General features: G+C 53.7%; 44 protein-coding genes (2 of these 44 cut by a window edge). 9 read left to right on the top strand and 35 right to left on the bottom strand.

Annotated features, from left to right (window positions below; all coding sequences use genetic code 11):
• The 5 genes from NSU18_RS31955 to NSU18_RS31935 form a co-directional block, all read right to left on the bottom strand.
• Window positions 1–124, bottom strand: the beginning of a protein-coding gene (locus NSU18_RS31955; protein ID WP_341150956.1) for an ABC transporter ATP-binding protein. It extends 860 nt beyond the left edge of the window; 124 of the gene's 984 nt are visible here — the first part of the coding sequence; the start codon lies at window positions 122–124; its stop codon lies beyond the left edge, outside the window.
• Between the two features lie 12 nt (window positions 125–136).
• Complete coding sequence (opp4C, locus tag NSU18_RS31950) at window positions 137–1,060, bottom strand: oligopeptide ABC transporter permease (protein ID WP_341018453.1); 924 nt, start codon at window positions 1,058–1,060, stop codon at window positions 137–139.
• Window positions 1,061–1,073: 13 nt separating this feature from the next.
• A complete protein-coding gene (locus tag NSU18_RS31945) occupies window positions 1,074–2,027 on the bottom strand; it encodes an ABC transporter permease (protein ID WP_341150955.1) in 954 nt (317 codons plus the stop codon).
• 70 nt (window positions 2,028–2,097) lie between these two features.
• Window positions 2,098–3,855: an ABC transporter substrate-binding protein gene (locus NSU18_RS31940; protein ID WP_341150954.1), complete on the bottom strand. Its 1,758-nt coding sequence runs from the start codon at window positions 3,853–3,855 to the stop codon at window positions 2,098–2,100.
• 250 nt (window positions 3,856–4,105) lie between these two features.
• Window positions 4,106–5,008: an ArsR/SmtB family transcription factor gene (locus NSU18_RS31935; RefSeq protein ID WP_341150953.1), complete on the bottom strand. Its 903-nt coding sequence runs from the start codon at window positions 5,006–5,008 to the stop codon at window positions 4,106–4,108.
• A 151-nt stretch (window positions 5,009–5,159) separates the two neighbouring features.
• Between NSU18_RS31935 and NSU18_RS31930 the strand changes: the two genes are divergently transcribed.
• Both NSU18_RS31930 and NSU18_RS31925 read left to right on the top strand, forming a co-directional pair.
• The gene (locus NSU18_RS31930; RefSeq protein WP_341150952.1) at window positions 5,160–5,435 is read left to right on the top strand and encodes a GNAT family N-acetyltransferase; all 276 of its coding nucleotides are present in this window, start codon (window positions 5,160–5,162) and stop codon (window positions 5,433–5,435) included.
• 12 nt (window positions 5,436–5,447) lie between these two features.
• Complete coding sequence (locus tag NSU18_RS31925) at window positions 5,448–6,305, top strand: GNAT family N-acetyltransferase (RefSeq protein WP_341150951.1); 858 nt, start codon at window positions 5,448–5,450, stop codon at window positions 6,303–6,305.
• Between the two features lie 433 nt (window positions 6,306–6,738).
• Here the strand turns inward: NSU18_RS31925 and NSU18_RS31920 are convergent, their stop codons facing one another.
• From NSU18_RS31920 to NSU18_RS31905, 4 genes are all read right to left on the bottom strand, one after another.
• Entirely contained in the window at window positions 6,739–7,488 is a 750-nt protein-coding gene (locus NSU18_RS31920; RefSeq protein ID WP_341018445.1) for a hypothetical protein, read from the bottom strand.
• A gap of 32 nt (window positions 7,489–7,520) precedes the next feature.
• On the bottom strand, window positions 7,521–7,973 hold the full coding sequence (locus NSU18_RS31915; RefSeq protein WP_341018444.1) for a flavodoxin: 453 nt from the start codon (window positions 7,971–7,973) through the stop codon (window positions 7,521–7,523).
• A 273-nt stretch (window positions 7,974–8,246) separates the two neighbouring features.
• Window positions 8,247–8,612, bottom strand: a complete 366-nt coding sequence (locus tag NSU18_RS31910; RefSeq protein ID WP_341018443.1) for a VOC family protein — start codon at window positions 8,610–8,612, stop codon at window positions 8,247–8,249.
• A 106-nt stretch (window positions 8,613–8,718) separates the two neighbouring features.
• Window positions 8,719–9,534 carry a helix-turn-helix domain-containing protein gene (locus NSU18_RS31905; RefSeq protein ID WP_341150950.1) on the bottom strand — a complete coding sequence of 272 codons (816 nt, stop codon included), beginning with the start codon at window positions 9,532–9,534 and terminating at the stop codon, window positions 8,719–8,721.
• Window positions 9,535–9,816: 282 nt separating this feature from the next.
• Here NSU18_RS31905 and NSU18_RS31900 point away from each other — a divergent pair, with 282 nt between their 5' ends.
• Together NSU18_RS31900 and NSU18_RS31895 are read left to right on the top strand one after the other, a co-directional pair.
• Window positions 9,817–10,680, top strand: coding sequence for a class I SAM-dependent methyltransferase (locus NSU18_RS31900; protein WP_340979699.1), 864 nt, complete (start codon window positions 9,817–9,819; stop codon window positions 10,678–10,680).
• A gap of 3 nt (window positions 10,681–10,683) precedes the next feature.
• Window positions 10,684–11,430, top strand: a complete 747-nt coding sequence (locus NSU18_RS31895; protein ID WP_341018439.1) for an RluA family pseudouridine synthase — start codon at window positions 10,684–10,686, stop codon at window positions 11,428–11,430.
• Window positions 11,431–11,481: 51 nt separating this feature from the next.
• Here the strand turns inward: NSU18_RS31895 and NSU18_RS31890 are convergent, their stop codons facing one another.
• The 14 genes from NSU18_RS31890 to NSU18_RS31825 form a co-directional block, all read right to left on the bottom strand.
• Window positions 11,482–11,925: a MarR family winged helix-turn-helix transcriptional regulator gene (locus NSU18_RS31890; protein ID WP_036732955.1), complete on the bottom strand. Its 444-nt coding sequence runs from the start codon at window positions 11,923–11,925 to the stop codon at window positions 11,482–11,484.
• A 179-nt stretch (window positions 11,926–12,104) separates the two neighbouring features.
• On the bottom strand, window positions 12,105–14,546 hold the full coding sequence (gene gyrA, locus NSU18_RS31885) for a DNA gyrase subunit A (protein ID WP_341018438.1): 2,442 nt from the start codon (window positions 14,544–14,546) through the stop codon (window positions 12,105–12,107).
• Window positions 14,547–14,934: 388 nt separating this feature from the next.
• Entirely contained in the window at window positions 14,935–16,917 is a 1,983-nt protein-coding gene (gene parE, locus NSU18_RS31880; protein WP_341018436.1) for a DNA topoisomerase IV subunit B, read from the bottom strand.
• A gap of 73 nt (window positions 16,918–16,990) precedes the next feature.
• Entirely contained in the window at window positions 16,991–17,980 is a 990-nt protein-coding gene (locus tag NSU18_RS31875) for an ABC transporter permease (protein ID WP_341150949.1), read from the bottom strand.
• Window positions 17,973–18,956: an ABC transporter ATP-binding protein gene (locus NSU18_RS31870; RefSeq protein WP_341018434.1), complete on the bottom strand. Its 984-nt coding sequence runs from the start codon at window positions 18,954–18,956 to the stop codon at window positions 17,973–17,975. Before NSU18_RS31870 ends, NSU18_RS31875 begins: the two co-directional genes overlap by 8 nt.
• A 48-nt stretch (window positions 18,957–19,004) precedes the next feature.
• Window positions 19,005–19,925 (bottom strand): GDSL-type esterase/lipase family protein, encoded by a 921-nt coding sequence (locus tag NSU18_RS31865; RefSeq protein WP_341150948.1) that lies wholly within the window; start codon window positions 19,923–19,925, stop codon window positions 19,005–19,007.
• 526 nt (window positions 19,926–20,451) lie between these two features.
• Window positions 20,452–21,231 carry a CAP domain-containing protein gene (locus NSU18_RS31860; RefSeq protein WP_341018431.1) on the bottom strand — a complete coding sequence of 260 codons (780 nt, stop codon included), beginning with the start codon at window positions 21,229–21,231 and terminating at the stop codon, window positions 20,452–20,454.
• 331 nt (window positions 21,232–21,562) lie between these two features.
• Entirely contained in the window at window positions 21,563–23,524 is a 1,962-nt protein-coding gene (locus tag NSU18_RS31855; protein WP_341018430.1) for a WG repeat-containing protein, read from the bottom strand.
• Between the two features lie 1,254 nt (window positions 23,525–24,778).
• A complete protein-coding gene (gene mglC / locus NSU18_RS31850; RefSeq protein ID WP_341018429.1) occupies window positions 24,779–25,786 on the bottom strand; it encodes a galactose/methyl galactoside ABC transporter permease MglC in 1,008 nt (335 codons plus the stop codon).
• 109 nt (window positions 25,787–25,895) lie between these two features.
• Window positions 25,896–27,407, bottom strand: a complete 1,512-nt coding sequence (locus NSU18_RS31845) for a sugar ABC transporter ATP-binding protein (RefSeq protein WP_341018428.1) — start codon at window positions 27,405–27,407, stop codon at window positions 25,896–25,898.
• A gap of 161 nt (window positions 27,408–27,568) precedes the next feature.
• A complete protein-coding gene (locus tag NSU18_RS31840; protein WP_341150947.1) occupies window positions 27,569–28,639 on the bottom strand; it encodes a galactose ABC transporter substrate-binding protein in 1,071 nt (356 codons plus the stop codon).
• Between the two features lie 141 nt (window positions 28,640–28,780).
• Entirely contained in the window at window positions 28,781–29,803 is a 1,023-nt protein-coding gene (locus NSU18_RS31835; RefSeq protein WP_341018427.1) for a substrate-binding domain-containing protein, read from the bottom strand.
• On the bottom strand, window positions 29,800–31,626 hold the full coding sequence (locus NSU18_RS31830; RefSeq protein ID WP_341018426.1) for a sensor histidine kinase: 1,827 nt from the start codon (window positions 31,624–31,626) through the stop codon (window positions 29,800–29,802). Before NSU18_RS31830 ends, NSU18_RS31835 begins: the two co-directional genes overlap by 4 nt.
• Window positions 31,627–31,628: 2 nt before the next feature.
• Window positions 31,629–33,278 (bottom strand): response regulator, encoded by a 1,650-nt coding sequence (locus tag NSU18_RS31825; protein ID WP_341018424.1) that lies wholly within the window; start codon window positions 33,276–33,278, stop codon window positions 31,629–31,631.
• Between the two features lie 612 nt (window positions 33,279–33,890).
• On the opposite strand from NSU18_RS31825, the gene NSU18_RS31820 reads away from it, so the two are divergent.
• Window positions 33,891–35,009 carry an IS4 family transposase gene (locus NSU18_RS31820; RefSeq protein ID WP_341019699.1) on the top strand — a complete coding sequence of 373 codons (1,119 nt, stop codon included), beginning with the start codon at window positions 33,891–33,893 and terminating at the stop codon, window positions 35,007–35,009.
• Window positions 35,010–35,291: 282 nt separating this feature from the next.
• Here NSU18_RS31820 and NSU18_RS31815 read toward each other — a convergent pair whose 3' ends face one another.
• The 11 genes from NSU18_RS31815 to leuC all read right to left on the bottom strand — a co-directional run bounded on the left by NSU18_RS31815 (window position 35,292) and on the right by leuC (window position 51,847).
• Complete coding sequence (locus tag NSU18_RS31815; RefSeq protein WP_341018422.1) at window positions 35,292–35,756, bottom strand: GNAT family N-acetyltransferase; 465 nt, start codon at window positions 35,754–35,756, stop codon at window positions 35,292–35,294.
• Window positions 35,746–36,936, bottom strand: coding sequence for a formate-dependent phosphoribosylglycinamide formyltransferase (gene purT / locus NSU18_RS31810; RefSeq protein WP_341018682.1), 1,191 nt, complete (start codon window positions 36,934–36,936; stop codon window positions 35,746–35,748). Before purT ends, NSU18_RS31815 begins: the two co-directional genes overlap by 11 nt.
• Before the next feature lie 208 nt (window positions 36,937–37,144).
• Window positions 37,145–40,846, bottom strand: a complete 3,702-nt coding sequence (locus tag NSU18_RS31805) for a dynamin family protein (RefSeq protein ID WP_341150946.1) — start codon at window positions 40,844–40,846, stop codon at window positions 37,145–37,147.
• 705 nt (window positions 40,847–41,551) lie between these two features.
• Window positions 41,552–41,818: a hypothetical protein gene (locus NSU18_RS31800; RefSeq protein ID WP_036697991.1), complete on the bottom strand. Its 267-nt coding sequence runs from the start codon at window positions 41,816–41,818 to the stop codon at window positions 41,552–41,554.
• Window positions 41,819–41,820: 2 nt separating this feature from the next.
• Window positions 41,821–42,528, bottom strand: coding sequence for an endonuclease III (nth, locus tag NSU18_RS31795; protein WP_340752932.1), 708 nt, complete (start codon window positions 42,526–42,528; stop codon window positions 41,821–41,823).
• Window positions 42,529–42,740: 212 nt separating this feature from the next.
• Window positions 42,741–45,557 carry an S-layer homology domain-containing protein gene (locus NSU18_RS31790; protein WP_341150945.1) on the bottom strand — a complete coding sequence of 939 codons (2,817 nt, stop codon included), beginning with the start codon at window positions 45,555–45,557 and terminating at the stop codon, window positions 42,741–42,743.
• A 23-nt stretch (window positions 45,558–45,580) separates the two neighbouring features.
• Window positions 45,581–46,231 (bottom strand): GerMN domain-containing protein, encoded by a 651-nt coding sequence (locus tag NSU18_RS31785; protein ID WP_341018417.1) that lies wholly within the window; start codon window positions 46,229–46,231, stop codon window positions 45,581–45,583.
• A gap of 105 nt (window positions 46,232–46,336) precedes the next feature.
• Window positions 46,337–47,776, bottom strand: a complete 1,440-nt coding sequence (locus tag NSU18_RS31780) for an N-acetylmuramoyl-L-alanine amidase family protein (protein WP_341150944.1) — start codon at window positions 47,774–47,776, stop codon at window positions 46,337–46,339.
• Between the two features lie 198 nt (window positions 47,777–47,974).
• Window positions 47,975–49,600, bottom strand: coding sequence for an N-acetylmuramoyl-L-alanine amidase (locus tag NSU18_RS31775; protein ID WP_341150943.1), 1,626 nt, complete (start codon window positions 49,598–49,600; stop codon window positions 47,975–47,977).
• Between the two features lie 191 nt (window positions 49,601–49,791).
• Window positions 49,792–50,394 carry a 3-isopropylmalate dehydratase small subunit gene (leuD, locus tag NSU18_RS31770; RefSeq protein ID WP_341150942.1) on the bottom strand — a complete coding sequence of 201 codons (603 nt, stop codon included), beginning with the start codon at window positions 50,392–50,394 and terminating at the stop codon, window positions 49,792–49,794.
• Between the two features lie 28 nt (window positions 50,395–50,422).
• Window positions 50,423–51,847, bottom strand: a complete 1,425-nt coding sequence (gene leuC, locus NSU18_RS31765; RefSeq protein WP_341018413.1) for a 3-isopropylmalate dehydratase large subunit — start codon at window positions 51,845–51,847, stop codon at window positions 50,423–50,425.
• Between the two features lie 167 nt (window positions 51,848–52,014).
• On the opposite strand from leuC, the gene NSU18_RS31760 reads away from it, so the two are divergent.
• The 4 genes from NSU18_RS31760 to proC all read left to right on the top strand — a co-directional run bounded on the left by NSU18_RS31760 (window position 52,015) and on the right by proC (window position 56,673).
• On the top strand, window positions 52,015–52,926 hold the full coding sequence (locus NSU18_RS31760) for a LysR family transcriptional regulator (protein WP_341018412.1): 912 nt from the start codon (window positions 52,015–52,017) through the stop codon (window positions 52,924–52,926).
• Between the two features lie 440 nt (window positions 52,927–53,366).
• Window positions 53,367–54,470, top strand: a complete 1,104-nt coding sequence (gene proB / locus NSU18_RS31755) for a glutamate 5-kinase (RefSeq protein ID WP_341150941.1) — start codon at window positions 53,367–53,369, stop codon at window positions 54,468–54,470.
• Window positions 54,471–54,528: 58 nt separating this feature from the next.
• A complete protein-coding gene (locus tag NSU18_RS31750; RefSeq protein WP_341018407.1) occupies window positions 54,529–55,776 on the top strand; it encodes a glutamate-5-semialdehyde dehydrogenase in 1,248 nt (415 codons plus the stop codon).
• Window positions 55,777–55,806: 30 nt separating this feature from the next.
• Window positions 55,807–56,673, top strand: a complete 867-nt coding sequence (gene proC, locus NSU18_RS31745) for a pyrroline-5-carboxylate reductase (protein ID WP_341018405.1) — start codon at window positions 55,807–55,809, stop codon at window positions 56,671–56,673.
• A gap of 558 nt (window positions 56,674–57,231) precedes the next feature.
• Here proC and NSU18_RS31740 read toward each other — a convergent pair.
• Window positions 57,232–57,671, bottom strand: partial view of a DnaD domain protein gene (locus tag NSU18_RS31740; protein WP_341018403.1) — the 3' portion only. It continues 328 nt past the right edge of the window; the window shows 440 of its 768 coding nt (coding positions 329–768); the start codon falls outside the window, past its right edge; the stop codon is at window positions 57,232–57,234.

Here is a 57,671-nt window from a genome sequence, read left to right as displayed (position 1 = left end):
CACCGACAATACAGACTGTTTCACCTCTGCCGATCTTGAAGCTGACGTTATCCACCGCCTTAACGGTGCCTTCTTCCGTGAAGAATTCGGTGCTTAGACCGTCTATATTCATTACAGGCTCCATCGATTTGGCCACCTACCTCTTCTGTTTAGGATCAAGGACGTCTCTGAGGCCGTCACCAAAGATATTAATCGCAATCACTGTGGCAAAAATCGACAATCCCGGCGGAATCCACAGCCATGGCCGGTTCTGGAAATCAAGAATATTGTTCGCCGCGTCAATCATATTCCCCCAGGTCGGAGTAGGAGGCATAACCCCCAGGCCGAAGAAGCTCAGCACCGATTCGCTGAGAATGGCACCGCCGATATTCAGCGTAGCCATAACGATCAGCAGCGGAACAATATTAGGCAGCAGATGATGCACCAGCTTCCTGCGGTCGCGCAGTCCCAGCACCACTGCCGCCTGCATGAATTCACGTTCCCGCAGGCTCAGCATCTGGCCCCTTACCATCCTTGCCAGCCCCGGCCAGTTCACAATACTGAGCATCAGCATGACGATATACATCCGGTAATCCGTCGGAATCTTCCATTCCGAGAGCAATGCACCGAAGATGAACAGCAGCGGCAGACCGGGAATGGTCATCAGCAGATCGGCAATCCGCATAATGATCTGATCCAGCAGCCCCCCGTAATAACCGGCAATCGCCCCCAGAAGCGCCCCCAGAAATACAGACAGCAGCATGGAAGCAAGACCTACGGTCAGGGATATGCGTCCGGCCTGCATCACCCGGGTCAGAATATCCCGGCCCAGCGCATCGGTACCCAGCCAATGCTTCAGACTCGGGGCTTTGTTCATGAAAGCCATGTTGATTTTGTTATCCGTATAAGGTGAGAAGAACGGGCCGATGAAACATAACACAAACATAAAAACAACCACCGCGAACCCGGCAACGGCCAGCTTATTGCGCATAAGCCTCCGCAAGGATTGCCGCAGCAGGGAGGATTTGCGCAGGCTGGAGCGGGGTCCCTCCATTTTTTTCACACTGAGATCAGTTGCCATGAGAACTCCCCTCCTATAACCGGACACGCGGATCAGCCACCCGGTACAGAATATCCGATAGCAGGGTTCCTATGACGGTCAGAATAGCCAGAAACATGGTAAAGCCCATCAGCAAGGGATAATCCCTTAACCCGAAGGACTTCATATACAATTGGCCGATCCCCGGCCAGTTGAAGATCTGCTCGATAATAATCGAGCCTCCGAACAGGGCAGGCAGCTCAAAGCCAACCAGCGTAATTGCCGGCAGCAGGGCATTGCGCAGCGCATGGGAGAACAGCACCTTCCGCTCCCTGAGCCCTTTTGCACGGGCCGTCCGGATATAGTCCTGCTTGAGCACATCAATCATATTGCTGCGGAAGTAGCGGGTTAATGAACCCAGTCCAAGCAGCGTCATTACAATGACCGGCAGCGTCATATGCTGCACCACTTCCTTGAAATAGGCAAATCCTGCCACGGTGCTGCCCGTAGTCGTCATCCCGCCCGGCGGCAGCCACTTCAGATCCACAGCCAGAATCTTGATCAGGAACAAGCCGATGAAGAAGGACGGCAAGGACATGGCAGCGAAGATCGCAATCATCACCAGCGTGTCGAACCAGGAATATTGCTTATAAGCAGAGATGACACCGATAATTACCGCGATAAGCCAAGTGAGGAAGGTAGAGACAGCCGCCAGCAAAAAAGAATTCCAGATATAATCGCCAAATAGCTGAAGCACCGGCTTCTGCTGGGCAAGTGAATATCCGAAATCCCCGTGGAAGGCATGGCTCATCCATGTCCAGTAGCGTTCCAGCACCGGCTTGTTCAGGCCGTAGATCTCCCGCAGCTCCGCTTTGCGTTCTGCCGTCAGCTTGATGTTTCCGGTAATGAAATCCCCCGGCGTCAGGGCATATAGGCAGAAGATCAGCAGCGAAGCCGCAAAGAGGATGATCAGCATATACAGCATTCTTTTAGTCAGATAAGCGCTCATGAATGGCTCCTTAGGCTTCATCCTCCTGCCTGCCCCTACCATGTGACACAGACAGGAGATGAACAATTCGTTATTTCAGAGTCCAGTTAGGCAGACTGCCGGCAAGACCGATGAACGGGCTGACCGAGAGATTCTCAATGCGGCCGTTATAGGCGTATACCGTTTTTTTGTAATTGGTAAAAATGACCGGCAGCTCGTCGTTGAATAGCTGATACAGCTCTTTATAGACTGCTTTGCGCTGTTCAATATCCGTCGTAGCCAGCGCTTTGTTGTACAGCTCAGTGAACTTCGGATTGTCATAGTCCGTGATCTCACCGTCGAAGAACTGCATGAAGCCATCCGCCGGATCGGTCAGCATACTGGTGGAGAAGGAGACGAGATCATAGTCCCCGCTCTCTGTCTTGGAGACAAGCGAGTTGAAGTCGGCGAAGATTTCCGGCTGGAAGTCAATGCCAAGCGCTGCGAAGTTCTCTTTGGCAACCGCGATGAAGATGTCGGAGCTCTTGCTCTTGCTGGCCAGATAATGGATGCTGAGCGGCTTGCCGTCCTTCTCGCGGATACCGCCTGCCCCTACGGTCCAGCCGGCTTCATCCAGCAGCTTCTTCGCCTGCTCAGGATCATATTTGTAAGGGTTAATGCCTTCCTCTGTATAAGACCAAGAGATCGGCGAAGCAGGAATGTTAGCTACGGCACCCGCGCCTTCAGCCGCGTCCACATAGATGCTCTGCCGGTCCAGCCCATAGGCAATCGCCTGTCTGACCCGCTTATCCTTGAGCTGCTCATGCTTCAGATTAACCTGCATATAACCATAAGTGCTTGGGGTATACGGGAGAATATTGACGTAACCGAGCTGTTTCAGCTTCGTGATATTTTCTTCTGTTGCAGGAAAAGAAGCATAGTCCACTTCACCCGTCTCAAGGAACTGCCAGGCATCCCCTGAGGTGGTTTTGTAGATAAAATGTTCTGTCTTAGGCTTGCCCTTGAAGTAATTCGGGTTGGCGACCAGCCGGACCTCTTGTCCGGGAATGAATTTCTCCAGCGTATATGGGCCATCGCCCAGCGGCTTCTCATGCAGCTTCTTGATATATTCGAGCTGGCCGAATTTGTAGTCCTTACCGTAGTAGGCCTTAGACAGCACATTGGAGCCCAGAGTCACCAGCGCCGTAGCATTAGGCTGCTCCAGCGTAACAGACAGGGTCTGCGGATCGATAATCCTGATGCCCTCAACTGTCTTGGCCGTTCCGGCCTTGTAAGCCTCGCCGCCCTTCACCTTCAGCGAGGGTAGCGAAGAGCCGCCGTCATAGGCTTTGTCGTACTGGAGAGTCCAGGTGAACGCCACATCCTCAGCCGTGAGCGGCGAGCCGTCGCTGAACTTCAGATCTTTGCGCAGATAGAACGTATATGTAAGCTGATCGTCCGACACCTCCCAGCTCTCGGCCAGCTCCGGTGTTGGCACCCCCTTGTCATCCACCGTCACCAGCGATGCATAGAGCAGTGAGGAGACATTGCCGTCATAACCGCTCTCCTGAAAATAAGGCGTGAAGGCTCCGCTGGGATCGGTAAGTCCTACGATGATGGTATCGGTGCGTTTCTGGGCGGCTGCGGGCAGCTTCGTAAGGTCGGTTGCAGTAAATGGCTCACTAAGCGCACCGGCAGGCACAACCTCTGGGGCCGAACTAGCTGCTGAGTTGGTTGAAGCCCCGCCCGGAGCAGAGCTGGCAGGAGTGGCTGTGGATGCTGCTTCCGGGCTACTGTTATTGGAGCAGGCGGACAGCAACAGCGAAGCTGCCAGGAATAAGGAGGACAACACAAACGTACTTTTTCTCATAACATCATCTCTTTTCTCACAATTTATAAATTCTAATAATTCCTACCCACTAAGTATGAATAAAGACCGATAGTTCACATTATAGAAAGTAAAGTCTGTTCTGTAAATAGAGAACTCCAAAAAAATTCTCCAACAGAAGAATTAATTTGGTGAATCACAGCAAAAAAAGCCAAAATCTTCTCTTTTGCTGAGAAGACTTTGACTTCCGGTTAAACGTTCAAGTAAGGCTGAGAATACAAGCTGTGCGCTGTTATTTCAGATAAGCTGACAGCTGCTCGTTCATCTGCTGAATGCCCTCCAGCCGCAGACTGTACGCAATGACATTCTCCCCCTCGATATAAGCATTCAGCAGACCGGCACTCCGCAGGCTGGTAATATGGTCATGAACAATCCCCTTCGACAGACCTGCCTCTCTGGCAATCTCCGTGAATGATTTGCGCTCGCCGCCCAGCGATTTGAGAATTCGGAGACGGCTCTTCTCGCCCAGACTGCGGAGTGTCCGGTGCATGGCCGGTGAAATCTCTTCTTCCGGCACCTGGATTCTTGCGGCATAATGACATAGGGTCAGGTCACCGTAGCTGTACAGGATATTGATCGGCTGAAAATGAAACTGCGGAATCAGCACCAGCCTGCGCAGACCGCCGCCCGGCAAGAAATAGAATCCGTTCGTTGTCTTATTCACAAATTCGGCAACCGGGCTGCCCGTCAGCATCCCCCTCCGCTCCTCCGTATGCTGCTGCAGCTTGTCCATGATCACCGGATTGCAACTGCTGAAGTATTGCCGGTTCCACTCCGAGAGCAGGAAGACCATACGGCTGCGGTAGAGCTCCATTTGGACAGGAAATTGACTGACATGACCGCCAAGTGTCTCGTACATCTCCCCAACGGACAAGCCGCCAAGCCAGTCCAGCACAGTGCCCACACTTTGTTTGTCAGGGCACAGATGGACCAGCAGATTAAACAGCTTCCAATCATTATCCAGCTCCGTCTCCTCTAATGCTACCAGCAGCTCCGGGCTAAGCCGGCCTGACACCTCCGCCGCCCAGGACATGCCGAGATCGATCTTTTTACTCCCCTTCTTGCAGATGAACGTATGTATGCTGCTTATTAATTCATATACCGGATGAAAATGAACCTCTGCCTTGTAGTCCATGTCTATACCCCCTGATGCAACTTCTTGCCATTACAGCGTTAGTGCCATAATCATATCATATTATTCCCTGATCCTTCTTTCGCTTTCTCGCTTTTTGCCGGACAGGGTAGTAAAATAAAGGCACATTACCGGAATGGAGTGAGGTTATAAGATGGAGACAATTGCAAAGGGAGAAGGACGTTTCTATATCGCTGGTGACGGAAAAGACCTGGCCGAGATTACATACAGAACGGAAGAGAACACAGGGAATCTGGTGATTGACCATACCTTTGTCTCGGAGGATCTGCGCGGTCAGGGCGCGGGAGAGAAGCTCGTGCGGGCGGTCGTTGACCTGGCCCGTGAGCAGAAGGTCAAGATTGAACCGGTGTGCCCGTATGCGGCCCATCAATTCGAGAAGCACTCGGAATACAAGGATGTGCTCAAATAGGAGGAAGAACGTTTGACGAATACAGATACACTGAAACAGATTGAAGAGCTGCAGCAGCGCTGCGAGCAATATGAGGGCATTGCCCTGAAGCTGAACTGGGACATGCTCCGGCATCCCGGAGAAGCAGGCGGTGCCAAATACCTGGTAACCTATGAAGAGGAACTGCTGACCGGATTCATCGGCCTGTACGGCATCGGCGGTGATATGGAGGTCTGCGGCATGGTCCGGCCAGGCTATCGCCGCCGGGGCATCTTCAGCGCTCTCTGGAAGCAGGCAGAGGCTATCATCAGGCAGGATAAAGTGAAAACGCTGCTGTTGAACACCCCTGCCGCATCAGCCTCAGGCCATGCTTACCTGAAGATCTTGCCGCTTGCCTTCAGCCATTCGGAGTTTCAGATGAAGTGGGACGGTGCGGGCAGCAAGGTCAGAGCCTCAGAGTCCAGCTCGGCCTCTGGCAATGTACTGCTCCGGCCTGCACGCCCGGAGGAGACCCCGCTGCTCATCGCCTTCGACTGTGACGGATTCCAGATGACGGAGGAAGACGCCGCTGAAATGTATGTGCAGCACGAACAGGAAGGCTCCCAGGAGCATATTATCATTGAGCTCAGCGGCCAGCCTGCCGGCAAAATGCGGCTGTGGTCCGAGGACAACGAGACCTGGATCTACGGATTTGTGGTAGACAAGAAGCTGCGGGGGCTAGGTATTGGCCGGAGCGCGCTCATGCAGACCATCGAGCGGGAGCAGCGGAATTATAACGGCGTGAATCTGGAGGTTGCACTCGATAACCCGAATGCTCTGAAGCTCTATGAGAGCTGCGGATTCGTCGTGCTCAACCAGCAGGATTATTACACCTATCCTTTGAACAGCTAGCCTGGAAAGGAGTATTTCAAGAAGCATACATTGGGCCTGTGCGCCTTCGCGGCAGCACAATGTATGCTGTTTTCCGCATACATTTTAACCCGAGGCCCCGCCTCCGCCCCAATGTATGCTGTTTTCCACATACATTTTAACCCGAGGCCCCGCCTCCGCCCGATTGTATGCTGTTTTCCGCATACATTTTAACCCGAGGCCCCGCCTCCGCTCCAATGTATGTTGTTTTCCACATACATTTTAACCCGAGGCCCCGCCTCCGCCCGATTGTATGCTGTTTTCCGCATACATTTTAACCCGAGGCCCCGCCTCCGCCCGATTGTATGCTGTTTTCCACATACAATTCCTAAACAATCAGAAAGCATCTCTTCACGGTCAAATGACCCTGGAGGAGATGCTTTTTTAGCATAGTCTCTTAATTCATCGTCTGCTTCTACATCAGCCCGTAGCCCCGCACCTGGGCTTCATCCCGGTCACTGCGGCGGTTGCTGCATTTCACACATCCCTCTGCCTGCTCTTCCCGCTCCAGAAAGACAGACAAGAGGCGCACATAATCCAGCGACTCCTGAAGAGGCATGTCTGCTCCGTCGTACAGCTGCCTGCGGCCATCCAATAGTGAGTAAATAGCGATCGTCTCCGCCGGCTTCCCGTAAGCCTTATGGCAGAACACATTCGCCATATGCAGAAATCCGGTAATTACCTGCTGGTCAGCGTGTACCATGAATTTCTGTATATTCAGACTGCGCCCCGTAAGCTCCGAATTCCAGGCCAGCTGAAAAATCACCGCCAGCTCAATCTCAAGCTCCCGGACAGGAACATGCCACTGCTCGAAACGCATCACCGGAATCTCTCCGGCGAAACTGCCTGCGACTATCCGCACCAGCTCATCGGCCACCGCCTGCTTGACATCCCAGTAATGCATCAGAGAAGGAAAAGCATTGCCCTTCGGCGGCCAGCGCCGCTCCAGCAGAAACTGGACCGGCGTCTCCCGGCGCACCTCGGGCCGGAGACTGTAGAAGTCATTAAGCGTATGTCCGACTGCATATTGAACCTGCTGTCTCCAGCGGGGAAGTCCGGTAGCAGGAGCTCCGCTGCCGGTCATCTCTGCTCCGCCCAGCATGATATGCTCCATGCGGTAATCATTCAGACGTCTGAACCGGCCAGCTTCAGCATCCGGCTTCATTTCTGTGAAGTCTCCTGCCGCCGCGCCCATCCTTAAGAGACCGCCGCGCAGGTCTCGATGAACTGGCGTCCGTAGGTGCGGCAAGCCTCTTTCTCCGCTGCATTCGGACCGTATTCAATCTTCAGGCTGGGCTGCACAATGTTGGCCCCGCGCTCCTTCAGCTTCTCTTCAATCTGATCCACCGCCCCGCAGTAGATCTCATATCCAGTGTCTCCGCTTCCGAAGGCCGCTGCCTTACAGGTGCTGAGATCCAGCTCATCCAGCTCTTCATAGAAATCCAGGAATTCATCCGGCAGCTCGCCGTCTCCCCAGGTGTACGCACCCAGCAGTACAGCCCCATAAGCTTTTATCTCATCCGCATTGCAGTCGGTAACCGATTTCAGTACCGCCTCTCCGCCTGCCGCGCGTATTCCTTCCACAATCAGTTCAGCGATTTCCTCCGTATTGCCGGTCAAGCTGGCATATGCCACTAGCACTTTAGCCATGACTTTAATCCTCCCAAGGTACAAATGAAATATATTCTCTATATCCGGTCCCCTAAGCCGACCGCGTCTTGCTTACTTTACGCTGTATTAATCCCATTCTATTTGATAATGATTATCATTGTCAACATTTAAAAGGGCTTCTGTTCTTAAAAAGGGCTTCTGTTCGTACCTTGGGCATCCTTGCCGCATAACACAAACAGCGCCAGTCCAGGACATAACTTCTGCCCGGTACTGACGCTCAGTAATTCTATTGTCATATGATGTGTGGAACGATTAATATCCGCCTTCCAGCAACGTAATGCCATTGCCGTCGGGATCACGGAAATTCATTTCTTTACCGCCGTACTCCATGGTTGCCGGGGGATGGCAATCCAGTCCTTTCGCCTTCAGCTGCTCATATGTTTCGTCCAGACTGCCACAGGAGAACACCAGATTAACAGTTCCTGTCGTCAGATTCTCCCATTTGGCTGCGTTCCATATAATGATGCCGGGCTGGCTGCGTTCAAAAGCAATTTTGGCGCCGTCAGATTCTCCGTAGCCCTCGAATGGAACTGGAATGCCTAGCACCTCTGAGTAGAATGCCGCCAGTGCCGCCGGATTTTTGCTGTACAGATTGATGCCGTCAAATGTTGTGATCATAATGATATCCTTCCCTTCACTCGCTTGTGATGTGTCCGGGCTGGTGTCAGCCGTTCTATCCTCATTGTAATTCTGTCTGCATGGCTTGTATTGCAAAAAAACGACATCAGCGCCGGGCATGGCTCAGCGCATCCAGCGGAGTTTTGCCCGCGAATTTCTTGAAATTGTTGATCAAATGGGACTGGTGACTGTACCCGTAGGTGAACACTATATCCTGCATTACGCCCTTCGTCTGCGGTGAACGGTACAGATCCAGCCAGACATTCTGAAAGCGGATCAGATCGGCCACCTTTTTGGGCGGAAGGCCGATATGCTGCCGGAACAGCCGTTCAAGCTGGCGGCTGCTTAAGCCCGAGCTGCTCTCCAGCGCCCCTGCTGTCATGATTCCGCGTGATGTAAGCAGCCTGTGTACCGCATTCATCATCCCGTCACTGGTGCGGTTCCCCCGTTCCAATCTCCGCAGAAGGAAGTCTTCAGCAGCAGCGATGCGCTCAGTCATTGTACGGATAAGCTGGAGCCTGTCTCCCAGCTCCTTACGGAAGGTCCGAAAATAATACTCCACCGGAACATGCACATTCAGCACCTCCGTCAGCGGCTCGTCTGCGAACAGATGAACGGCCCAGAAGTGAAACCGGATGGCGAACCGCTGCACCGGCACAGGCTGTGCTGCTTGTCCTGTCTCGAACGGAGTGTCGTTAATCCCGCAGAAAATCCCGCTGGACTCCCCTGTCCGCTCATCCCATTCCCATATGATGTCCATGCAGCTGTCTGGTATGATGGTCTCCGTCCGCTGCGGCGGCGGCTGTGCTCCTGATCCCCAGTAGCAGCGGATATAAGGCTGAAGCAGCCTGCCCGGCAGATACTCGCCGCCTCCGGCCGGATTGGCCGTAATCGGATGATACAGCGCCGAAAGATTATACATCCGAGTGCAGCCTCCTTCCTTTGCTGTAACCTTGTATTCAGATCATACACAATCTCTGTAGGAAGTGCCAGAACGCATGCTTTTCCAAGTGGACTACGCCCCATGCTTATCGAATGATTATGTTGCAAAATGATCTGTCCTGCGTTTCCTGGTAATATTATACGCCTGCTGCTTGTTGGCTACACTGGGAATAGTCGCAGCTTTGCAACCATTTTGTTTGTAGCTGCGGGCTTAAATGTTGTACAATAAAGGCTAAATGACTTTTTGAAGGATGGATTAATAATGTATATAGCCAGTGATTGGAAAGACTATGAAGTGATCGATACCGGGGGCGGGGAGAAGCTCGAACGGTGGGGCGATATTATCCTGCGCCGTCCGGACCCGCAGATCATCTGGCCGCTGGCCAGCGAGAGCGCCAAGTGGCGGGATGTGCACGGACATTATCACCGCAGCTCCGCCGGAGGCGGTCAGTGGGAGATGAAGAAGACGATACCGGAGGACTGGAAGATCAGCTACGGCAAGCTGAAGTTCCACCTCCGCCCGACGAACTTCAAGCATACCGGACTGTTCCCGGAGCAGGCGGCCAACTGGCGCTGGATGATGGACAAGATCGCTGCGGCTAACCGGCCGATCTCCGTACTTAACCTGTTCGCATATACCGGCGGAGCCACTGTTGCGGCAGCAAGTGCCGGAGCCTCTGTCGTGCATGTCGATGCAGCCAAAGGCATGGTTCAATGGGCCAAGGAGAATATAGCTCTGTCCGGTCTGGCTGACAAGCCGCTACGCTTCATTACCGATGATGTATTCAAATTCGTCCAGCGCGAACAGCGCCGCGGCAGCAAATATGATGCCATTATTATGGACCCGCCGTCCTATGGAAGAGGGCCGGGCGGAGAAATGTGGAAGCTCGAATCCAGTCTCTATCCGTTCCTGGAGAGCTGTATGGAGATTATGAGCGACCGTCCGTTATTCATGCTGATTAACTCCTACACGACCGGCATCTCGCCAACCGTACTGCGCAACATGCTGTCGATGACCATGGGCAAGCGCTATGGCGGCAAGCTGAATTCCGGTGAGATCGGCTTGCCGATTACAGCCTCCGGCATGAATCTGCCTTGCGGGATTCTGGGCCGCTGGGAGGCGTGAGCCATGACCGCAGCGAATAACGGCGCAGCAGGAGAGTCCGGCAGCAGCCCCTCCCGGTTCGAGATTCTATATGAGGACAACCATCTGCTCGGGATTGTGAAGCCTGTCAATATCCCCGTTCAGGAGGATGCTACAGGCGACCCGGATCTCCTGACCCTCCTGAAGGAGGATGTGAAGGAACGCTATGCGAAGCCGGGCAACGTCTTCATGGGACTGGTTCACCGGCTGGACCGGCCTGTAGGCGGTGCGATGATCTTCGCCAAGACCTCGAAGGCAGCTTCCCGGCTATCCGAGAGCGTCCGCACCCACGCCTTCCAGAAGGTCTACCTGACGGTGGTGCATGGTCAGCTTCCGGGCGCAGAGGGCCGGCTGGAGCATACCCTGCTGAAGGACCCTAAGAGCAATACCGTCCAGGCAGTCCGGGAGGGAACGCCGGGCGGCAAGCAAGCGATCCTTGATTATACCGTGATTGGTACCGCAGAAGGCTATTCGCTGGTGAGGATTGACCTGCTGACCGGCCGCTCCCACCAGATCCGCGTTCAGCTCAGCAACGTTGGCTGTCCGCTCTATGGAGATCAGAAGTACGGCGCGGCCGTGAACAGACCGGGGCAGCAGATTGCCTTATGGTCTGCACTCACACGGTTCCCGCATCCGGTGACCAAAGAGGAAGTCGAGCTGCTCTCCCTGCCTCCCCGTTGCTATCCGTGGAATCTATGGACTCCGCAAATTCAAAAGCAGGCTATCCTTTAACGGACAGCCTGCTTTTTTGCGTTATCCTATATATAGGTTCTCAGTTGGTGCTTATACGGACTGTACCGAAGCTGCATCATCCACGGCCGGGGCAACCGCCATCTTCCCCATTAGGTACAGCAGCAGCTGCTGGTTATGGGAGGAAATGGGGTCCAGCGCTTCTGCAAAAAAGTCACTGCGGACCTTGAGTCCGCGCAGCGTCTCCCGCTGGCCAGTCTCGGTGATGCTCACCCAGACAATTCTGCGGTCCGAGGCATCGCGTTCACGGACAATCAGATTATGCTTCTCCATCCGGTCAAGCAGCATCGTCACGGCCGCCGGGCTGGTCGCCAGATGAGGGGCCAAATCAGAAGGCTTCATCGCATCACGCTCCTGCAGCAATTCCAGTACGGTTAGCTGGGCATCAGTCAGTGTAGGGGCAAGCTTGCTGTCCATATGTAGCTTATAGTCCTTTAATATCTTATGCCAGATTTTACTGAATTCAGTGGAGTGCACACTTATTCCTTCCTTTCCTGCGGATCTCTATCCGGTATATTTACTTTTTCGCCAGAAAAATTCCAAATCCTTCAAGGACGAAAAATAAAATCTTATCTGCAGCTATTCCCCCCTAAATAAAAGCGCGGGCAGCCCGTCACTCCAGAGCTGCCCGCGCCATTCCATGCGGTATTATGTTTTTACTTGACGGCCTGAAAAAGAATCGCGATCTCGTCCTTCTTCTCGACAGCAACCAGCTGCTTGCCTGTAGAACGGCGTTCAGCAATCGGCGCGGACTCGGAAGAGAAGGAATGTACCGCGCCGCTCTGGGTGATGGCGGTCACTTCCAGCGGCTCCTTGCAATAGAATGCGCCTGCCAGTCTGCTGCCGTTCGGGCGGACACGCTTGCCTTCCTTGAACTCGAAGGTTGGCATCCCTTTGCCTCCGCGGCTCTGGGAAGGATAATCCACCAGCAGGGAACGCTTGGCATAGCCGATGTCGGATATAGCCAGAATCTCGCCTTCATCCTCACTGACCCAGAAGCAGGAGACGACCTCATCGCCTTCACGAAGCTGTATTCCCCTAACTCCTGTGGCCACCCGGCCCATAGGATTCACTTCATTCTCGCGGAAACGGATGCTCATACCTTCACGGGTGACCAGCACGATGTCCTTGTCACCCCTGCTCAGCGCCACTGTAATGATCTCATCGCCTTCAGCCACCTTACAGGCGGCAACGGCGCCGGAACGGCTTGTAGAGTACTCCTTGAGCTCGGTACGCTTCACCTGGCCCTTGCGGGTGATGAAGACCAGACTGGCCAGCGGGTCCTCCAGATTGGTGACCGGCAGCACACTGACGACACTGTCTCCCTTATTCAGTCCGATGACGTTGACGATGGCCGTCCCCGGCTCTTTCCATTTGAACTCTGGAATCTGATGCACGGGAAGCAGGAAGTATTGACCCTTGCGGGTGAAGACGAGCAAGCTCTCCCGGGTATTCAGATCCAGCAGCTTGACGATATGATCGCCATCCTTAACCCCTGAAGAGTGGCGCTCCCCGCCTGAGCGGGTGAAGGACAGCATGCCGGTCCGCTTGATATAGCCGTCCGCAGAGAGTGCAACCAGTACATCCTCCGCATTGACCAGAACCTCCATGTTGACCTTAAGCTCCTCCACCTCGCCCTGGATCAGGGAACGGCGGTCCATCCCGTATTTATCACGAATCTCCAGCAGCTCCTTGCGGATGACTGCGATCAGCTTCTTGTCGCTGTCCAGAATCCCCTGGAGCACAGCAATCCGGGCCAGCATCTCATCCAGCTCCTTCTGCAGCGAATGAATCTCCAGATTGGTGAGACGGTAGAGCTGCAAGGTAAGAATGGAATCCGCCTGCCGTTCGCTGAAGCCGAACATCCAGACCAGATTATTCTGGGCATCCTGGCGGTTCTTCGAAGCCTTGATGGCGGCGATCACTTCATCCAGAATGTTCAGCGCCTTAACCAGTCCCTCCAGGACATGGGCACGGTCCTCTGCCCGTTCCAGATCGAACCGTGTACGGTGGGTAACCACTTCACGCTGGTGGGCAATGTAGGCTTCAAGGATCGCTTTAAGCCCGAGCTGCTGTGGAGCCTTATTAACAATCGCAACCATGTTGAAGTTGTAGGTGATTTGCAGGTCGGTTTTTTTGAGCAGGTAGGCTAAGACGCCTTGTGCATCTGCCTCCTTCTTCAGCTCCACCACGATGCGCAGGCCCTCACGGCCGCTCTCATCGCGGACCTCCGCGATCCCTTCGATCTTTTTCTCCAGACGGATGTTCTCCATGGAGGTTACCAGCCGTGATTTCACGATCTGGAAAGGCACCTCGGTAATCACGATCTGCTGCTTCCCGCCGCGCAGGTTCTCAATCTCCGTCTTGGAACGCAGATAGATACGGCCTTTGCCGCTGCGGTAAGCATCCATAATGCCGTCACCGCCCATAATGGTTCCGCCTGTCGGGAAATCCGGCCCCTTGATGAAGGTCATGATATCCTCCAGGGCAATGTCCGGCTTCTGCATGACAGCGATACAAGCGTCAATGACTTCCCGCAGGTTATGCGGCGGTATCTCCGTGGCGAACCCGGCCGAGATCCCGCTCGTCCCGTTCACCAGCAGGTTCGGATAACGGGAGGGAACCACCACCGGCTCCTTGGCCGTATTATCGAAGTTGTCCTTGAACAGAACGGTGCGCTTCTCAATATCGCGCATCATTTCCATGGCAATCGGAGACAGACGCGCTTCGGTATAACGCATCGCTGCTGCCGGATCATCATCCATGGAACCCCAGTTTCCGTGTCCGTCGACCAGCACATGCCCCATCTTCCACGGCTGTGCCATCCGCACCATCCCGTCGTAGATTGAGGAGTCTCCGTGGGGATGGTAGTTACCCATGACATCACCGACGGTTTTGGCTGACTTGCGGTATGGCTTATCCGGCGTATTGCCGGAATCGTACATGGCATACAGAATCCGGCGCTGCACGGGCTTCAGCCCGTCGCGCACATCGGGGATCGCCCGGTCCTGAATGATATATTTGGAATACCGGCCAAACCGGTCACCCACGACCTCTTCCAGAAAAGCCGGCAAAAACTGCTCTGATAAACTGCTCATATCCTCTTCACCTTCTGTTCCTCATTCTGTCCGCGTTTTTAAAGATTGATGATCTGACGCTTGGCGCTGAGATATTCAACCAATTTGCTTCAAAACGAGATCGTAATCTGAATAGAAGGGATGAGCGTAACTGCGGTGATTTTGGACTTCCAGCCGCTGTTGTATTTAGATTTCTAATTCATACGCTTTAGCGGATGAAATCTAAATACAAAGGCGGACGCTGACGCTCCTCCAGTTCCAAAATCCCCTCCGTTACTTCCCCTTCTATTCGATTAACAATTCTTACTTCAGCATACCGTGAGTAACCCAACCGCTTCGCTTATACAGATCATCAAAAAATTAAAAACAGCGGAAGTAATCGTCACTTCCCATTACACTTGCTCTACTTCTACTCCACAATCTCTGTGAAGTCGACGTTCTCGACAATCCAGCGCTTACGCGGATCGACTTTATCGCCCATCAGGGTGGAAACGCGGCGTTCCGCCTTGGCGGCATCCTCAATCTGCACCTGAAGCAGCGTACGCGAATCGGGATTCATCGTAGTCTCCCACAGCTGGTCCGGATTCATCTCACCCAGTCCCTTGTACCGCTGCAGCTCGAAATTCTTCCCGAATTCCTTCAGATAATTCTGCAACTCCTCATCGCTCCAGGCATAACGGACCGTCTCCAGCTTGCCCGATTTGCGTGTCAGCTTATACAGCGGCGGCTGGGCGATATAGACCTTGCCGGCATCGATCAGAGGCTTCATGTAGCGGTAGAAGAAGGTCAGCAGCAGCACCTGGATATGCGCACCGTCCGTATCGGCATCGGTCATAATGATGATTTTGGAATAATTGCTGTCCTCCACGGCAAAATCAGGCCCGATTCCCGCACCGATTGCCGAAATGATCGCCTTGTATTCGTCATTCTTCAGGATATCCAGCAGCTTGGCCTTCTCGGGGTTCATCGGCTTGCCCTTCAGCGGCAGGATGGCCTGAATCTTGGAATCCCGCCCCTGCTTCGCGGAGCCACCGGCCGAATCGCCCTCTACGATGAAGATCTCGGTACGTGTAACATCCTTGGACTGTGCAGGCGACAGCTTGCCGCCCAGATTCGAGCTCTCACTGCGCTTCTTGCCGCTGCGGATCTCATCCCGGGCTTTGCGGGCCGCTTCACGGGCCTTGGAGGCCTGAATCGACTTCTTCAGCAGGCTCTGTGCGACCTGAGGGTTCTCTTCCAGGAACCGCGCCATCCGCTCGGAGACAATGAAGTCCACCGCGCTGCGGGCAGATGCGCTTCCGAGCTGATCCTTCGTCTGTCCGACAAATTCCACATCCGACATCTTGATGCTGATGACCGCCATCATGCCCTCACGCAGATCGTTTCCTTCCAGATTCTTGTCCTTCTCCTTAAGCAGCTGCGTCCGGCGGGCATAATCATTCAGCACACGGGTATAGGCTGTCTTGAAGCCTGTCTCGTGTGTTCCCCCGCTGCGGGTAGGAATGGAGTTGACAAAAGAAGCGATCGTCTCCGTATACCCCGCATTATACTGCAGCGCGATTTCCACCTCGATCTCGTCCTTCTCGGAGCTGAAATGGATCACATCGTGCAGGACGTCCTTGCCTTCGTTCAGGAATTGCACGAACTGGCTGGCGCCGCCTTCGTAGAAGAATTCATCCTGGCGTCCACTGCGCTCATCGGTCAGGACGATCCGCAGGCCGGAATTCAGGAAAGCAATCTCCTGGACCCGCTCTGCCAGCGTATCATAATTGAGCGAAATGCCTGCGGAGAAGACGCGAATATCCGGCTTGAAGGTAATCTTCGAACCGGTTTTATTCGTATTTCCCAGTATCTCAAGACCGGTTACAGGCTCACCGACATGCTCTTTACCGTTCTTGTCGATCCAGTATTCAAAGCGCTGGCGGTGGATTTTACCTTCCCGGTAGATCTCAACTTCCAGCCACTCGGACAACGCATTGGTTACCGAAGCACCGACACCGTGCAGGCCGCCCGATTTCTTGTAGCCGGAGCCGCCGAATTTGCCGCCTGCGTGCAGAATAGTGAATACCACCTGCGGCGTTGGGACTCCAGTCTTGTGCATTCCGGTTGGTATTCCGCGTCCGTTGTCAATTACGGTCACCGATCCGTCTTTACGGAGGGTGATATCAATCTTCGAGCAAAACTTCGCCAAATGCTCATCTACGGCATTATCTACTATTTCCCATACTAAATGGTGCAGACCCGAGGAACTCGTACTGCCAATATACATGCCGGGCCGTTTGCGGACCGCAACCAGACCTTCGAGCACCTGAATGTCGTCAGCATCGTATCCAGTCCGGCCTGCTTCGCCGTTCTTAGAGACTTTTGCAAACATATCGATCTGTTCGAGCATTCATGCTCCTCCTTCACTTGTCTTCCTGTCTCTCTAAAAATGCAAACAAACGTTTTCGTTCACTTTGTACATTCTAATTCAAAATATCCCGTTTCGTAAAGACGGCGAATGAAATGATTACGGCCGCAAGCCCCCAAACGCCCAGAACCGCCATCGAAAAGCCCAGCGTCATGCCCTCAATCGGCGCGGGAGTGCCCGCTAAATAAGTCGTCAGCTCCATGTTGACCATAAATAAATATTTGGCCGCCGTCCAGGCTGAAGCCATGTTGGTCAGAATCGTTCCGGCAATCAGCGCCGCCATCATCACTACAATGCTCGCAGCCGTGCTGCGGACCAGCACCGACACCATGAAGGCCAGCAGGGCCACCACGATGCTGACATACCAGATCAGCCCGCCCTGCATCAGCAGATACTTCCACTGCTCCACGGCATGAACCTTAGACATATCTACAGTGTCACCGTTTAGCTGAAAGCCTGTGAACACCGGAACGTTGAACCCCTTATAGCCAAAAGCCAGCCCCGAGACCAGATAACTGATTACGAATACAGACAGGACGATCAGCGAGACGAACATCAGCAGCGCTGCCATTTTGCTGAACAACACCTTCCAGCGCCTTACAGGGCGGGTCAGCAGCATTTTGATCGTGCCTGTCGTCCGCTCCCCGGAGACCAGGTCGGAGGCAACCGCCATGATCAGCAGCGGAATGAAGAGGGAGACGGAATTATTGACAAACTCCCGGGTGAACGTTACTCCGCTCGGCTCCTTCGGATTCACATCATGATCCAGATAATACTGCAATTGCTGGAGAAAAATCCGCCGGTACGACTTCCATTCCTCCGGAATCCGGTCGCTGCCGAGCGAGTTCTGATTGTCGGTAATCTGCTGCTGGATCTCCAGTCTCCAGTCAGAGTTAAATTTGTCACGGCTACGCTCGGCTATGCGCATTTGCGCATAGGTAAACATTGGAACCAGCACGAGCAGGATCAGCAGGATGATATAGAAACGTTTCTTTTTAATAATCTTCAGGCACTCATTTCGGATGAGCGGCAGCAGGTTAATCAATGGCTTCACCCTCCGTTAGCTTCAAGAATAGCTGTTCCAGTGTAGGGTTGATTTTATGCACAGCCCGGACTTCCACCTCTTGTGCAACCAGCACGGCGACAATCTCCGGGATCAGCTCCTCATCCATTGCCGTAACCAGGGAATTAATGCCCATGCCTGCGATGACCGAGTCATCCAGGGTAACCTCGTCCAGATGAAGCAGCGCGATATCCGGCCGCCCGGCCATGATGTCTCTTGCCCGCTGAAGCGGCTCCAGCTCCCACAGGACATACGGTGAGTTACGGGCAACCAGTTCGTCTACAGCGCCTACAGCGAGTACGCGGCCTTTGCTGATTATGGCTACGCGGTCGCACAGCAGCTGGATTTCGCTCAGCAGATGACTGGACACAAAAACCGCCAGCCCTTCGTCTGCCAGCTTGCGGATGAATTCACGCAGTTCCTTGATCCCCTTCGGGTCCAGGCCGTTGGTCGGCTCATCGAGAATCAGCAGCCGGGGCCGGCCGAGAAGGGCTTGGGCAATACCGAGCCGCTGGCGCATCCCGAGTGAATACGTGCTGACTTTATCTTGAATGCGCTGATCGAGCCGCACGATCTCAACAACCTCGGCAATCCGCTGCGCGTCTACTCCGGGCTGCATACGGGCAAAGTGCTGCAGGTTCTCCCAACCGGTCAGATACGTGTAGACCTCGGGATTCTCGACGATGGAACCGACGTATTGCAGCGCTTTTTCCGGATTCCGGTTCACATTGAAGCCGCAGACGGTAATCGTCCCTTCGCTCGGGCGGATCAGGTCCACCAGCATGCGGATGGTTGTGGTTTTGCCGGCTCCATTCGGACCGAGAAAGCCGAAGATCTCGCCTTTTTTCACATCAAACGTAACATCATCTATAATCCACTTGCGGCCGATTTTTTTGCGGACTCCCCGGGCGGACAGGACGACTTCTTCCCCTGGTGTCTCATGAATAGTTCTCGCCATCATATACAGCTCCTTGCCACAGTCATTTCTGTTCCAAAAATCCTCTGATCAACGAACGGCTTGTACAATCCGCTCGCTCATCCGCTGATAACCGTCCCCGTTCGGGTGAAAATGATCGCTCGACAGGTATTTCGCCAGATGGCGGTCAAACAGGTCAAAGGTCGGGACCAGCGTCATGTTCTGATGTCTGTTGATGATATCCATCGCCGCATTATTCCAAGCCGTCACCGCCTGATTACCGGGAATTAGCAGCCCCTCAATATCTCCGAAGGGATTATAAAGTCCGATGTAATAGACCTGGGCCTGCGGATTCACTTCTGCAACGGTATCCAGTATGCTTCCCAGCCGTTTAGCAGCCCCTGGCAGAGCAGAGAGGAGCGATTCCGGAGTCAGATCCCCAGCAGATGCGGTTGGAACCGGCGCCACGCCTTCTACTTTGTTATTCGCAGGGACTTCTGTGCTCTGAGGTGCCGCCTGCTCCGAAGGCTTCGCTGAAGCGGCTGCTTGTCCGCTGCTCCCGCCTGTTCCCATAATATCCGAGCCCCGGAACAGATCGTTCCCGCCGATGGAGATCAGGATCACATTCGCCTGACGCAGCGCGTACTGCACCCCTTCCTCCTGAAGCTTGCTCTGCAAGGCAGCTGTAGTCAGGCCGTTAATGCCCATATTGCCCAGCAGCTCTGCCTTTCCTCCATTGGCCGACAAGGCATCGACGGTCCGCTTAACAAACCCCTGCCCGGAGTTGTCGCCGGTCCCTTTGGCCAGAGAATCGCCAAGCGCCAGGATCTTGTATTCATCACTTGCCGCGGCTGTCGGTGCCGCCGTCTCCTGCGGAAGGGAGGAGAGGAATTGCTCCCCCTTCGGGTTCATAATATCGCCTACTGCATACACAAATCCTGTAATCAAAAGTAAAGTTGCCAGGATGGACACCAGGCTCACTGTCCTCCAGGTCCATTTGGAATCATTCAAAGCTATCCCTCCATCTGCCGTACTCTTCTGCTTAGCCCATCATTCACAGCATTATTAACTATGTAGATAAACATAATTCTTCTTTGGAGAATTTGCAAACGGAAAGGGTTTGTTTAGGTGAGGGGCGCGGCTGCGGTGATTTTGGACTTACGGCCGCTGTTGTCTTTGGATTTCCTGATTCAAACCGCTACTCGCGGTAGAAATCCAAAGACAAAGGCGGACGCTACCGCTCCTACAGTTCCAAAATCCCCTCCGCCGCTTCACACCTAAACGGTGAAAGCAGCAAAGGCGGCACGATAGCGCTGCGCTGATCGTGCAAAGACCGCGTACTGCGGCAAGATAGCGCTGCGCTGATCGTGCAAGAACGCGTACTGCGTGCGGCACGATGGCGCTACGCTGATCCTGCAGGAGCAATATTACTTTTAGCTACTTTGGCTGAACTTCATTCGCAGCATAAGATTCGTCCTTTGTGCTAAAAACATAAAAACGCCCCCCGGCAATGCCGGAGGGCGGAGTTAATGTTACTTTACTTACCGATGAATTCCTGGACCCAGTAGTTATTATCGAAGCCAACGCCGATGTAGTTGAAATTGGCGCTCAGGATGTTAGCCTTATGACCCGGGCTGTTCATCCATGCGGTCATGACTTCCTGAGGAGTCTTCTGGCCCATAGCGATATTCTCGCCAGCCGCCTTATACGTAATGCCGAAGGCCGACATCATATCGAAAGGTGATCCGTAGGTCGGAGAAGTGTGTGAGAAATAGTTGTTCGAACGCATATCCGTAGCCTTCGCCGCAGCCACTTTGTTCAGGCTGTCCAGTGCAGAGACAGGGGCTAGTCCAGCTGCAGCGCGCTCTTTATTCACCAGTGCAACTACTTGCTGTGTGTAGCTGGAGGCGTTGTTACCAACCGCAGGCACTGCAGATGGAGCCGGGGTTGCCACAGGTTTTGCAGTGGCAACGGGTGCCGGTGCTGGCTTAGCAGTGGCTACCGGTGCAGCCGTAGCCACTGGTGCTGCTGTAGCAACCGGCTTAGCTGATGCTACAGGCTGTGCTGCCGGGGCAGCTGCAGCTGGCGTTGTGTATACAAAGGTTTTAGTGACAGTGTACGTATTGCCACCAAGTACGAAAGTCTTCGAATTGTTCTGTGTGAAATATTCCATGAGCTGTGCGAAATTCATATCTGATCCGGTTGCCGCTGGGGCTCCGGCTGCTGCTGCGTTTGCTTGTAATGGAAGAGAAATGCCAAGCGCCATAACAGCGGCTACGCTTCCACCTATCATTCTTCTCAAAGTCTTGCTTTTCATTCTGCCATCTCCTTAATCTTCGTTGTGGTCTATCGTGCTGCCAGGGGTGCCCATCTACAAATGTTACAAAGTTGTAATTTGTTCCTACGTCATTGTAACATAAAACTATCAGCTGTGCGCTTCTAAATTCTGTAATTTTTGTAGATTGAGAGGCTTGTCCCCTCCAGCAGCGGCACAAGAAACAGCATTGCCGTCCTTTTCAGGACGGCTGTGTCTATACTATATATCGGCGCTTCTATAGAGATTGAACATAGAAAATGGCCAAACATTCTCTGGAGTCACGCCCACCCCTATAAGAAAACTTCAAAGTACAATCGATATAATATTTACTTTAATGAAAAGACTGCCAGAACTCCCCTTCGGTCGAAATCAGGCCCATAATCTCTGCATAGGGAATGCGGAAGGTTGGAAATCCTGCTGAATAAGGAGCAATCTCATAAGGGGCAAAATACAGGTAAAGCGCCTGCGCATCCACATAAAAGGGCTGATCCGCTGTAATGCCTTTATACGTGTCAGGGAAAACATAGGAATACTGCGGATCATTCTTAATCTGCTTGCCGACGATGTCACTGAGCTTCTGCACATATTTGCTGCCGGGCTTGAACAGATCACTGAGCGTGTAGAATTTACCGGTGCGCAGGTTGATATGCTCATAGATCCGGGTAGGCATGCCGTGCGCAGCGCCGAACGGAAAATGATAACCGCTAAGCTCAAGCACCAGCAGATTCTTACGGAAGAAGGAGACGGCGAAATCCCCCGTATAGCTGAAATCCTGTGTGCCTCCTCCCGTCCCCGCCCCGTATGGGAGCGACAGAATGCGCAGCTTGTCATTTACCGCCTTCGAGACCTCGGCAACCGCAATCCCTTCCACGACCGGATAATAGACCAGATAGTCCCGGTTCGGCTTGTATTTCTTCTCCAGCACAGAGTATGGCGGTCTGAGCGGAATGACTCCGTTTTGCCGCCAGACCTGCTTGCCTTTACGGTCATAATAGGAGGTGCGCAGATCAATATCCGCGCGGATCAGGCTGCCGCTGAAGGACAGTGATCCAGAGCCTGCGATGACCGGAGGCTGGGCAGCCTTTTTCCCGCTGGTGTCAATAAAATACGTATCCTTGGCATCATACACCGACGCGAGTCCCTGCTGATAATTGTTCACGCCCAGCAGCGGGTGGGTGCTGAGAATTCGTCCGGTCAGCGCATCAGCTATGACGTAGCTGGAGCCTCTATAGGGCTGATCCGCATACAGCGGGGTTCCCAGCGCCACACGGTTCTCTCCCAGCTGCTGCACCTCATAATAGACGGCGGGAATAATCATTTTACCCTGCTTGTCGATCAGACCGTAGGCGTTGCCATAATCCGCAGCTGTGTTAATCACCGCACGGCCCTCTGAGAACGGAAGTGCTGCCGTATACTGTGGCTGGATAGCAATCGTGCCGTCCGTGTGGAGATAACCGTATTTTCCATCCTCCGTTGCCTGAAAGGCCAGCAGCCCATCCCCCGGATACCCGACAAAAGGATGTTTGTACGTATGCAGCACCGCGCCATGAACATCAATCAGCGCATATTCCCCTTCGGCTATTTTGACCAGTGCAGTCCCGTTCGAGAAATCCCCGGCATCCAAATAGACGGCTGGCAGCACCTCTTTGCCCTGGGCATCCAGGTAACCATACAGCGAGTTCCCCCCGGTAGTATTCTGCTTGGAGAACAGCGCACGGCCTTCGTGCAGCGAATTCAGATAGTCATAGCGCGCGGACGTCACTTCTTTGCCTTTTTCATCAATAAAAGTGTAGCCCTTCGCATCCGATACCACGGCCCGCCCCTCGGAAAAAGGACCAATGAAAGAATAGACCGGTTTGACCCGCTCCCGCCCGGAGCTGTCAATCAGCCCGCTAACATCCCCCCGCTGCACCACCGCCAGGCCATTCTCCTGAAACTCCTCCGCATAATCATATCTCGGCTCTATCACAATCCGGCCGTCGTTGTTGATATATCCCCACAGCGTCCCGTCCTTGAGTTTAAAAGGAGCCGGATGCAGCAGCTCCGCCCGCAGGCCTATGCCGTCCTCCGGGAACACAATGAGCGCCTCCAGCGGCTTTTTGGAATAGTCTACGCGGTATAAGCCCGCCTCTGCCGGGATCGTCACGAACAGGTCTTCTTCCGCCCGGATGAAATCCTCCTCCTGCTGCGGAATACACTCATTCCAGCCGATGCCGTCCCACCGCCATACCTCTGTGTGAATCAGACCGTTGTCATTCCCTTTTCCCAGCTCGTTCAGCTTAATCCTCAGCATGCTGTCGTTCTCCTTTACAAAGGCTTTTGCCTATAGGATATGAATGTGAGGGGGAAAGGGTGTGTCTGTGCTTAGGAACGGCGGCTGAAGTTGAGGACTGGAGGCGTTTAGGGATTAAAAATTATAAAGGCGATGTCGTAACTGCGGTGAGTTTTGGACTTCCGGCCGCTGCCCAGTTTGGATTTCCTGATTCGGACCGCTGCTCGCGGTAGAAATCCAAACCAAGCCTATGCTTTCGAAGCGAGCTTTCCTGCGGAAAGCTTTCAGGCGGACGCTCCCGCTCCTCCAGTTCCAAAATCCCCTCCGTTACTGCTGCCTTTCTGTTGGTAACCTTAAGGGCAACACAAACACACCCTTTCGGAGGGTGTGTACCGGAGATACAAGGGCTGCTTCGCCTGCCCTTGAAGAATGAGAATAACCCTTCTGCTGGGCGGGCAAAAGTTTATTTAAAATCTATAAAAGAAAAACATAAAACTCTATTCAGCGGACTGGATAAATACGTCCGCAAATAACCGTGCTAAATCTGTCTGTTGCCTATTATCTGATGGTAACTGCTTACCACCTGCTCTCTGCCACTAACTGCTAATTGCTGCCTACCGCCTGCTGAACTACTTACCTACGCTGTCAGTTACCTAATTGCAAGCTGCTTGACTCCTGCTGCCTGCTGCTTCCCTTCTACCACCTCGGGAACAGAATAAAAACTATTAATTAGTAACGGGTAGCTGCGAAATCCTGCCTAAAATGCAACATTCGGCTACCGGCACTGACTTTAAACTAACATTGTTGTATTAAATGCAGCATTTTACCGCCCACAAGCCAATTAGAAGAGAAAATGTTGTAATTCGTGCAACATTCACCCTGAGTTACCCTGTTCCAGCTCGTCGGAGTTGCATTTATTGCAACAAACCATGATCACCTGTCCGAGTAGCGGAGGGAATTCGAGAACTGGAAGAGCAATAGAGCCCAAAAGTCCCCAAATTCATAGCAGGTGCAGGTACTCACATCATTTGGAGCAACGCTGCGACAAATCCGGGGCAGCCAAAAAACGTTTGCGGGATACCGCAAACGCTCTTTGGCTGCCTACCCCACCCTTGGTGAGGTGATAGGAGTACCGGAGGGGATTTTGGAACTGTAGGAGCGATAGCGTCCGCCTTTGTCTCCGAATTTTAACCATATAACGGTTCATTCAATAAATTTGGAGACAACAGCGGCCGGAAGTCCAAAATCCCCGCAGGTACGGCTAATCACCGAACCTTATTTCTTCGATGAATATTTCCGCATATCAAACGACACCGCAGCGATAATGATCAAGCCTTTGATAATCAGCTGGTAGTACGGGCTAATTCCGATGAAGGTCAGGCCGTAGTTGATCAGGGTGAAGATAATCACGCCGACCAGGACGCCTGGAACGGTACCGATTCCGCCTGTGGTGGATACGCCGCCGACGACGCAGGCTGCGATGGCATCAAGCTCGTACATGTTCCCGTAGTTATTGGTGGCACCGCCGGTTCTTGCCGCTTCAAGCACACCGGCCAGACCGTACAGGGCACCAGCGATGGCGTAGATGTAGATCAGGTTCTTGGAGACATTGATCCCGGATACCTTGGCTGCCTGCATGTTGCCGCCGATGGCGTACATGTTTTTGCCCAGCTTGGTTTTGTTGAACAGCACCCAGACGATCGCCGCGATTCCGAGGGCTATGAGTACGATGTAAGGAATGGAATATTGGCCGCTGCCGATGAAACCGGAGCCGATGTTGGTGAAGTCCTGGCGCAGACCGCCGATGGGCTGGGATTGGTTAGGGTCCATATCGAAGTACAGGGAGTTCAGGCCATATACAATCAGCATCGTGCCCAGGGTGGCAATAAACGGCGGAACGTTCAGCTTGGAGACGATAATTCCGTTGACGAGACCGCAGAGCAGACCGGCCACAATGGCGATCAGAATCGGCAGCCAGACCTGCACCTGCGGCAGATCAGGGAAGAAGCGGCGGGAGTAATCGGGTATCTGCAGCATGGAAGCTGAGATCACCGCTGTGAAGCCGACCACCCGGCCTGCCGACAAGTCGGTCCCGGCGGTGATCAGGATAAAGGCTACCCCGAGCGCAATAATAACGCGTGTGGAGGACTGGATCAGTACATCCCGCAAGGTGTTAATGGACATGAAGCTTGGCTCGTATATGATAATCCCCATAATCAGCAGGACCAGCACGATGTAGATTGCGTTTTGAGTCACGAAGGACTGCGCTCTTTTAATAGTCATAATTGTGTTCCTCCTTAATTGTTACGCGAAGTTTAAGCATTCATTGCTAAGCTTCTTCAGCCTTGCAGCTGCCTTATGGTCTTCGCCGTCCTGTGAGTGTAGCTCCTGATTAATGCTGTGCGGCGAGACGCATCACTTCGGTTTCCGTAGCCTGCGCACCTTCTAATATTCCTGTCAGCCGTCCTTCGGACATCACCATAACACGGTCGGACATCCCCAGCAGCTCGGGCATCTCCGAGGAGATCATAATGATGCTCTTCCCCTGCTTCGCCAGGTCGGCAATGATCGTATAGATCTCGAACTTCGCACCGACGTCAATCCCGCGTGTCGGCTCATCGAGCAACAGCACCTCAGGCTCAGTAAGCAGCCATCTGGCCAGCAGCACCTTCTGCTGATTCCCGCCGGAGAGATTCATAATCTGCGTTTTGGTCGTTGGCGTTTTGGTGCGCAGCTTTTCAATCATTTTATCCACTTCAACCTTCTTCTTGCGGCCGTTCAGCAGCAGATAAGGCGTCTTGTAGCGGTCCAGGTTGGCGATAGCTCCATTCTCATGCACAGACAGCACAGGGAAAATCCCCGTCACGCGGCGCTCCTCAGTCAACAGGGCCAGTCCGTGTTTTTTGGCATCCTGCGGAGAGTTGATCTTCACATTCTTGCCGTCAAGCGAGATGGAGCCGGATTTCACCGCGCGCAGTCCGAACAGCGCCTCAATAACCTCGGTTCGCTGTGCGCCGACCAGACCGCCGACACCCAGAATCTCCCCGCGTCTTAACTCGAAGGAGACATCCTTGAAGGATCTGGGCTCGGGTGAGGTCAGGCCTTCCACCTTCATGAACACCTTGCCTGGAACATTGGTGCGCTCCGGGAAACGGTTCGTCAGATCGCGTCCGACCATCTTGGAGATAATCAGGTCCGTGGTCAGCTCGGCCGAAGGCCAGGTGCCGATCTTTTTACCATCACGCATAATCGTCACTTCATCGGAGATTTCCAGGATTTCTTCCATTTTGTGAGAGATATAGATAATAGCTACGCCTCTTTTTTGCAGGTCCCGGATGATCCGGAACAGATGCTCCACTTCCACACTCGTTAAGGACGAGGTTGGCTCATCCATGACAATAACACGGGAGTGAAAAGAGACCGCCTTCGCGATTTCGATGGATTGGATCTTGGATACAGATAGCTTGCCCACCAGCGTTTCGGGATTCAGGTCGATATCCAGATCTTTGAACAGGTTTTCTGTGTCGGTAAACATTTTTTTGTGGTCAATGAACTGAAGCGGCCCGATACCCTTGGTTGGAAAACGTCCCAGCCAGATGTTCTCCATCACGCTGCGGAAAGGTACAGGGTGCAGCTCCTGATGGATCATCGAGATGCCGTGCTTCAGTGCTTCGCTCGAACTTGAAATGGAGGCCTTCTGGCCATCCAGAAAGATCTCACCGGCATCCGGTGAATAGATTCCAAAGAGACATTTCATCAGTGTGGACTTACCTGCCCCGTTCTCGCCCATAAGTGCATGAACCGAGCCCGGACGAACCTTAATGCTGACTCCATCCAGCGCCTTCACGCCGGGAAATTCTTTGGTAATGCCGTTCATTTCCAGCAAAAATTCCGTATTTGCCATGTTGTTACGCCCCCTACGCTTTTTGTCTTTTTCCATGAGAGGCACAGCGGTTCCATCCTGCTCCCTACCCGTAAGGAATTCCGGAGAGCGCGATGCAGCGCCCTCCGGGACTGGTATCTATGTTACGTATCTGTATTTGTAGCCTTGCACCCGGTAATGGATTATTGCGCGTCCGCTACGTTGTCTTTGGTGATCTTTTTGTAGGAGATCCATACAAACTGGTTGTCTGTGATGTCGAAGCCTACGTTCTCTTTGGTCGGCGTTTCGCCTTTGGCCAGCAGAGCGGCCAGGGTGATCGCTGCTTTACCTTGGTTGTTGGCATCGTTCAGTACGGTGCCGAGCATCGTTCCGTCCTGCAAAGCCTGAACCGCAGGTGCTGTTGCATCCACGCCTACAACCGGCATGTATTTGTCGCCGCTGAAGTAGCCTTGAGCCTTCAGAGCTTCGATGGCGCCGAGTGCCATGTCATCGTTGTTGGCCAGTACGGCTTCAATCTTGTCGCCGTGGGAGCCGAGGAAGGCGGCCATTTTCTCTTGGCCTTTTACACGATCCCACATCGCGGTATCTTCAGCCAGCTTCTCTACCTTGATGCCGGCATCTTCGATTGCCTGGATGGAATACGTGGTGCGCAGCTCGGCATCCTGGTGTCCCGGTTCGCCCTTCAGCATGACATATTGCAGCACGCCGTCGCCGTTCTTGTCCGCTTCAGGGTGTGCCTTCCAGTAGTCCACAATCAGCTGGCCGGACATGGTGCCGGACTCTTCAGCCTTGGCGCCTACATAGTAGACCTTATCCCATTTCTTCATATCTTCCGGCAGCGGCTCGCGGTTCAGGAAAACCACTGGAATGTTCGCTGTCTTGGCCTTGTCAATGATGACGCCGGCAGCAGTACGGTCTACCGGGTTAATCAGCATGCCGTTATATTTCTTGGTGATGAACAGATCCACCTTATCGTTCTGTGTCGGCTGGGAATTCTGGCTGTCTACGATATCTACCGTGGCAATGCCCTTAGCAGCAGCGTCGATGGCGTTGCGGACACCCGTCATGAATGTGTCGTCGAATTTGTAGATCGCTACCCCGACCTTTGGAGTCTCAGCAGAACCGGAATTCTCCGTGTTAGCCGCAGTTCCTGTGTTAGCAGCATCAGCCGCCTTGTTATTGTTGCCGCCGCAGCCTGCGAGAGCCGCACCCAGCAATGCACTGGCAAGTAAAACGGAAGTGATTTTTTTCATGTCTAATTGACCTCCTGAGGATATTTCTTTATTTGGATGATCCCGGTGTGTCCCGGGTACATCCTTATTATGCCCTACGTGAAAACGGTTGCGAATATAAAATCCTACTCATTTTCATGAAAATTCTACTATCAATTTCTGCTATCTTACAAACGGGAACAGCAACTTCTGATTCTCCGGCCACAGCATATTCGCAAGATCTATGAGCTTGGTGCCGGTGTCCACGCGTTCGGGAACATCCATGCCTTCGAGCGCCTCCACAGCATATTTCACTGCCAGATACCCGTTGCTGAACGGATTCTGGATGACGGTCGCCTGCACAGTGCCATCCTGAAGCGATTCCATCATGGAGGGTGAGCTGTCAAAAGCAATCATTTTCACACTATCCCTCTTCAGACTCTGAATCACCCTGGCCGCGCCCTGTGAAGCAATCTCATTCAGGGTGGCAATACCGCGCAGCTGGGGATACTTGTTCAGCATCTCCCGGGTCAGATTCTCGGCGTCGGAGGTGCTGGAGGAGGTGTAGGCGATCGGTACGACCTTAACGTTAGGGAAGCGCGCGGCATAATTCAAAAAACCCTTTTCCCGCTCATCTGCATCCCGCGCACCATAGTCGATACTGCCAGTCTTGCCGGAGTCCGGGGTAAGCGACGAATTGGTGAAATTAATGATTCCGATCTCTCCATAGCCCCCCAGCAGCTCAATCAGCCGCTCAGCGGACTTCTGTCCGGCCTCGTAGCCGTTCGATCCCACGTATGTCCGAACCTTAGCCGAGCCAACCTCCGCATCGACTGAGATCACCGGAATTCTGGAATACGCCGCCTGGTCCACGACCTGCGCCAGTCCCATATAGCTGCTGGCCGCGAGAATAATCACATCCGCCTTCTCCTTAATGGACTCCTCCACCATGACGACCTGTTCCTCAATATCACTCTCCGAATCCGGCGCCTTGAACGTCAGATTGACATTGAATTCCTTCGCCGCAGCCTCTGCCCCGAGCTTCAGGGTGTTCCAATAATCCCCTTTGTTCATCTTGACAATCAGGTGGATATTCCGCGTCTTGCTGGTGCTGATATAAGCTGGCGAGGCATTAAAGCAAGAGGATACAGAGATCCACAGCACTCCGCACAGCAGCACGGTGAGCCATACACGCAGGCTTTTCACAGGTTCGTCTCCTCCTTCTGCTCATCCGTAGCCTCTCCCGCCGGGAGGGCCGGGAACACAATCGTAACAACCGTCCCCTCTTCCAGCTCACTCTCAAAAGCAAGCCCGTACTCCCGCCCGTAATACAGGCCGATCCGTTCGTGCACATTCCGGACGCCGACCCCTGATCCGCTGGTGCTTTTGACGCTTCCGCTTAGAATGCCGTTCACTGTCTCCTTGGACATCCCGAGGCCGTTGTCGCTGACCCTGATGATGATTACCCCGTCCTGAAGCCCGGCGGTGATAGAGATCAGCCCCTCGTCCGGCAGCATTTCAATCCCGTGATAAAGCGCGTTCTCCACGATAGGCTGCAGAATCAGCTTGATCGTCTGGCACTCCAGGACCTCCTCCTGCGCCGTGATCTCATAACGGAATTTATTCTTGAAGCGGAAGCTCTGAATCACCAGGTAATGGCGGATATGATCCAGTTCTTCCTGAATGGTGATAATATTCTTGCCTTTGCTGAGACTGATGCGGAAGAATCTTGAAAGTGACTGGATCATGGTGACGACTTCATCCGTTTTGCCGCGTTCGGCCAGCCGGATAACTGAATTCAGCGTATTGTACAGAAAATGCGGGTTGATCTGCGATTGCAGCACCTCAAGCTCACCCTTACGCTTCGTCTCCTGCTCATAAATGATCTGCTCCATCAGCTGGCGGATACGCTGGAGCATCATGTTGAAGCGCCTCGACAGCTGCTCTACCTCGTAGGCTCCGCTGACGTTAATCGGCGTATTCAGATCGCCCTCCGCCACCTGCTTCACGGTACGCTCCAGCTTGCGGATGGGGCTGGCAATCAGCCAGGACAGGAAGACCGACACTGCAATGACGCAGACGAGCACAACACCAAGAAACCACGCCAGGAACTGATTGAGATCCCGCTTGGTGGTGACAATCTCATCGTAATAGGCTACCCCGACAATCTTCCAGCCGGTCTGCGCCAGTGTGCGTACGGTAATGAACCGCTTCTCCCCGGTCGATTCGTCCAGATAGCTGCGGTAGGCATATTCCAGCACCGGCTCCACATTCTCGTATTTCAGCCCGGCGTAAATGAGCTGCTGCTGCGGGTGGTAGACGATATTCCCGAGTGGATCGAGGATGTAGGCGTAGCCTCTTTTGCCCAGCTTGACCTGCTTGCTGAGCTGATCAATCGTTCTAAAGTTGAAGTCCAGCAGCAGCACACCGGTTCTCAGCTCCCCGTTCTCTCTGTACTGAATCAGCTTGGAGATGGAAACCACCCAGGTATACCTGCCCTTGAACAGATTCTGGATATGCGGGGCAGAATAGGAGATCTCCGAGGTACGCTTGGCTGTAGTGAACCAGCTCTGGCTCTCCAGCCCCGTGTTCATGCGCATCGTCTGCCCCGGCGTCCCAACCACATACTGCCCCTGCGGGGTAAAAACAGCCACTGACACCAGATCCTCGCGGCTGCTCATCAGTGTATCCATCCGTTCATAGAGCAGCGGGGAATCGATGGAGGGCGTAGAGGTAATCTGCTTCTCGGCCGTCGCAAAAATACTGCCCATCCCTTTCACATACAGCTCCAGGTTATAGTTCACCTGTTCAATAATTTGCTGCATGTTGAGATTGGCATTCTCCTCCGCCGTGTTAGCGAACTTGCCGTACAGCATCACACTTACGATCACCGCCACCGCTGCAGTGACCGCCATGAACGTCAGCGTGATAATCAGCTGAATGCTCCGCAGCTTCGAGGACAGGCGCAGCCTGCCGCTCTTGCCGGGCCCCGGCCGCAGCGGGAAGAAATAACCCTTCGGCTTGTTCATGGTTATTCTCCCCGCGCGCTGTTCTTATACTCTTTGGGGGATTGTCCGTATTTCTTGCGGAAGCAGAAGCTGAAATAATTCGGGTCGGCAAAACCAATCCGCTCGGCGATCTCGAACGCCTTCAGCTCGGTGGAACGCAGCAGCTCCTTCGCGGCTTCCAGCCGGATCTGCAAGAGATAGCTGACGAAGGTCATCTTCATTTCTTTTTTGAAAATGCTGCTGAAATAGCCCGTGCTGATATGCAGATGCTGGCATACCCTGCCGATGGACATATCGGATTCTTCATAGTGGCTGCGGATATATTCCTTAGCCTGGTCTATGAGCTGCTTGTAGCTCGACTGGCGCTCCGAAGCAATGGAATCCATCAGCCGGGTACATACGGTAATAATCCACTGCCTGGCTTCTTCCAGGTTGTTGAATTTGTTCATATCGCTTAGCGAGGTCAGGCCGGGTCCGATAAAATCATTCGTTCCGCTCCCGGATTCCTTCGCCACCCGCAGAATGGAGGTGATGATCTCCAGCAGATAAATCTGGTAATCCTGCGCCGAGACCTGCTCCGTATCCAGTCCCCGGAACAGCTCGTCCACGACCTCGCGCAGCTCCTGGACGGTCCCCAGCTTGATCGTACGGATCAGCGACTGCTGAGTCAGTTCATCAAAGTCCAGCATCCGGCTGGAGCGGGACTCCACATCCTCAATCCAGATGACCCGGTTGTTGCCGAGAATCAGCCGGTAATCAAGCGCTTGCAGCGCATCCCCGAAGGAATGGAACAGCATGGACGGTGCCCGGCAGACGGTTCCGGCCCCGGCGGTTACGGTCAGCTTCAGGAAGCGCTGCACATTCTGGCAGATCTCTTCGAGAATGGCGAAGGTTCTGGCGGTGATGTCGCTCTCCTCCGGGCTCTCGCTGACCGAGAGCAGCACAACATCATCCCGGTGGATGAATACCTTGCCGAAGTCATGCTTCTGGCAGATCTCCTCCGCGATGTTCAGCACAGCATAGAGCTGGAGATTACGATCCCCGGTATCCCGCAGAGATACGGGCCGCTGAGCTTGAACAGCGAAAGAACGGTCCGGGCGGATATAATCAATGCTGATCACCGAGGACTGGAAACATTCACCGGTGAGGGGGATGCCGTACTCTGTGCTTTTCTCAGCGATCTCTGCGCAGCGCAATCGGCGGGACACCAGGGTGGAGAGGAACTGCTCGCGCAGAAGCGGCAGGCTCTTGCGGTAATGCTCGCTCAGCACGAACACATTCTCCTTCTCGGCGATCTCGGTCTCGATTGTGGCGCGAACCTTAAGCAGAACGTCAATCAGCTCCCGGGACGAGAAGGGCTTCAGGATATATTCATCAATCTGCAGCTTAATCGCCTTCTGGGCGTATTCGAACTCATCATAGCCGGTTAGAATAATAATCTTCGTATTCGGATGGCGGCTGCGTATCCATTCTGCGAGCTGCAGGCCATTCATAAAAGGCATCTGGATATCGGTAACGACCACATCCGGCAGCAGCCGGTCGATTGCATCCGCCGCTTCCCGCCCGTTCTCGGCCTGCTCAACGACCTCGAAGCCGTACTCTTCCCAGTCAATCTGGGCGATAATGCCTTCTCTTACATCTTCCTCGTCTTCGGCGAGTATTAATTTGTACATGCTTCATCCCTCTTCGGCATAGGATATGGAGGTTCACAGAACTATAATAGCTGATTCAAATAGCCCGATCTACGTTTATAAAGAGAAGGCTGCGGATCAGGGGGCAACTCTAGTGAGTGATAGAGAGTGATAGGAGACTGATAGAGCGACAACTAACATGGCTGATAGAGTGACAACTGTAGTGAATAGGAGCAATTTACTATATAGCAATGGCCTTATATAACGCAAGGGGAAATTATGTACATAGGTTAGAGGTATTTAAGAAATTAACAAAAAGCAAAAAGAAGCGGAGGGGAAATTTGGCACTGGAGGAGCGAAAGCGTCCGCCTTTGTATTTAGATTTCTACCGCGAAGAGCGGTTTTAATCAGGAAATCTAAATACAACAGCGGCCGGAGGGCCAAATGTTCACCGCAGCGACGACCACGCTTTGAGTTCTAATCTTTTTAATCAACAAGTGGATTTCGTACACTTAATTTGATTATTTTAACCAATCAGGCTATTTTAAGTGGATAAATGATAAGCCTGTTGATTACCCAAAAAAAGGTAGCAAAAAGGCCGCTGATTCGTTAAAGTGTTTGTACCCCTACAAACATCCGAAACGAGGCGACCTCATGAAAAAGTCTACTTCAATTTCAAATATTCTGCAATTATTGATTCCCGAGGAACAATTAAAACCGATCTTAAAAGAAATAAAGTATGTTGACGTTGCGCGTAAGTTTACCGTTTATGATTTGTTTTTGTTTTTAGCTGAAGCTGCGTTCCAGCAGTGGGACGGATACCGGGACGGCGCAGAACGGATGTCCCTGTATGGGCAACGTGCGGTGAATTACTCAACGCTTTCTAAAAAGGCCAAAGGGGTTCACTTTCAATTATTTAAGCGTCTATTGAATCTCATGATAGGGCTGTGTAATCGGAAAACGAAGCGCGTACTCGGTATCCCAAAAGAGCTGTTAATCGTGGATTCTACCACCATTTCGGTCGGTCTCGGCCGACTGCCTTGGGCTCCCATCAAAGGCCAAAAAGCAGGCGTTAAGCTGCATGTCGGATTACTTGGGGACTCGAATGAATTGCACAAAGTGACGGAGACCACGGGGTTAGAGCATGATTTAAACAGCTGTGCATTCCTGCTGGACAGCCTATATATTTTGGTAGCAGACCGCGCTTACGGGAAGCACGGGCTGTTTGACAGCTATCAAGAGAAGAAAGAGCGGCAATATTTTGTGATTCGCCTCAAGGATAATACCACACTCGTACATCCGATCCCGCGTTTACGAAATCGCCCATTTGAGGGAAGTATCGAGCAAGATTTGACGTGTCAATTAGGAAAGGTTAAGGCACTCACCAAGAATCGGTTTCGGGTGGTGATTCTTAAAGATCCCAAAGGGAATCCCGTCATTCTTGCAACAAATTTGCATTGGCACTCCCCAGAAGCCATAGCAAACATCTATAAAAAACGTTGGCAGATTGAAGTTTTCTTTCGTTGGATCAAGCAGCATTTAAACATTCCCAAACTGTTTGGAACCACAGAAAATGCAGTATATGGACAGCTATATGTGGCTTTATTGGTTTATGTGTTGCTAAAGTTTCTGTTTGAGCAGGGAAATAGTACTGTGCATGTTAGCGCTAGATTAACGTTCGCCGAGTTTGATCGGTTATTTACGCTGCAAAAGCTACCTGTGGAGTGGAGGATTTACTTAGCCCATTCCACTGACATTATCACCAAAATATAGGTAATCAACAGGCTTAGATAAATGACATTTATTACTGCGGATTTGCTCATAACGCGGGGAATCTGGACGAATAGATGTACTTTTTCCAACTGCTAGTTTGGACACGGGAATTTCGGGTGAAATAGATGCTCTTTTTCCACTAAATTCCTGGGCCAACCTCGGGGAAAAGGCGGAGCGGAGAGCATTCCAGACAAGCGGCTGCGGATTGGCTGCACTGTACCAAAAAAAAAAAAAACCATCCCGATTACGCCGGGATGGGGATGTTCGGTTACACGTATAGGATTATAGCAGGGCTTTGTTGAAGCGGTAGCCAGTTGTCTTTTCAAAGCCGATATGGCGGTAAAACGCATGTGCAGGTGCACGTTCCACGCGGTTGCCGCTCCGCAGGAACAGCTGGCAGCAGCCCTGATTGCGCGCCCATTCTTCCGCTGCAGCTACGAGTCTTTTGCCAAGGCCTTGTCCTCTAAGCTCCTCTGATACGATCAGCGCGGTGATCTCCGTAATACAATCGGCATGCTTGTAGTAGGACTTCACCTGCCGTAAACCGATCATTCCCACAACTTCGTTATTGAGCTCTGCGACCAGGGTGCAGTGGAACGGATCATTCTCCATGCCTTCCATTCTCTCTTTCATCACGCTAAGCGTTGTCGGATAGCCGAATTCACGCAAAAGGGCTGTCACTCTCTCCAGATCATTCATGCCGCATTTGCGAATTTGCAGTACCTGCTCCTGAGTACTACTGTTCATCCTTGTATACCTCCACTTGTAGCTTAGACGCAGCCTGCTTGGCTGTCATCCGCGCGATTTCAATATCTTCCGCTGAACTGAGTGTTACTGCCATCCGCCGTCCTGGGCGGATCTCCGGCTTGCCGAATACCCGGACCTGCGTGCGGGGAAGGGCCAGTGCCTCTTCAATCCCGGTCACCGCAAAAGCTTGTCCGGCTCTATCCGTCTTCAGGGTGGCCGAAGCTCCCGGTGTCAACAAACGTACCGCTTCCAGCGGAAATCCAAGAATGGCTCTGACATGCAGAGCAAATTCCGACAAATCCTGCGTAATCATTGTAACCATACCTGTGTCATGCGGCCGGGGGGACACTTCACTGAACAGAACACCATCCGCGGTGAGGAACAGCTCCACACCAAAAATTCCATAACCGCCAAGCTGATCGGTAACCGCCCGGGCGATGGCCTCAGCCTCTTCCAGCTGCGCCCCGCTCATCTGATGCGGCTGCCAGGACTCTACATAATCGCCATCCTGCTGAATGTGGCCGATCGGCGGACAGAATACGGTTCCGCTAACCGAACGGACGGTAAGCAGTGTAATCTCGCTCTCAAAGGTAACAAAGGCCTCCACGATGACGCGTGTCCCCTTCGCACGTGCGCCTTCAAGCGCCGTATTCCAGCAGCCTTCCGCATCCTCCGGTGTTCTGCACACGCTCTGGCCTTTGCCGGATGAGCTCATAATCGGCTTAATCACACAAGGCGTTCCCAGCTCTGAAACGGCCTGGCGCAGTTCATCCAGACTGTCTGCGAACCGGTAAGCCGCCGTAGGCAGCCCCAGCTCTTCTGCCGCCAGACGGCGGATGCCTTCGCGGTCCATGGTCAGCCGAGCAGCACGGGCGGTAGGAACAACGAGGAAGCCTTCTTCCTCCAGCTCCACCAGGGCCCCGGTAGCAATGGCTTCAATCTCCGGTACAATCAAATCCGGCTTCTCAGTACGGATAAGCTGCTTGAGTGCCTCTGCATCCAGCATATCCAGTACATAAGAGCGGTGGGCCACGCCCATCGCGGGTGCCGCTTCATAACGATCCACAGCTACGGTCTCTACGCCAAGGCGCTGAGCTTCGATAATGACTTCCTTACCCAGTTCACCGCTGCCGAGCAGCAGCAGCTTTTTACTCCGGGCTGATAAAGGAGCTCCCCACATTGTCGACTCCAACCTCTTTTCGCAAATTTGTCTGCTGACTTCTCTGTTTCTGTAAAATGTCGCAGTTTGATTGTAAATTTTCAGTCTTCTTTATTTTCATCCATCATCCACCAGATTGCAAGTGTTCTTCGACATTTTCCTACAAACTTCACAGATGGCTGTTCAACAGACAAGTGAAAACGGTTTATCACGTGAAGCTAATAAAAACTTATATTTCAGCGAAAGCCTGCTCCTGAAGCCGTAATTCCTCGGCGATCCGGCCCCAATGCTCCGCACCATCACCCCCTTTCAGCAGCGCCGACATGGCTGCCTCCTGTTCAGACAGGCCTTCACGCAGCTGGTCTGCGGCCTGGGACAAGGCCGTTGCTGCTGCATCGGTGTAGAATGTCAACAGAGAGTCCTCCTGTCCTTGCGCCGCCGCAGCCACCGCTTCTTTGAACCACGGCTCGGCAGCCGCGCGGATCTCTGCCCGGCCCGGTCCCTCGAAGAAGTGGCGCGGAGATTTGAAGCGGCTCCACAGTCCGGCCCAATCCAGCGGAGCCAGAACACAGTTCAGCTTCGCAGGTGCCGGCCAGCGCTCATCCGGATTCTCTAGCAGCTGAAGCTCCTGATCCGGGATGGACAGCTCAGCTGCAGCCGCTGTGGCCGCCTGGGTCACGAATCTGCGCCCTGCCGACTCCAGCCGCAGGGTCGTTGCCCACAGCTCCTGCTCCAGTTCACGCAGAATACTGCGCTCAAGCTCCCGCCCGCAGGCGATGAAGATGTCTTTCAGGTTCCCTCCGTCTTCCCGGAGAATGGATGGATGGAAGGACTCCTGGAAGGAACGCCCGAAGGAAAAGGCAATCCGCTGCCGGACATGATAGAGCAGCTCCGCACCTTCACGGCGCAGGTCCCGGAGCGGCCGGTCTTCCTTAGCAAGTGCGGCCAGCCGCAGTTTCGCCGCTTCCTGGCGTTGCCGGAACCGCTTCATTCCTTCCTCCTGCTGGTCTGCCTCCATCAGCGCAAGGCGTTGCCACTCTTCGGCGCGCCCACGCACCGAGCTTAGACTGTCCTTGGCCGCTGTCAGAGACAGTCCCGGCAGTTCATCACCGGCGAACGCGGAGAGTGCGGCTTCAAAGCTGCCGAATCCTGAAGCCTCGTAAGCCTCCCCCGCTCCGCTTGACTTGCCCTCCAGCGCAAGCAGGCTGGACACGCTGTAAATCCGCGGTGAGGTTAGGCCTCCGGCACGCAGATTTTGCGCCACATGCTGCTTCACCTCTTCAAGCTCGGCCTCATCCGCCGCGAGATCTGCGGCGTTGATGATGAAGAACATTTTGTCAAGCGCAAAGCTGTCCTTGATTCTACCCAGCTGGGCAAGGAGGCTGCGGTCAGCCTTGGAAAAGGCGTGGTTATAGTAGGTCACGAAGCAAATGGCATCGGCGTTCTTCATATAGCCGAAGGTTACACCGGTGTGCCGGGCATGTAAGGAATCCGCACCCGGTGTGTCCACTAGTACAATGCCGCTTCGTGTCAGCGGACTATCATAATACAGATCTGTGCTCTGTACGAAGCAGGCGCGCTTCTCATCTGCAACCAGGCTGCGGTATTCCGCCAGGCTGACCGTCCGCTCTGTTCCGAGCAGCGGACGGGATTCCTCCCATCCGGCGGCAGCTGCCCGCAGGAAGCCGGCATGCGGCAGTGCGGACGGATGAAGCCCGCCGGTCTGCAGCCGGGCCACGGCTGCGGGCCACGAGTCGTGCTGCGGCGGCGCCAGCTGCAGCACGCTGAAGGAATGGAGGATGTCCTCCCAGACCTCCTCCGCCCGCTTCATGGTGATGGCCGCCGTCCCGTGGGCGAAGCCGCCCTCCGGCGCCAGAATCCGCCCGACGGCCGCCGTTGCCGGATGCGGCGACACGGGCAGCACCTCTTCGCCCAGCAGGGCGTTGGCGAAGGAGGATTTGCCGGCGCTGAACGCTCCGAACAGCGCCATCGTGAAGCGGCCGCCGGCGAGATCCTCCGCACGCGCCGCCAGGCTGCGCGCCGCCGAGGCCATGGCCGGCTCGCTCCGCAGCACCCCGGCCGCTGCGTGCAGCGCCGCAGCGGCCTGCGTCAGCCGGCGGCGCCCGCCCGCCGGCTGTGCCGTGCCCGCCGCCCAGGCCTGGGCAGCGCTAGGGCTTGCCGCCGCTGCCACGCGCGGCGGCGGTTCCGGGCTGGCGGCGCTAGGCGCGCCAGCCGCCAGGGGCGGCACCCCCGGCAGCGCGCCGGGGGTGAGGGTGCGGCGCGGCGGCAGCAGCGCCGCAAGGGCGTCCGCGCGGGCGGCAGCCGCGCGGTCCAGGGCGGCCAGCGCGGCGAGCGCCTGCGCCTGCCGCTGCAGGGCCGCCCGGCGGCGCGTGAGCTCTGCGCGCCGTTCCTCCACCAGCGGCGGCAGCGCATCCAGCAGCGGCTCGCCGAAGGCCAGGACCGCGCGGCGGAACTGCGCCTTAATCTCAGCCGCAAGCGTGCGGCAGAAATTAAGCAGCGCCTCGCCCGAAGCACCGGTTCCCGGCTTCACCTGATCTGCCAGCCACTGCTGGCTCACCGCCGGGAAAGCCTGCTTCAGCAGGGGCTCCGCCTCCTCCTGCCACAGCTCCAGGCCTTCAGCCCATTCGCGCACCAGCTGGAGAGTGTGCCACTCCAGCTGGGCAGTGATCTCTCTGAGCTGAAGGCTGTGCCAGTGCAGCAGCCGCGCTCCCTGCTCCTTCTCCCGCTTCGCAGCGGTGAAGAGCAGGCCGCGCCGGAAGCCCGGCTGGAGACTCTCGATGTATGCTCCAGCTGCATCCCGCAGATCGGCCGGCATCAGATTCGTGTTGCCAAGCAGAGCGTCCAGCCTGCTGCGCAGATCCATCCGCGCCTCTTCAGGCAGTGCATCCAGCGAGGATTCCTCCTGGCTCGTTGCCAGTAGCTCTGCTTCCACAGCTTCCGCCGCTGCACCGCCTGCTTCTTCCAGCAGCGCAGCCCGCTCCTCCTGCTGCTCTTCACGATAATCCGCCAGGACAGCATCCGCAGTATGATGGATGGAACGGGACAAGCTGTATTCAAGCAACTCCTGCCGCTGCTCCAGCAGACCGGAGATCAAGGCCAGCAGATCCTTCCACTGATTCAGCGGATGTCCCTCCACCTTAAGCGAAGTGAACAACAGCCCCGCAGAATGAATACCCCATTCCCGGAAAGCGCTTTCCACTTGCTGCCGGTATTCTTCCAGCGGGATTTCCTGTTCCCTGTGCTTGTCGATCTGATTGATGATCAGGTAGAGCGGCTTGCCCCAGTCGCTTAGACTTTTGGCAAACGCCAGATTATTCTCCGACTGCACATGATTGTAATCCATCACATAGAAGACGGCATCCGCCAGATGCAGCGCCGAACGGGTCGCCGCCTGATGGCCCTCATCAGTCGAATCTACGCCGGGAGTATCCATCAGCACCCCGTGCTCCCCCAGCACCGGGACATCCTCCCACACCTCTATCGCAGAATATTCGGTACCCTGGCGGCAGTAATCCTGAAGCCGGTCAGGTGTGGTCTTGATTACCCCGGGATTGCCTCTGGAGCTTCCGTCCACCGGATGCAGCAGCACCTGCGGTGCTCCGCTGCGGATCGATACAATATTCGCACTGGTTGGAACCGGACCCGAAGGCAGCACCGCCTTCCCGCAGAGCTTGTTAATCATGCTTGACTTCCCTGCTGAGAAATGTCCGCAGAATGCAAGCGTCAGCTCATCTGCCTGCTCCTTGACCCTTAGATCCGCCACGATCTGCGCACTCTTCTGTTCTCCCCATTGCCTCAGACGCTCCTCCAGCAGCCTAAGCGCTAATACCCCCGCTGCAACCTGCTCCACTCTTTCCCGTTCTGCTCCCACTACATCCCCGCCTCCGCTGCAATCTATAGCTTCTTTCATTATTATTACATTTGTATGATTTATCTCACTGCAAGAATAGAATAATTATATTTTATCATCAGATCGTCACAAATCAAATATCTACATTTACAAAATCGGCTATAGACCTTCACGAAAAACAAGATTTCGCAGATGGCATTCCAGCCTCGCCCGCAAATCCTGCTCCGATGGGTTCGGAGCAACATCATCCTAATGGATGAATAAGATTAACTTCGCGCGAACACAATGTATGCTGTTTTTCACATACATTTGCTCCGCCCACCCCGTAGTTGCACAATGTATGCTGTTTTTCATATACATTTGGTCCATATGCCTGATTGTGAACACAATGTATGCTGTTTTTGATATACATTTGGTCGATATGACCGATTGCGAGTACAGTCAATGTTGTTTTCCACATACATTCGGACCGCACGCCCGCACATCAGCAAATGTATGTTGTTGTCAGCATACATTCGGACCGCTCCCCTCGCTCCTGCGCAATGTATTCGTTTTTTAAGGTGACTAAGTAGTGCCGGTTTCACATACAATTGGTCATATGCCGCTGTACCAGACAATTATATTCGGTTTTAAGCGTACCTTCAGCCTTCAATCATATTCAGCATTGAAGTCATTCTACGAATCATTTAAAGAAACAAAAAAAGAGGCTGCCCCGTCAGCCACTTCATGGCTATGGGACAACCTCTCTAATGAATTCCAATCAAATTAAGCTGTTTCCAGTACGGGAAGCAGGATTTCAAAGACTTTACCGTGCTGCAGAATAGTCAGACCACGGGACTTGTCTTTCATTACGACAACCTCTGGCTTCGCAGACATACGCTCCAGATAGAACTCAGGCACATCGCCGGAATGGCTGATGGTGATGCCTTCCACTTCCTGCTCTTCGTTCTCTTCCATCGGGCTGTCCACTACGCGGTCAAAAATATCGGAAAATGCTTCAAAATTATCGGTATATACAGAAATGCACTTCATCTCTATCCCATCCTCTTCTTCTCTAATTCTTGGTTAGCTTTCGTATGATCCTTAGCTTTCCTGATTACAGCAGTTTTCATACGTTTTTTGCCCTCCCGGCATACATCCAGCAGCGGGCAGATCTGGCATGCGGGATTCTGAGCCTTACAGTGATATCGTCCGAAAAAGATCAGCCGGTGATGCGTAAGCGTCCATTCGTCACGCGGCACCGCCTTCATCAGCTTCTTCTCCACTTCCAGCACGGAATCTTTCCAGCCCGCAAGCGCGAGCCGTTTGGCTACCCGTTCCACATGAGTATCCACGGCAATCGCCGGTACTCCGAAGGCATTCGATACGACCACATTCGCAGTTTTGCGTCCGACTCCAGGCAGAGTTACCAGCAAATCATGGGCCTGCGGCACTTCACCCCCGTACTGCTCAATCAGGATGGTGCAGAGGTTCTGAATATGCTTGGCCTTATTGCGGAATAGACCAATCCGCCGGATATCCAGCTCCAGCTCTTCCAGCGGTACTGAGATATAGTCGATCGGAGCCTTGTACTTCTGAAACAGGTCCTCGGTCACCTTGTTCACTGTTGCATCCGTACACTGGGCTGAGAGCAGCACAGCTATGGTAAGCTCAAAAGCGTTGCTGTGATTCAGCTCGCAATGTGCATCAGGGAACATGCCTCCGATAGTATCCAGGATGTGGCGGACCTCTGCAGCTTTCATAGTGTCCCCTCCACGGAGCAGGTATGACTGCAAGTCCACTTACAGCATATCTGCTAAAGTTCTGACGAAATATAAGCAAAGATACATTATATCGTATACTTTCGTAGCGTTCAAGCGAACACCGTGCTGCCCTTATATTTCAAAAAAAACGCCTTGATCCAAGGTAAACCAAGGATCAAGACGGTGTTTCACACGGAAAATCACCAAAACGATTATTGTTTCACAATTTCTACAACCTTGTCGTTGTTGAAATACATTATAATATTATCATTTTCTTTGAGAGATTGCACGGGTAAAGTCGTGTCACCTTGATGAATATATACATTTGGAGCAAGCCCAAACTTATAATTGTCAGTCAACGTGGCGCGTTTGGTTAATATTTCATTCGTTGCGCTCTCATAACGGGCGAACGTCCGGTTCAGCTGACTGAACACGGAGATGATCACTACACCGCTGGCATCCTTACGCACCAATACCCGGTCTGCTGTGGTAAGACCGCTTAACGCGTTCGTTGTAACACCGTCCCGGAGTATTCTCACTCCGCTTGCAGCAGTGAACGGCTGTGAGGCTCCTGTATAATCCTTCACTGTGAACGTGCCTGATGCCGCATCTACTGCAGTTACCTGTCCGGCAACCTGTTTAACCGACTGCAGGGTCAGGGGTGTGGTACCGTCGAAGCTGAGGTTCACGAAATCTCCGGCCTTCAGCTCAGTCAGGGCGATCTTCTGGCCCGCTTCGTTGGTAAGCGGAACATTCGCCAAGTTCAGCTCGCTGCTGATGCTGCCTCCATCAAGCTTCACGGTCATCTTGCCCGCGCCTGCATTAATGGTAGCAATCTCGAACTGGGATGACCCGTTCACCCGCAGCACGGAGATGAACTCCTGAGTGCTGCTAAGCACTGCTGTTACCGGCACATTAAGCGGAACATCGGTGATGACTGCGCTGCTTTTGCCAATCATTTCAATGGCCTGCGGATAAGACAGCGTCAGCAATTGTCCGTTGCCCTGCTTAATCACAATCGTTCTGGCCGTAGTATTGATAGCCGTCAGGGTGCCGGAATATTTGGTGGTCAATTCAACAGACATTGCACGCTCATTAATTAAGGTCACATCAATTTTGCGGTTCTCAACCAGTCTGAACCCCATGGTGCTGAGCGAAGTGGTAATCAATCCGCCGTAAGACATCTTTGTTTTCTCATCCATTTTGACCACATGAGCCTTACCGTTATTGTCTGTAAAGGTCAGGTACTGGGTCTTGGCGTTATAATCCACAACGGTAGCCGCTGCATACTGTTCGATCTGACGGCTGAGCACTTCTATCTTGGTCACCTGATCATTACCGTTCAGCGTAAGCTGTACATTGTCTCCGCTTGTTTTGTCAGCGATAAGATCGTCGATTACCGGATTTACGGCGTTCGGAATCACAATGGCCGGGGTAGCAGCAAGCAGATGAACCTCACGTGTGCCATCGCTCTTCTGATAGACAATCGTTGAATCTGTCAGCTCATAGATGAAGCCCTTCACTATGCGCTCCACTCCTGAGGTTACTTCCACGGAACGGATCGTATTATCCTTGATGGTATACGCGACAGCAGCACCGGCTTTCAGCTCTGAGGGCTGGATAATAGAATTCGGGGAGCTGAACAGCGTAGTCCCATCTTCCCATTTGAAGGTTTCTACTGTGCCGTCAGCATTCTTGAACGCGATGCTCTTGGCAGCAGTGTCAACGCTTTGAATCGTACCTTTAGCCGTCTTGTTCACAATACCGGAAATGACCTGTACCTTCACAACCTTCCGGGAACCGGTGAAGGTCTCACGCAGCAGCGTAAGCTTGCTGCCGGCGATGATAGAGGCTGGCTGAATCACCGCTCCGTTCGCATCCACGAAGGCCGTGCCTGAATCATAGGGATACTGATCGTATCCGTTCGCGGAATCGACCCAGATGATACCCGGTGTATGCTTGGTGAACACACCCTCCGCCTGCTCAACCTGAACTGCCGGATCTGTCAGCTCTACATAAGCTGCGCTATAGGTGGCTCCTATTACTGTTACTTTCGTGTAAGGCTGGATCTCGTTCAATGAGATGCGGTTCTCTGAGGTACTGGTATAGTAAGCGGTATTGGCATTCAGATTGAATTCAAGCGTATTGCCGTTAGTGTACAATCCCAGCTTCCCGTCCTTGAGTGAGCTGACCGTTCCTTTGAACGTATTATCGTATTCCAGGCTAGTATGCGCTTCAGCACGGCTGAAGAAGGTAGCCAGCTGCGCACGGGTCACAGCGCCTTGTGGATCAAAGCGGTTGCCGGTTAGCCCGTTCGCGAGTCCCAGCTCCACCGCTGTGTTAATGTAGCCGCGTTTGTTCGCGGACACTTTGGCGTCATCGGCAAAGCCTGTCGGCCGGCTTGCGGCCGCAGAAGCTGATGCACTCTGGCCAAGCGCACGGATCAGCAGCTCAGCCACCCATTCACGGCTGGCCTTGCGCTCGCCCCAGGAGCTTTTTAGATTATCTGCAGCCATCTCAGTGGTCTTGTCCAGCAGACCTTGCTGGAAGGCTAAGATTACATATGGCTTGTAATAGTTCGTAACTGCAAAATCATTAGGCAGCGCAACTTCGGTACTGGTGTTCACATTCCCCTGCTGCTTCATAAACCGCAGCGCCATCAGCACCGCTTCCTGCTGGGTCACAGAATCGCCGGGACGAAACAGGCCGTTATTGCCGACCACAATCCCCTGGGTTGCCAGCTTATAAATATGCTTTTCGGCCCAGAAGCCCGTCTTGACATCACTGAAGATTCCTGAACCAGTTACAGCCGTCTGCGGAGCTGCAGCAGCAACGGTTGCTCCGGTTGAAGCGTTGTCGGCAAAGGCAGCCCCTGCCCCGCCAAGTACCATCGCACCGGCCAGAACGGCAGAGACCGCTTTTACAGAATAAGATTGAACCGTACGCTTTAATCGTTTTGGACCGGACAATTTGATATTCCCCTCTCTATGGCTTATCTGGATTTCTATGTTGGTAATTTCGTCAGCCATTCGGCTTATTCCTGCAAAACAGCCTACAATCCGTTGTTCTCACGGGTGATTGGATGCACAAGATCCACATGCCCCATCAGGCTCTCCACCTGTTCTCCATCTACCAGCACATCGATATTCTTCACTTCATCGAACTGGAAGAACATCTGGGATAATGCGCCGATTGCCAGAGATTCGCCGCCTGCGCCAAGCTGTGCGTCATCCGGCTTATGAATATCCATCACAATCTGTCCGTTAGAGAATTCAAGTGACTTCAGTTCAATCTTGTTCCACAGCGGAATCTGGTCGGCATTACCGCTCTTCTGGAGGGTTTTGAAGGCTTCCGTATATTTCTCCTTCGCATCCTTGAAGGTGATAGAGACTTCAGCAGGAATCAAGTCGTTCTGTTGCACATCTGTATAATACGTCTTGATCTTAAGGCTCTGCTTCTCAGGCACCGCTGGTGCCTCCGTAGCCGCCGGAGTCACAGTTGCTGTAGGCTCAGGCGTGCTTGTAGCTGCCGGTGTGGCAGTGGGAGTGTCCTTCCCGGCATTATTGCCTTCAGCGCCGCTGGATACCGAGGTTGAATCCGGACCGGATGCATCCGCCGGTGCAGCAGTAGGCTTATCGCCGCAGCCCGAAATTACGAGAAGCAGCATCGCAGCGATCCCTGCATATGTCAATTTTTTGTTCATTTGATTAACCCCCTCAGATGAATATGGGCAGGAGGGACCGCAAAGTCCTTTTGACCGCAATATTGGGTCTTTATCCGACTCTGCGGCCCCTGCTGCCGCCCGTTGTTATTGAATCCCGAGATATTCTTTAATTCCGCGCACCATCGAAGCGGCCACATTGTTCTGCAGTGCTTCAGTGAACAGCAGAGCTTCGTCCTTCTTATTGCTGAGATAGCCAACCTCAAGCAGCACCGCAGGCATCTTCGTTTCGCGTATCACATGGAAGTTGCCGTAACGCACTCCCCTGTCGCTAAGTCCGGTGGCCTGCACAAGATACTTGTGCATCACATTGGCCAGAGCCTTGCTGGCGTCCCGCTGATAGTAGGTCTCTGTTCCGCTTGAAGCCGCTGATCCGCTGCTGTTGGCATGGACGGATATGAATAAGTCTGCACCGAGATTATTGGCCATTGCCGCCCTCTCCTTCAGTTCAAGGAAGGTATCATCGCTGCGCGTCAGCACCACGTCAATCTTGTTCTCCTGCCTGAGCAGCGCAGCCGCCTTAAGAATCACAGCGAGGTTGAAATTCTTCTCGTATTTGCCGGTAATGCCTACAGCTCCTGAATCCTTCGCACCATGTCCGGCATCTAGCACAACCAGCTTGCGCCCGCTGTTGCCCGGCTGCGTGGAAGTATCGCCTGGAGCCTCTGCATTCAAATCAATGACAATGAGCTTTGAGGAATCTCCCGATACCTCTACGCTATAATTTTTGGGGGTATTAAGATCAATTACAAATCGGACAGTATAAGGATTAGAGCTATACAGCGAATAGCGGATACCAGAGACATCCGGATAATCCGTAACTGACAGGCTCCCGTTCAGGTCAGGGTCAAGGATTTGTCCTGTTCCGAAAATATCCGAGAACGTGGCATTCGGCAGATCAACGATGATCCGGTCCGGTCCGCTGATCTTGGAGACCTTCGGCTCGGCATTGCCGTCTATGGCAATCGAGAACCGGTTCTCATTGAAGCTGATGCCGTTGATCATGCTCAGGCTGCTTGAGGGCTCTCCCGGCGGCACTACAACCGTCCCTCCGTCCCCATTGCTTTGTCCCGGGTCAATGTTAGGCTCGGGAATGGACGGGGTAATAAGATCTACAATCTTCTTCGTGTTGTCCCATTTGACCGTAAGTCCGAACTGCTCACCGATGAACCGGATCGGAACGAGGGTCGTGCCGTTCCGCAGGAGAGGGGCCGTAGTCAGGACCGCTGTCTTGCCGTCAACGGAAGCCGCAGTCTGACCTACGATCAGTTGAATGGCCTTTCCCTGCTGTTCAATTTTGATGGTCTTGCTTGTCTGATTCCAATCCACCTTGTATCCAAGGTTCTCAGCGATCATTCTTAGCGGCACCATGATGGAGTTATTTACATTTTCCACCGGAACGTCTTGTCCTGCATTCAGTTCCTGGCCATCCAGGAAGATCTTGTTCTGGCCAGCAGCGGCTTGTCCATGCCCTGGCAGCACCACAACAAAGAGCAGCAGCAACAGCATAAAAGCAAATTTCTTCATTCTTCACCTCTAAGACTCTAGTATTCCGCCCCAATCGAGCGTTCTTGATGGCATGCCAACTGACAACCTTCGACATAGTGTAGACGTTCGTAGAACTTAAAAGTTGCGAATAAATCCCAACTAACGTGGAAATGTCTGTGTATTCCCTATAGCTAAAAGGTATGTAGTGCGGTTACAGACAGCTTCGCTTATGCAGTGTTACAACCCTAGATATTCCTTAATTCCTGCTACAATCTCCCGCGCGAGGTTATCCTGCATCTGTTCGCTGTACAGGGCTGCTTCATCTCCCGGATTGGTCAGATACCCGGCCTCCAGCAGAATTGCAGGCATCCGGGTCTCCCGGGTCACATGCAGGCTCTTCGAGCGCACTCCATTGTCTTTGAGGCCGGTTCCCGCTACCAGATGCTTTTGCATAATCTCGGCAAGCGGCAGGCTCTCACTGCGGCTATAGTACGTCTCACTGCCATTCACTTTGCTCCGGTTCGGATAGGATACATCGAGTGAATTGGCATGAAGGGATACGAACAGTGTAGCATTTGCCGCTTGGGCAATTTTCACACGATCCTGGAGGCCCAGGGTAATATCCGATGTACGGGTGTAAATGACATCAGCCCAGCCTTCCTGCGTCAGAATAGCTCCGGCTTTGAGGATGACCGCGAGATTGAAGGTCTTTTCCAGTTTGCCTGTAAGGCTGACCGCACCCGATTGCTTGCCCCCGTGTCCGGCATCAAGCGCAATAACCGGTCTTCCGGTAAATACCGGATTCACAGGAGCACCCGTTTCACTGCCTGTTACATTCAGATCGATTGTCACTAGTCCTGTACTCTCATCCGTACTAACCTGATAATTCTGGTAACCTGTAGTCTGGATTACGAACCTGACCGTCGGCGGATTCGTACTGAACAACGCATAACGTACTTCAGATACAAGCGGGTAGCCGCTCACATCCAGCTTGCCCTGCGGACTTCCTCCCGTGGATACGCCAGGGAAGCTCCCGCTGAAATCAGGGGCAAATGCCGCTCCGGCAAAATCCACTACAATCCGGTCGGGTCCGGTCACTCTCGTAACCGTAGCCTTGGCTCCTCCGGCAGCTGCTACAATCAGCCGGTTCTCGCTGAATACCGCCCCTTTCACCACAGGTGATGTAGCTGGCGGAGTTGGAGTAACTATAACACTTCCGTCCAATTCCTCCAGAGTCTCTGTGCCGCTCTGAGGCGGAGTGGTCGGTGCAGGAGACTGAACAGCCACTGGAGCGGCTCCTGGTGACACGGATGGAGCTGCAGTGGGAACAGCCACTGGAGCGGCTCCTGGTGACACGGATGGAGCTGCAGTGGCTGACGGCTGCGGTTCTGGAGTGACTGGCGCAGCCTCCGTTACCCCTCCGCTCAAATACAACGTCTTATCCGTATTGTCCCAGCCGACGCTAAGACCGAATTGCTCGCTGAGAAAGCGGATAGGCACCAGTACCGTTCCGCCGTTCTGCTTAGGTGCAGCATTAAGAGTCAGGTTAACACCATCAGCTTGTGCAGTAGTGCTGCCGACTGCAAGCTGTACAGACTTGCCGTCCTGCTGGACAGTTACCTTGCGGCTGCTCTGTTCCCACAGCACTTCGAAGCCCAGATTCTCCACCACTACACGGATCGGAATCATAACGCTTCCATTCACGTTCTCAAGGATTACACCCTTGGGCAATGCAAGCTCCTTGCTGTCCATCACAATCTTACCGGGGGTTGTTCCGGCTGCCGCAGCTTTGTGGCCGGCGAATGACAGGAGGAGCAGTGGCAGCAGCAGTAGCAGCAATACCCGTTGTCCGGCTTTCTTCATCCTTTCCTCTCCTTTGGTCCATTGATAGATTTGCAGATAAGATTAAGACGACACTAATCCCCAAAAGTTGCCTTCGCAGGCAATAATATCTCGATTATAGCAAAAAAACTTCTATTTCCGACACCCGGAAATAGAAGTTTTGTGTAAATACTAAGAATAAATATGCTTCAGCCGTTAACTTATCTTAGCTCTTAAGCAAAAAGCTTGGCTGCATGACGCTCTTCATAAGCGGCAATCTCATCAGCATGCTGAAGTGTCAGGCCGATATCGTCCAGCCCCTGCAGCAGGAACTGGCGGCGGTGCTCATCCAGCTCAAAGTTGATGGCAAGTCCATACTCATCACTCAGTTTGTTGTTCTCCAGATCCACTGTAAGTGTGTATCCCTCATGCTCTGCCGTGCGGCTGAACAGATCGTCTACCTGGGCTTCCGAGAGCTTAATCGGCAGAATGCCGTTCTTGAAGCAGTTGTTATAGAAGATGTCGGCGTAGGATGGTGCGATGACCACTCTGAACCCGTAATCCATGATGGCCCAGGGCGCATGCTCCCGGGAGGAGCCGCAGCCGAAATTCGCGCGGGAGATCAGCACAGAGGCTCCCTCATAACGCGGTTTGTTCATTTCGAATGCCGGATTGTCATTCCCTGCTTCATCAAAACGCCATTCGTAGAATAGAAATTGTCCAAAGCCTGTGCGCTCGATCCGTTTCAGGAACTGCTTAGGGATAATCGCATCCGTATCTACATTAACCCGGTCTACCGGGGCTACAATTCCTGTTAACTTCTTGAATTCTTCCATTGCTGTATCCTCCTGCTCTCTCAATTTTCTATGAGTTGACGGCTTCCGTCTTGTAGTTCCAGTCACGCACATCCGTGAAGCGTCCCTTGATGGCTGCCGCAGCCGCCATGGCAGGAGAGACCAGATGCGTGCGTCCGCCGCGTCCCTGGCGTCCTTCGAAGTTACGGTTGGAAGTAGAGGCGCAGCGCTGTCCCGGCTGCAGAACATCCGGATTCATTGCCAGGCACATACTGCAGCCGGCTTCACGCCATTCAAAGCCCGCTTCGGTGAACACTTTGTCCAGACCTTCCTTCTCGGCCTGCATCTTCACGCGTCCGGAGCCCGGCACAACAATAGCTGTAACCTTGTCAGATACCTTATAGCCCTTGGCTACTTCAGCTGCAGCCCGCAGATCCTCAATCCGGCCGTTGGTGCAGGAGCCGATGAAGACATAATCAATTCCGATCTCGGAGATCGGCGTACCTGGAGCCAGATCCATATATTCAAGCGCCTTCTCGGCTGCTTTGCGTTCATTCTCGGTAGTGAAATCGGCAGGGTTCGGTACGGCGGAGTTGATATCCGTTCCCATACCAGGGCTAGTTCCCCAGGTAACCTGGGGGATAAGTGTCTCTACATCGAATTCGACCACAGTATCATACTGGGCGCCTTCGTCACTGACAAGGCCCTTCCAGGTTTCAACAGCGGCATCATACGCTTCACCCTGAGGTACATATTGACGTCCGCGCAGATAGTTGAAGGTTGTCTCGTCCGGTGCGATCAGGCCTGCTCTTGCTCCGCCTTCAATCGACATGTTGCAGACGGTCATGCGCTCTTCCATCGACAGCTCGCGGATAGCTTCGCCTGTATACTCGATAACATAGCCAGTTGCAAAGTCCGTTCCGTATTTGGCAATTACGCCGAGAATCATATCCTTGGCGGTCACTCCCGGATTACGTTTGCCAGTGAAGCGCACTTCCATGGTCTTGGCCTTGGACTGCTGCAGACACTGGGTAGCAAGCACATGCTCAACTTCGCTGGTGCCGATCCCGAAGGCCAGTGCACCGAAGGCTCCGTGAGTGGAGGTATGGCTGTCCCCGCAAACAATCGTCTTGCCGGGATGGGTCAAGCCAATCTCGGGACCCATGACGTGAACAACACCTTGGTCAATATCATTCAGGTCAAACAATCTTACGCCGAAATCACGGCAGTTCTGCGAGAGTGTATCAATCTGCTGCTTGGAGATTGGATCGGTAATATTGTAACGGTCCTTGGTAGGCACGTTATGATCCATTGTCGCAAAGGTAAGTCCCGGACGGCGTACCTTACGGCCGCTCAGGCGCAGTCCTTCAAACGCCTGCGGGGAAGTCACTTCATGAACCAGATGCAGATCGATGTAAATAATGCTCGGCTTGCCTTCTTCCTGATGAATAACGTGATTGTCCCAAATCTTCTCAAACATTGTCTTGTTGCCCATGAATTTCACCTCATAATAGTAGAATCGTTCCTATGAAGAGAGCGTGGAGTCTCTCTTGAATGTTCTAAATATAACATCGGTGCGTTTATAATTCCAAGATATGATTTCTATAGGGTTTATAGGTTATACTTATAAACAGATGATCTACTCATTAAAGGAGCTTATGTATGGAACTCAGACAATTGCAATACACGCTGCAGATTGCTGCAGAGCGGAATTTCTCCCGCGCGGCGGAAAAGCTGCACATCGCCCAGCCCTCGCTCAGCCAGCAGCTGTCAAAGCTGGAGAAGGAGCTTGGCGTACTCCTCTTCCAGCGTAATACCAGCTCGGTGGAGCTGACCTATGCCGGCGAGAAATTCGTTGAACAGGCCCAGGGAATCATTGATGCCGTTGAACTGCTGCGGCAGGAGATGTCCGATATCTCCCAGCTTCGCACAGGACGCGTAATGGTCGGCAGCATGCCGATCACCGGCGCACATCTGCTCCCGCATGTGCTGCCCGTGTTCAAGAGCAAATATGCCGAGGTTGAAATCACCCTGCTGGAGGACTCATCCATGAATCTGGAGAAGCTGACAGCCAGCGGCCAGACCGATCTCAGCCTGCTCTCTCTCCCGCTCGAAATTCCGACCCTGGCCTACGAGGTGCTCGGTGAGGAGAGGATCGATCTTGCCGTTCCGCCGGGACATCTGTTAGCCGGCCGTGAACCGCAGGGCATCCGTACCAGCCTAGCCGAGCTTAAGGATGAACCGTTTATCGTACTTAAGGAAGGGCAGGGCTTCCGTAAAATGACCGTGGAGTTATGCCGTGAGGCCGGATTTGAGCCGCGGATTGTTTTCGAGAGCAACAATATGGAGACCGTCCAGTCGCTGGTTGCTGCCGGAATGGGCGTTACCCTGGTGCCCCACTTTATTGCGCGCGCTGCCAGAAGTGAATTCGTACCGGTCTATCTTCCGCTGGCTGAGCCGGTGCCCGGCCGGACACTGGTCATTGCCTACCGGCGCGGACGTTACTTGTCCCGTGCAGCCGAAGCTTTTATCGAAACCTTCAAGGCAACCGTGGCCGGTCTGACCGATAACTAGCCATAGCAGTCACAAGGGTGCTCCTCTCATCCGCAGGTCCTCTGCCCCACAGGAGAAACATAAATCTTGCTGTCTGCACAGCATGAAAAAATTTATCCGCGGCTCTTTGCAAACCCTGCTGCCCCATGGTATCCTAAGTGACAAATAGTGAAACGTGCTGACGGGACCAGTAAGAATGGACGTATATTCGTGTGCAGAGAGTAAATTCCTGAAGGCTGGGAGAATTTACCGCGAAGGTCCTTTCCGAATCCTACCCCTGAGCGGCCTGCCCTGCAGGACGGCTACTCCCGTTATGAGAATGAAGTCGGATGAACCCTCATCAATGAAGGTGGTACCGCGGAAGTTAATCAAGCTTTCGTCCTTTGCTAGTCTAAGGATGGGGGCTTTTTGTCATTTTCGGGCGTTACAGGCATTTTAATTCGAGAGGAAAGTGAAAGACAATGACGTCAAGAATTGTGGTCAAAATCGGCAGCAGCTCGCTCACGGGTCCCGAAGGCGGCCTCCATCGTGAGGCGGTCGCCTTCTTCGCCGCCGAGATCGCCGCGCTCCGCAAGGACGGCTGTGAAGTGCTGCTGGTCACCTCCGGGGCGGTCGCAGCGGGATTCCGGGGCATCGGCTATGCTTCCCGCCCAAGGCTGCTGCATGAGAAACAGGCGGCGGCGGCAGTAGGACAGGTTATGCTGATGCAGGCTTATCAGGAGGCCTTCGCAGGCCACGGTATACCCACTGCCCAGATTCTCCTGACCCGTACGGACTTCTGCAGCCGCCGGGCCATGAACAACGCCATGATGACGGTGGAAGAATTGCTCCGCCAAGGCGCCGTGCCCGTATTCAACGAGAACGATACCGTATCGGTGGATGAGCTGAAGTTCGGTGACAACGATACCTTATCGGCGCTGGTTGCCAATCTGTTGAAGGCCTCGCACCTGCTGGTGTTGACGGATATGGACGGCGTCTACAGCGGCGATCCCCGCAAGCATCCAGATGCTGTACGGTATGAGCACATAGAAGAGATTACGCCTGAGATCTATGCCATTGCAGGCGGTGCAGGGTCAAGCGTAGGAACCGGCGGCATGCGCTCTAAGATCGACGCGGCCAAGATTGCCACGCGGGGCGGCGTTCCGGTCTTCGTGGGCCAAGTGAAGGAGCCGGGGGATTTATCACAGGCCGCAGCCGGAAAGGGCAAAGGCACTTATTTTGCCACCACCCTCTCTTCTCTGCCGGTCAAAAAGCAATGGCTGGGCTTCATGTCCACCCCGCTCGGATCACTGTATGTCGATGACGGTGCTGTTGAAGCGCTGCTCCACGGAGGACATAGTCTGCTGCCAGTAGGGGTTAAACGTATTGAGGGCAGCTTCCATTCCGGGGATGTCGTTGAGGTGCTCGGCCCGGATGGGCAGCTGCTTGGACGGGGTATCGTCAATTACGATGACACCCAGCTCCGCAGCATTCAGGGGCTTCCCAGCCGCGAGATTGTGCCCAAGCTTGGTGAAGTACACCGGCTTGAGGTTATCCACCGGGACGAATGGATCACACTTCGTTAATTTACGAAACAAATTGTATCTCCATATGCCAACATAATTTTTATTAGGAGGAATTGCCATGAGTGAAGTGGTTAACAAGACGACGCTGGCCAAAGCAACCACAGGGGTACTCGCAAGCTTGACTACCGCCCAGAAGAATGAAGCCCTGCTGGTGATGGCAGCCGCTTTGCGCGCCGAAGCTGATTACATTATTGCCGCCAACGCAGAAGACCTGGAGCGCGGACGGCTGAACGGGACACCGGAGTCGATGCTCGACCGGCTGGCCCTGGATGCGGGACGGATTGACAGCATTGCCGAAGGCTTGCAGCAGATTGCCGAACTGCCTGATCCGGTTGGAGACAATCTGGAGACGATCGAACGGCCGAACGGCCTGCACATTGAGAAGGTACGGGTTCCGCTTGGAGTGATTGGCATTATCTATGAAGCACGCCCCAACGTCACCGTTGACGCTGCCGGACTCTGCCTTAAGACCGGCAATGCTGTGGTGCTGCGCGGCGGCTCCTCCGCCCTCTCCTCCAACCGTGCCATCGCTGAGGTGCTGCACCGCGCACTTGCGGGTACCGCCCTTCCGCCGGATGCCTTGCAGCTGATTGAAGATCCTAACCGCTCCTCCGTGGATGAAATGCTGAAGCTGAACGGACTGCTGGATGTCATTATCCCGCGCGGAGGAAGCTCCCTGATTCAGAATGTGGTTCTTAATGCCACCGTACCGGTTATTGAAACAGGAGCAGGCATATGCCATACTTATCTGGATGCGAGTGCCAATCCGGAAATGGCCCGGCGCATTAGCGTGAATGCGAAGGCCCAGCGGCCTTCGGTCTGCAATTCAATGGAGACACTGCTGGTGCACCGTGCTTACGCCCAAGAACATCTCACCGCACTTGCTGAAGCCTTCCGCGAGGCTCGTGTGGAGCTGCGCGGGTGCCAGGATACGGTTGCTCTTATTCCTTGGGCTGTGCCTGCCACACCAGAGGACTTCGCTACAGAATACAACGATTATATTCTCAATATTCGTATCGTGGACACGCTGGAACAGGCTCTTGGGCATATCGCAGAGTTCGGAACCAAGCATTCCGAATGTATTGTGACTGAAGACGCAGCGAATGCTGCACGCTTCCTGCAAGAGGTTGACGCTGCGGCAGTGTACCACAACGCATCTACCCGGTTCACGGACGGCTTTGAATTCGGCTTCGGCGCCGAGATCGGAATCAGCACCCAGAAGCTCCATGCCCGCGGGCCTATGGGACTGCCTGCACTCACTTCAAGCAAATACATGATTCACGGCTCCGGCCAAATCAGAGGTTAACTCACTCAACTTATAGGGGGACTGCCAGCCATGTGCCAGCAACCAGCAATTCCGCTCATCAATCATAATATTGTTTTTTATGGCGCAGGCTCGATGGCCGAGGCCATTGTGCGGGGATTGATCGCCCGGAATGTAGTGGAGTCGGGCCGCATTATTATGCTGAACCGCAGCAGCAGCGAACGCCTCGCTGAACTACGCAGCCGTTACGGCGTGCTCGGCTATAACGCTCCCGAGTCCAAGCTCGAGGCTCTGCGCTCTGCGCCCGTCATCGTTTTAGCCATGAAGCCGAAAGACGCTGCTGAAGCGCTCCGTTCACTGGGGCCGCTGCTGTCGCCGGATCAGCTCATCATCTCCGTGATTGCCGGGCTGACCATCCGTACGATGCAAGGCTTACTGGGTAAAACGCAGCCTGTGGTCCGCACCATGCCGAACACCTCCAGCTCCATCGGCCTCGGGGCTACCGGGATTGCCTTCTCCAAGGAGGTTGGCGAAGAGAGCCGCCGTACAGCGCTTAATATCTTCGAAGCGGTTGGCCTGACGGCAGTCATTGACGAAGAACGGATGGAGACCTTAACCGGGATCTCCGGCAGCGGACCAGCTTACATCTACTACATGATGGAAGCGATGATTGCCGCCGGCATCCGCGGAGGGCTGCCGCTGGAACAGAGCCGTGAGCTGACTGTCCAGACCGTGCTGGGCGCAGCGCGGATGGTACAACAGACCGGTGAAGAGCCTGCCGCCTTGCGCAAGAAGGTCACCTCACCGAATGGCTCTACCCAGGCCGCCATTGAAGTGCTGGAGCGCGGCGACTTCTTCGAGACTGTCATTTCCGCCGTCAACCGCTGTGCGGAACGTTCCCGCGAGATGGGCTCGGCTCTGGAGCAGGAGCTGCACTAATCTTGTTCTAGTTTTTGATATTCTTACTGCAACGTAACAGCCCGCAGTCCCTTCCATGTGAAGGGACTGCGGGCTGTGTGCTGCCAGTGGCGAAATCAAGTGTATTTATACCCCTCATTTTGCTCATTAAGCCGCTTTTGCTCAAATCAGGTGTATTTATACCCTTCATTTTGCCCATTAAGCCACTTTTACTGAAATCAGGTGTATTTATACCCCTCATTTTGCCCATTAAGCCACTTTTACTGAAATCAAGTGTATTTATACCCCTCATCTACTCATTTAGCACACTTTTCCTGATTTCAGGGATACTTTCTGCCGCTCCCCCGCCCACTTTCAGCTAACTCCCAATCCTAAGTAACAAAAGCAAGTGGTAACGGCTTTGCCGTCCTTTTAAGGACGGCACCCGTTTCAGCGAGAAATAGATAGAACAGTTATCTTGTGGAACATATAAATTCTTATATTTCAAAAAAAGTGCCCCTTAAGCCACATACATGACTTAAGAGACACCTTAAACGGCCGGGCCTTGCCCTGGACCGGCATAAATCTACCTTGCTCCGCTCATCTGCCGCCGCCCCGGAATTTCTGGGAATAGGCTTTGACATCCTGGGCATTCTTCACCCGATTGCGGGCCCATTCCAGCAGAATGCGGTCAATGTAACGGAAATGAACCTTTCCTGCAAAGACCGACTCCTTCAGTGCGAGCAGGATCAGCTCCTCGGGATATCGGTCTTCATCCACCCAGCCGGAAATAGATTCACATTCCATGGGGGATAGCGGACGCCCGAATTCCTTCTCGAAAATGCTGAACAGACTGCGTCCATCCTCTGACTCCTTGGCACCCGGCACAGCCGGGCGGCCATAGCCGCCGTCCGGTGCATTAGCCCCGGAGTGATGAGCCACTGCCCGGGCCCCCGGCTCCCGTCCGCTCTGGCTGGGCTTCTCCTGGACAGACTCCCGTGAGAGTTCAGCCAGATAAGCTCCGAGCTTCGCGTATAGGC

It is taken from the genome of Paenibacillus sp. FSL H8-0048 (assembly GCF_038002825.1).
GTDB lineage: Bacteria > Bacillota > Bacilli > Paenibacillales > Paenibacillaceae > Paenibacillus_AQ.
The sequence above is the reverse complement of the archived record's forward strand: the minus strand, read 5'-3'. Positions and strand labels throughout refer to the sequence as shown.

Coding starts and splice junctions, on each gene's coding strand:
- opp4C (WP_341018453.1), bottom strand. CDS start 1,060: ATGGCAACTGATCTCAGTGTGAAAAAAATGGAGGGACCCCGCTCCAGC.
- NSU18_RS31945 (WP_341150955.1), bottom strand. CDS start 2,027: ATGAGCGCTTATCTGACTAAAAGAATGCTGTATATGCTGATCATCCTC.
- NSU18_RS31940 (WP_341150954.1), bottom strand. CDS start 3,855: ATGAGAAAAAGTACGTTTGTGTTGTCCTCCTTATTCCTGGCAGCTTCG.
- NSU18_RS31935 (WP_341150953.1), bottom strand. CDS start 5,008: ATGGACTACAAGGCAGAGGTTCATTTTCATCCGGTATATGAATTAATA.
- NSU18_RS31930 (WP_341150952.1), top strand. CDS start 5,160: ATGGAGACAATTGCAAAGGGAGAAGGACGTTTCTATATCGCTGGTGAC.
- NSU18_RS31920 (WP_341018445.1), bottom strand. CDS start 7,488: ATGAAGCCGGATGCTGAAGCTGGCCGGTTCAGACGTCTGAATGATTAC.
- NSU18_RS31915 (WP_341018444.1), bottom strand. CDS start 7,973: ATGGCTAAAGTGCTAGTGGCATATGCCAGCTTGACCGGCAATACGGAG.
- NSU18_RS31910 (WP_341018443.1), bottom strand. CDS start 8,612: ATGATCACAACATTTGACGGCATCAATCTGTACAGCAAAAATCCGGCG.
- NSU18_RS31905 (WP_341150950.1), bottom strand. CDS start 9,534: ATGTATAATCTTTCGGCGCTGTATCATCCGATTACGGCCAATCCGGCC.
- NSU18_RS31900 (WP_340979699.1), top strand. CDS start 9,817: ATGTATATAGCCAGTGATTGGAAAGACTATGAAGTGATCGATACCGGG.
- NSU18_RS31895 (WP_341018439.1), top strand. CDS start 10,684: ATGACCGCAGCGAATAACGGCGCAGCAGGAGAGTCCGGCAGCAGCCCC.
- gyrA (WP_341018438.1), bottom strand. CDS start 14,546: ATGAGCAGTTTATCAGAGCAGTTTTTGCCGGCTTTTCTGGAAGAGGTC.
- parE (WP_341018436.1), bottom strand. CDS start 16,917: ATGCTCGAACAGATCGATATGTTTGCAAAAGTCTCTAAGAACGGCGAA.
- NSU18_RS31870 (WP_341018434.1), bottom strand. CDS start 18,956: ATGGCGAGAACTATTCATGAGACACCAGGGGAAGAAGTCGTCCTGTCC.
- NSU18_RS31860 (WP_341018431.1), bottom strand. CDS start 21,231: ATGAAAAGCAAGACTTTGAGAAGAATGATAGGTGGAAGCGTAGCCGCT.
- NSU18_RS31855 (WP_341018430.1), bottom strand. CDS start 23,524: ATGCTGAGGATTAAGCTGAACGAGCTGGGAAAAGGGAATGACAACGGT.
- mglC (WP_341018429.1), bottom strand. CDS start 25,786: ATGACTATTAAAAGAGCGCAGTCCTTCGTGACTCAAAACGCAATCTAC.
- NSU18_RS31845 (WP_341018428.1), bottom strand. CDS start 27,407: ATGGCAAATACGGAATTTTTGCTGGAAATGAACGGCATTACCAAAGAA.
- NSU18_RS31840 (WP_341150947.1), bottom strand. CDS start 28,639: ATGAAAAAAATCACTTCCGTTTTACTTGCCAGTGCATTGCTGGGTGCG.
- NSU18_RS31830 (WP_341018426.1), bottom strand. CDS start 31,626: ATGAACAAGCCGAAGGGTTATTTCTTCCCGCTGCGGCCGGGGCCCGGC.
- NSU18_RS31825 (WP_341018424.1), bottom strand. CDS start 33,278: ATGTACAAATTAATACTCGCCGAAGACGAGGAAGATGTAAGAGAAGGC.
- NSU18_RS31820 (WP_341019699.1), top strand. CDS start 33,891: ATGAAAAAGTCTACTTCAATTTCAAATATTCTGCAATTATTGATTCCC.
- NSU18_RS31815 (WP_341018422.1), bottom strand. CDS start 35,756: ATGAACAGTAGTACTCAGGAGCAGGTACTGCAAATTCGCAAATGCGGC.
- purT (WP_341018682.1), bottom strand. CDS start 36,936: ATGTGGGGAGCTCCTTTATCAGCCCGGAGTAAAAAGCTGCTGCTGCTC.
- NSU18_RS31805 (WP_341150946.1), bottom strand. CDS start 40,846: ATGAAAGAAGCTATAGATTGCAGCGGAGGCGGGGATGTAGTGGGAGCA.
- NSU18_RS31800 (WP_036697991.1), bottom strand. CDS start 41,818: ATGAAGTGCATTTCTGTATATACCGATAATTTTGAAGCATTTTCCGAT.
- nth (WP_340752932.1), bottom strand. CDS start 42,528: ATGAAAGCTGCAGAGGTCCGCCACATCCTGGATACTATCGGAGGCATG.
- NSU18_RS31790 (WP_341150945.1), bottom strand. CDS start 45,557: ATGGCTGACGAAATTACCAACATAGAAATCCAGATAAGCCATAGAGAG.
- NSU18_RS31785 (WP_341018417.1), bottom strand. CDS start 46,231: ATGAACAAAAAATTGACATATGCAGGGATCGCTGCGATGCTGCTTCTC.
- NSU18_RS31780 (WP_341150944.1), bottom strand. CDS start 47,776: ATGAAGAAATTTGCTTTTATGCTGTTGCTGCTGCTCTTTGTTGTGGTG.
- NSU18_RS31775 (WP_341150943.1), bottom strand. CDS start 49,600: ATGAAGAAAGCCGGACAACGGGTATTGCTGCTACTGCTGCTGCCACTG.
- leuD (WP_341150942.1), bottom strand. CDS start 50,394: ATGGAAGAATTCAAGAAGTTAACAGGAATTGTAGCCCCGGTAGACCGG.
- leuC (WP_341018413.1), bottom strand. CDS start 51,847: ATGGGCAACAAGACAATGTTTGAGAAGATTTGGGACAATCACGTTATT.
- NSU18_RS31760 (WP_341018412.1), top strand. CDS start 52,015: ATGGAACTCAGACAATTGCAATACACGCTGCAGATTGCTGCAGAGCGG.
- proB (WP_341150941.1), top strand. CDS start 53,367: ATGACGTCAAGAATTGTGGTCAAAATCGGCAGCAGCTCGCTCACGGGT.
- NSU18_RS31750 (WP_341018407.1), top strand. CDS start 54,529: ATGAGTGAAGTGGTTAACAAGACGACGCTGGCCAAAGCAACCACAGGG.
- proC (WP_341018405.1), top strand. CDS start 55,807: ATGTGCCAGCAACCAGCAATTCCGCTCATCAATCATAATATTGTTTTT.